Raw genomic sequence first — 57,671 nt, 5'->3', positions numbered from 1 at the left:
CACCGCCGGCAGCTGCTCGCAACGAACACTCGAGCAGATAGACCACTACGCGGCAGCCGGAGGAGCTTCCTACCGGATCTGTGCGAGCGAGCACACCGTTGTGGCGGACGCTCTCGGATGGTTCGACGATCTCCCGAATGGGCCGGCACTGTTCTTCTCTTCGCAGCGGCCCGCAGAGCGTGGTTCCGACCCTGACGTGTACGAGCGTGTCGCCGGCCAGTTGGCCAGTGGGCTGGCGGAACGCGGCATTCGTCGCCTGATCGTGGCCGGCGGCGAAACCTCAGGTGCCGTCATCGACCACCTCGACGTGCGGATCTGCACGATCGAGGAGGAGGAGGCTCCCGGAGTCCCGTGGATTCGGAACGTCGAATCCGGCACAAGTCTGCTCTTGAAGTCGGGCAACTTCGGTCCACCTGACCTGTTCACCAAGGAGGCGGGATGGACGTGAACCAAACTCCACTCAGGGTCTTGAGCGGCCTGGCACTCCGTACCGTACTACTAGACAGCGTCAACCCAGCCTTTGAGGCGGAGTACGGCGTGCATATCGACGCCGTGTTCGACCCCACCACGATCCTGATGGAACACATTCGCGCCGGTGAACACGCAGACGTACTGATCGGCACCGAATCCGGAGTCGCTGCCCTCGCGACTGAAGGCGTCCTCGACGGCAGCACGACCACGGCCGTCGCGACCTCCAGCATCGGGTACGCCGTACCACCCTCGCACACACCACAGTTGTTCGAGGACGCGGACCAATTCCTCGACTTCGCCCTCGCCGCACGATCCGTCGCCTACACCAGAACAGGCGCCAGCGGCATCCATTTCAGCTCCGTGCTGGAAAGGTACGGCGTAGCAGCGGACCTCAATGCCCGCGCCACCGTCCTGGACAGCGGGTTCACCGCCGAGGCTCTCCTCGACGGACGCGCGGACCTCGCGATCCAGCAGCTGAGTGAGCTTGCTGCAGTCCCCGGCATCCGCATCGTCGGCCCGCTCCCAGAGGAGCTCCAGAGTTACGCGCGCTTCGCAGCAGCCGCGAGCACCGAGCCGCATGGGCTGGCCACTCGATTCCTCGCGGCGCTCTGCGGACCCGACGCTCGACGTGCCTACGAGGCGATCGGACTACACCTCCCGGCCGCCGAGTCAGACCCTCGGCCTTCGTGATGCCGTGGGCGAGAGACGGGAGACCGGGCATTGTTGGAACTGCACTGGGTCACCACGTTCCTGGCAATCAACGAACACAAGGGATTCGGTCGCGCCGCGGACCTCCTCGGCTACTCCCAGCCGACGGTCAGCAACCACGTCGCCGCACTCGAGCGCGAGCTCGGCACGCCGCTCCTGCACCGCGATCGCCGTCCGGTCGAGCTGACGCAGGCCGGCGCCGCCTTCCTGCCGCACGCGCTCGCCCTGGTGCGGGAAGCCGAGGCGGCGAAGGGCAGCGTCGCCGAAGTACTCGGACTGCGACGGGGATCCGTCAGCCTCGGCGCCTACCCCAGCGCCATGGCGGCGTACGTTCCCGGCCTGCTGAGCAGCTTCCGCGCCCGCTACCCGGGGATCGCCGTCCGCCTGCTCGAGATGCGCGCCAACGATCTCGCGCGGGCCGCGTCGTCGGGCGAGATCGAGCTGGTACTGCGGCCCACCAGGTGGCCTGAACCCCAGGACACGTTGAACGGGCTCCCGCTATGGCGCGAACGCTACATGGTCGTCTTCCATCCCACCCACGCGCTGGCCAAGCAGGACGGCCCGCTCCCCCTGGACGAGCTCGCGGACCTCGACCTGATCCTCACCGGGCATGGCGAATTGGAGAGTCCCACGCACCCGATCTGGCGGCGACTCGGGCGGCGTCCGCGACTCGCCTACGAGGTGACTCAGCCGCAATCGCTCGTCGAGCTCGTACGGCACGGGCTGGGAGTCGGCGTGACGAACGAACTCTCGCTCAGCGTCTCGGCGACCGAAGGCCTGGGCACGCGCTATCTGGACACCACCGCGGGAGTGCGCGACATCTGGGTGTGGTGGTCCTCCGACCGAACCCAATCCCCTGCCGCCAAAGCTCTGCTGACCTGTATGCGCGACGGCGCCCGTCCACCCGGCACCACCCGCCTCGAATGATTACGCACGGATTCCCGATAAGAATCACTGATCATCACGATCACAATCATTGCCTGGACCTCATCACCTCCAGGTAGCACGCTTGGCCCACTCGACCTGCAATAACGGAGATCATGCTGATGAAGGACTCGATCGTGGATCCGAAAGCACTGAACCTGAGCCAGGGTCAGTTCGGCACCACATTCAACGGCCAGACCTATCAGATCGATGCATTGGCCACTCTGAACGATTGGCAGTACGCCACCTATGTCGATTCTATGGGCCGGGTATGCGTAGCGCGCCGGCAACTTCCGGACGGCGATTGGGACTCCCTTTCGTTCGATGATTACGTGATCGACCACACCGACGTGCACAACGTTCCAGTGCTGGGCATCTGCCCGTCCGACGGCACCATTCACCTGGCGTTCGATCACCACAACAGCCCGCTGCACTACCGGGTCTCCCAGCCCGGAGTCGCGACCTCTCCGGAAAGCATCGCCTGGTCGACGGATCTCTTCGGGCCCATTACGTCCGAGCTGGTCCGCGGCGTCGAGCTGACCAAGCTGACGTACCCGATCTTCGTCACCATGCCCGACGGTGCGCTGCAGCTGTACTACCGCATCGGCATGAGCGGCGACGGCGACACGCATCTCGCGGAATACCGCCCGGACGCCGACGGCTGGAAGATCCTCGGCGCCTTCGTCAGCGGGCAGGGCAGGTTCGTCGACAGCACTTCGCGTAATGCGTACCACAACGGCTTCGACTTCGACACCGCCGGACGCCTGCACACGACCTGGGTCTGGAGAGAGAGCATCAACCTCCTCAGCAACCACGACCTGCAGTACGCCTACAGCGACGACAGCGGTCACACCTGGAGGAATCGAGAAGGAACACGAGTCGGCGTCACAGGGCAGGAGCCGATGCATCTGCACTCACGAGGCATCACGGTCCGGCCGATCCCCTACGGGTGGGGAATGATGAACCAGGTAACCCAGACGCTGGACGACCGCGGGCGCATCCATGTCGTCCTGTGGCAACAGCCACCGACAGCTGCGGAAGCGTCGGCCGACCTCGGCACCTGGCGCTACGTCCACTACTGGGGCGACGATCGCGGCACCTGGCACCAGCATCAACTGCCCTACTTCGGCCGTAAGCCCACTGTGCTGGCCGGCGGAGACGATCTGATCCTGGTCTTCACCAAGTCCTCCGATCCGGACTATCACGGGAAAGACTCGGGCGGTCCCCTGTACGTCATCGCAGCCGCGTCGGCCGACGAGTGGAGTACCTGGCGGGAGATCTACCGTTCCACCGACACCTTCGTCGGTGAACCTCGGGTCGACAGGCACCGGTGGCAAGCATCCGGAGTCCTCTCGATCTACGCCCAGCAGGCTCCGACCGCCCCCGGCGCGCCCAGTCCGCTGCGTGTCCTGGACATCGACCCCGAAGTCAGATGAGCGTCGCACCCGCGCCCGCTCGAGCGCGTCACCAAACCGGGCACCGGCCTTCGTCGCCGTCACCCGCTCCTCGCCGCCGGTCCTGGTGGGAGCGGCTGAAACGCGACAAGTTCGTGCTTCTGCTCGCACTTCCCGGCATAGCCGTCATCATCACGTTCCACTACTATCCACTGCTCGGGAACGTGATCGCCTTTCAGGACTACCAGCCTTACCTCGGAATCCGGGAAAGCCTGTGGTCCGGCTTCGACAACTTCAAGATCCTCTTCAACGGCGATCCGGATCTACTGAATGCACTCAAGAACACGCTGACCATTACGGCCTTGCAGACAGTGTTCGTCTTCCCGGCACCGATCATCCTGGCCCTGATTCTGAACAGCCTTGCCTCGAACCGCCTGCGGCAAATTGTCCAATCAGTGCTCTACCTCCCGCATTTCCTGTCCTGGGTCATCCTGGTCGCAGTGTTCCAGCAGGTGCTCGGCGGCGCTGGTCTGCTCAACAACTACTTACGCTCCTCCGGGCACGAAGCGTTGAACATCATTGGGAACGCCGACGCCTTCAAGGCGTTGGTCACCTCGCAGGTCATCTGGAAGGACACCGGATGGGCCACGATCCTGTTCCTGGCCGTGCTGGCCCAGATCGACCGATCCCTCTACGAAGCCGCCAGTGTCGACGGTGCCTCGAAGCTACGGCAGACCTGGCACATCACGCTTTCGGGGATGCGGCCGATCATCATCCTGCTCTTCATCCTCAAGCTCGGTGACTCGCTGTCCGTCGGCTTCGAGCAGATCCTTCTCCAGCAGCCGGCGGTCGGACGGCAGGCCAGCGAAGTGCTCGACACGTTCGTCTACAACAACGGGGTCGTCGGCGGCGCGTGGGGTGTGGCAGCAGCGGTCGGTCTAGTCAAGGGAGTCATCGGCCTCCTGCTCGTGCTCTCGGCCAACAAGATCGCCCACGCGTTCGGCGAAGAAGGGGTCTACAAGGCATGAGCATCGACACCATCGCCGGCCGAACCAACATCGTGGGCCGGGGCGCAAAGGCAACCGTTCTGATCGTCGCGTGCGGACTCGTTCTCGTCCCGTTCCTGGGCATTGTGTCCACGAGCCTCGCCTCGCCGGCCGAGGTGACCCGGGCCGGTGGCTTCGTACTGTTCCCATCCAGCATCGACTTCGGAGCGTACCGGTCGATCCTCGCCGGCGGCGTCGTGACACGTTCACTCCTGATCTCGCTGTTCGTCACCGGAGTCGGCACCCTGCTGAGCATCACCTTGACCGCGATGCTGGGCTGGGCATTGAGCCGGAAGGGGACATTCGGGAACCGCTACCTGTTGATCCTCGTCCTGGTCAGCCTGCTCTTCAGCCCTGGCCTGATCCCCAGCTACCTGGTCGTCCAGCAACTCGGCCTGCTGGACACATTGTGGGCGCTGATCATCCCGACCTCGGTCACCGCGTTCAACGTCGTCGTGGTCCGCGCGTTCTTCGTGGGCCTGCCCAACGAAATCATCGACAGCGCCCGGATCGACGGCGCGTCCGAGTGGCAGCTCTTCCGTCACATCGGCGTACCGCTGGCCAAGGCGGCGCTGACCGTCGTCGGCCTGTTCTACGGGGTCGGCTACTGGAACTCGTTCTTCAACGCGCTGCTCTACATCAGCGACTCCGGCAAGTGGCCGCTGCAGCTCGTCCTCCGTACGTACGTCGTCGACAACACCCAACTCGGCGCCGAGGATCTCGGCGCGGCCGGTCATGCCCTGCCGCCGCAGACATCCATCCAGATGGCGATCCTCGTCATCTCGATCGTCCCCATCGTCTTGGTCTATCCGTTCCTTCAGCGCCACTTCGCCAAGGGTGTACTCACCGGCGCGGTGAAGGGATGAACCATCTCAGGCAGAGGAGCGTGCACATGCCCGAATTGAGCAGGCGACAGGTTCTCGGTGGCGGCCTCGTCGCGGTCGCTTCGGCTGCCGGCTTCCCGTTGCTCCAAGGATGCAGCAACAAGGGCCGTGGCGGAGCGGATGCGGGCGGCGCCGACGGCATCAGGCTGCCCAAGTACATCGCCTACCAGGGCTTCACGCCCGATCTGATCGGCAAGGACGGTGTCGACAGCGCAACCTTCAAGTACCCCGCCAACCCGACTGCCGCCACCAGCGGTCCGCCGGGAGACGGAAAGAAGGTCGCCGTACTCACCGTCACCAACTCACCGGCTCCCCCGGCGAAGAACCGAAACGCGTACTGGCAGGAACTCGAGCGCCGACTCGGCTTCCCCGTGGACATCGAGATCGTCCCGAGCACCGACTACGGCCAGCGGTTCCAGACCGCGGTCGCCGGCGGCAAGCTGCCCGATCTCTTCAGCATCTACCCGGGCCAGGTACCGTCGCTGCCCTCCTTGCTGCAGAAGAAGGCCGTTGATCTCACATCACATCTGTCCGGGGACGCGATCGCGAAGTACCCGCTGCTTGCCAACATCCCCACGGCCAGCTGGAAGCAGACGGTGTACGACGGAAAGATCTACGGAATCCCCATCCCGCGCGGGGCGCAGATCACCCTGACCCTCTATGCCCGTGACGACCTGCTGGGCAAGCTCGGCATTACCAAGCCACCGGCGTCATTGCAGGAGTTCCAGGATCTCTGCAAGGAGCTGACCCACTCGAAGACCAACACGTGGGCACTCGGACGTCTGCCACTGTCCTACCTGCGGCAGATGTTCAAGATCCCCAACGGATGGTCGGTCCGGGACGGGCGTCTGGTGAGTGCCTTCGAGGCCGAACAGCAGAAGGACGCGCTCGAGGCCGGCCGCAAGTTGATGGCCGCCGGTGTCGTGCATCCCGACGGATTCAACGCACCCAGCTCGATCCGCAAGACCTGGGTCGCGAACGGCTCGACCTTGATGGTGGATGACTCGTTCAGCGCCTGGCACGCGTTCTACAACTATCCCCACCCGGACACCTTCCGCCTTGCGGCCTGGGCTCCTCCGCTCGCCGACGGCGGCGGCACCGCACCGGTCTGGCTCGGCGCACCGACGATCAACATCACCTCGGTCAACCTCAACGCCGCCGATCGGGTCGAGGCACTGCTCAGCTTCCTGAACTACCTCGCAGCCCCGTTCGGAACGTCGGAGTACCTGTTCAAGAACTACGGAGTGAAGGGCATCCATCACACGCTCCAGGGCACCGACCCGGTGCTGACCGACAAGGGACGCGCCGAGATCGGCCTGGGTATCGAGTACGTCGCGAACGCCCCCTGGATGACCTACCAGCCCGGATCCCCCGACGTCACCAAGGCGCAGTTCGACGCTCAGAACACGCTCGTCCCCACTGCGCTGGCCGATCCGACGATCAGCCGGTACAGCGAGACCAACGTCCGCAAGGGAAACCAGATCGGCATGGGCGACCTCGAGCTCGACATCCTGCAGGGCCGGAAGCCTGTCTCGGCCTGGGACGCGGGTGTCGCGAAGTGGAAGAAGGCCGGTGGCGACAGCATCCGCGACGAGTTCCAGAAGGCTCTCGACCACCCGCCCGGCTGAAAGTCCGTCCAAAGTGAGGAGAGGCATGAAACCAAGAACGCTCGCGGTACTGGCCGTCCAAGCACTCGTGAGCCTGCTCCTGGTGGGCCTGCTCACCGCGCCCGCACAAGCCGCTGGCACCGCCTACTACGTGTCCGCAACAGGCAACGACAGCAACACCGGACTCTCGCCCAGCCAAGCCTGGAAGACGATCGGGAAGGTCAACAGCTTCACGTTCCCGCAAGGGAGCCTGATCTACTTCGAGGGCGGGCAGACGTTCACCGGCTGTCTGGTCTTCAACCGTACGAACGTTCCGACGTCGGACGCGTCGACGCCGTTCCGGGTCTACTCGTCCGGCACCGGACAAGCCACCATCCAGTCCGACTGCACCGGGAACACCTCTGCCGCGATCACCGCGGACGACGTCAGCGGCTTCCATCTCAACAACATCAAGGTCGTCAACGGCAGCACGACCGCGGCCGGCGTACTGCTGGAGAACACCACGTCGTCGACTCCTACGAAGACCCTGAAGGTCACCAGCAGCGACATCTCCGGGTTCGGTCCGCCGGCCGGCAGTACCAGCGTGTTCGGCGCCCAGATCATGGTGCTCGGGTACGCCGTGAACAACCACAACGGGCCACTGGACGACGTACAGGTCCTCAACAACAGGCTGCACGGTTCGAGCGTGACCTCGAGCGCAGGCCCGGGCATCTACGGGTGGGGTTACGGGACGAACATCACGAACGTCCGGGTCGAGGGCAACACCGTCTACAACCTCGGTATGGCGGCCAAGACCACTGGTGCGGCGCTTCAGGCGAACGGCTGGGACGGCGCCGTCATCCAGCACAACGTGGTGCACGACATCGGCGCGAACGTCACCTCGTGCGGCGGCACCAGCGGCATCATGGCCTACACCTCGAACAACATCACGATCCGCTACAACGAGGTGTACAACGTCCAGCCGGTGCCGACGTGGACGGCCGGTTGTGACTGGGACGGTATCGACCTCGACGGCGGTACGACGAATTCGCTCGTGGAGTACAACTACACCCACAACAACGCCGGCAGCGGACTGGCGGCGTACACCCTGACCGTGGCATCGCGGGTCTGGGGACCGAACACCTTCCGCTACAACATCTCGGAGAACGACGACTGGGCGAACGCCCAGGGCGGTCTGTTCGTGGTGGTTCCGAGTGCGCCGAAGAACGCGATCTCGATCTACGGCAACACCATGTTCACCAACAAGGATCAGAGCGCCAACAAGCGCACCGGCTCGAGCGCGTGTTTCAACTTCGGGTTCAGCACAGGCGTCTGGGCAGCAGGCTCGCAGATCAAGGACAACATCTGCTACATGGCCAACAAGGGCACGTCGGGCGGGAAGACCGGGCAGTTCATCTACAACCCGTACACCCAAACCGGCATGACCCTGTCGAACAACCTCTACTACGGCACCAACAGCGGCGGCTGGCGCTGGGGCAACACCGTCTACCCGGACTTCGCTGCGTGGTCGGCTGCGGGTCGGGAGACGAACGCAGTCTGGGGCGACCCGCTCTTCACCGCCCCTGGTGCCGGCGGCATCTGCTCCTGGTCACCCCCCACCGGCACCGGACCCCAACCATGCCCACAGGCCTACTCCCTCAAGGCCGGCTCCCCCGCCCTCGGAGCAGGCGTCACCGTGACCGGCAACGGAGGGGTGGACTACTACGGCACCACCATCCCGGCTCCGCCCAACATCGGAGCAGACGCGGGCTAACCTGACCGCCAACTCGTAGCGTCCGGCATCGGTTCCTGACTGCGGAACCGATGCCGGACCTGCTCCGGAGCAGTCTGGACCAGATACTGGTTCTGTCGGTTACCGGCGACCACGCTGAGCGATGGCAATGGGTCCATGACGATGCACGAGGGGATCGTGGACGAATCCATCGAGCATCAGGTGGACGGCTGGGAGCTGGCGGGATTCCCGGGGCGGCTCAAGGTCGCTGCGTACCTGACCGCGGATCAGTACCGGCTGATCGTCGACGCGCTGCTCGACGCGCAGGAGCACCCGCTGACCGGCGTCGGCCGGGACGAGCTGTTCGTCGCGGTGCGGGTCGGCTGTCGACTGCGACCGACGCCGCGTGGAGCGAGCTCGTCGGCTTACTGCCTTCCAGTTTCCGTGGAGACAAGCTCGACATCCACTGGAAGCTATACGAAGTGAACGGCCGCTTTTACAGCGGCCGCCCGAAGGACGGTTCGATGCGCACCGCGGACCTGCCGCCCTTCCTCAGCAGCCTGTTTGCCAGGCATCTCGAAACAGCGTCGCATCACATGTGCAACTGCCGAGAACAGAGCGGCAACGGCGATGTGGAGTGGTGCGCAGGGTCGGAGTACGTGTTCTTGGGCTCCCGGGGAGGGCACTTCACCCGCTCGAACTTCAGTGAGCGCGTCATGCGACCGGCGGCCGATGGGTGGTACCCACCAAGGACCGGAACGCGGCCGCGGGCGAAGCTCCCGGTCCTGGTCGATGCTGGGACGTCGTGGCCGGAAAGCCGATGCCGCCGTGGCCGGCCGCCACGCCGGGCCTACCGACCTACACCCCACCGGCTGGCCGCGGTAGGCCCCGCATCACCGAGAGCACCTTCCCCGCGACGTGGCTACCTGTCCTGCCTGGGCTCACGCCCCACGGCTTACGACACGGACACCAGACCTGGATGGACGAGGCCGGGATCTCCTGCGTCCTGCAGTCCGAGCGGATGGGCCACGAGGTGCCCGGCATGCGCGGGGTCTACAGCCACATCAGCGAACGCATGCGGAAGGGTCTGATAGGTGCTCTGGAAGAGTTCTGGGAAGACTCGCTGGAGGAGCGAGCCCGGCTCGCCCAACTATCGGCGGTCAGCGTCCTTGATGGACTGCTCCGTGATCGCGGAGGAAGTGGAAGAGCGGTCTGAGCACGATCCGTCTTGGCCGTACCCGCAACGATTCCTGCTCGCGGAGTAAGGGGTGTCGGTAAGAAACGTGCCATTGGGCGCCACGTCTGCCGGTTCGGTCGAGACCCTGGTAAACCGTTGCTCGGGAAGCGCTGAACAGCTCCGCGCGGCCGGCGACCTAACGTTCGCCGGTTCCAGGGCCGTCAGGCGGACAACTTCACCTTGAGCTGCTCGAATGCTGTGGGAGTTGGCCGTTGCGGCAGGAAGTCCTTGATCTGCCGGGCGCATTCGAGTGGGCTGGTTGTGCTGGTGTCGACCTCAATGTCGTAAACGCCGTGGGCATGGACCCGTTCTAGCTGGCTTGCGGCCAAGCCCGTGGAGCGGTCGCTGCGTGCCCGCTCGCGGCGTTCCAGTTCCTCCAGCGGGCAGCGCACGCCCACCAGTACGACGTCCTTGGGAGAGAACAGGGCAAGGCAGTCCATCAGTCGCCACGGATCGCTGAGAACGTCGTCCACCACGACGTTGTTGCCTGCTGCGGCCATCCCAGCTACAGCACGGTGGAAACCCATCAAGGCCTGCCGGAGGACTGCTGGCAGCTCGTCAGGCTTGTAATCCGTCCATGTGAGCATGGTGTCGATGGCGTCGACAGGCATGTAGAAGTAAGGGCCACCAAGGATCGGTAGAAGGTCCTGGGCGATGCTCGACTTCCCGGAACTCGACGTGCCGTTCAAGAGGATGATCAATCCACTGCACGGCCGCGACGCTCCCATCGAGTGGGCAGGTTGATCGGCCTGAGCGTCTACAGGAGCTGTCACCGCGTCATCCTCCGCAACGTGTGCTGCTGGCGTCCGATCAGGATGCACGCTCCGGCCTCGCACGTCACTGCCCAAGAAGTGACCAGCGTTCTAACGAGGCTCTGAATCGCCCTCAGCGTGGTCTGCACCGTCCGTCGGTACACCGCGACTCTTCTCGTCTTGTACTCGAGCACCAGCTCCCGCAGCGTCTGCTTACCACCCGAGGAGTCAAGCCGACCCCGGGAATGTGGGCGGCTGGTGACACGAGTCCTACCGGGCACCCCAAGCAGCTGGAAGAGCGGTTTGAGCAAGATCCGCTCCCATTCCGCTCCCAGAATCGGACACCGCCGGGTCCGAGGCAATTGCCGATTCATCATTTTGTGCCTCTGACCTGCACCTTCGTGTGTCGGGCTGGCGGGATTTGAACCCACGACCCCTTGACCCCCAGGACGTGGGTGTAGGCAGCTTTGCAGGTCAGAGACAACTTGACCCGCACGAGCGCCGTTCGAGCGCAGTCGGACTGTTCACCACCGCGCACACCGTGTGGTCCCCACATGGTCCCCAAGTAGTCCCCAAGCAGGGGATTCGATCTGAGCATAAGCAGGAACTAGTACTCCAGCAGCATTTCGTGATCTATGGGCGTTGCTGGCGTTGGTAGTGGCAGCGGCGGGCTCGGGCTTGGTGGTGGCGTCTCTTGGACCGATCCGATCCACGGATTGAGGCTAAGGCTCAGCGGGTGTCGGGTTTGTTTGGGAACGTGTGCGGGCCCGGAGGAACCAATGCGCGGCGACCAATGGGATGACGCCGACGGGGTACCAGGCAACATCAATAAGGTCGAACTGGGCGCCTAGCAGCTGGCGCGCGAGCCAGCTGCGTTGGGAGAGTGCCGCGGGCATGGGGGTGAGCTGTGCAAACTCGATGAACCAACAGTATGCGATCGCGGCGCTGCCGGCGGCCAGTGGGGAGATCAGCGGCCATATGAAGATCACTATCGTGTAGACGATGGCCGCGGACAAGGCGGCGCCTGAGTACTGTTCGATGGGCCCGTCCATCGTGGCGCGGATTGCGAAGGCCGCGCCTGTAAAGCCGGCTGCCGACACCACCATCAGCAGCCGAGCCCAGCGCACTGCGAGCGACATCGCGCAATCATAAGTGGCAGCGCAGCTAGCCTAGGGACGCCGGGGACGGTCGTCAGCCCGCGCGACGTCTGCCTGGACACCGGGCTCGTCCGGCTGTCGTACGGCCAGGCCCGTGCCCCTGCTGGATGAGCACACCGGACTCGGCGGCGTGCCGGGTACGGGCTGGGACCTGCACGAATACCGGCACTCCGGCCTCACCCATCTCGGAGAGGCCTGGGCCAGCCTGCCGATGCTCATGGCGAAGTCGCGGCACAAGAAGCCGGAGAACGTCCGCCGCTACTTCAAACCGTCGCCAGAGGCGATCGCCGAGCCCACCGGCCTGCTCGCCCCCGGCGACACCAGCCGCTGAGCCGCGTTCCTTGCTTCTTCTCGGGCGGTAGCGGCCGTTCCGTAGTGCCTCGTGATCGAGCATGCTCAGCGGGCGACGGCGGAGGCGGAGAGGAGCGTCGCGGCGGCGAGGCCGAAGCCCGTGGAGAGCTGGAAGCGGGCGAGGGCGCGTCCCAGGACATGCGCCGGGGCGAGGGCGGTGGCGCGCCCCACGACAGCTCAATTCTGCAATGGCTGGCGGTCAAGTAGAGGTAGGTCGCGCAGCGAAGCTGGATCCTCGTCACTGAGTTGGTTATCCGTGGTCCCCAGCTGGCCAACCTAACGGAGCGGCACCGCACTGACCTGCGGAAACGTTTGTCGGGCTGGCGGGATTTGAACCCACGACCCCTTGACCCCCAGAGAAACGCGGGGCGTCCGGAAGAGTACGGCGTAGTCCGGTTTCGCAGGTCAGGGTCCACCTGGCGTCCACAGCGGACGCCTGAAATCCGGTGCCGTCTCACCAGTTTGTGAGAGGGCTGTGAGAGGCCCCACTCCCCCGCATCGCGGTGTGGGGCTCCTTCGGTCTCACTCCGGCGGCGACGCAGGCTATCGCGCGCATATCCTCGTCCTACCCGACCGGAAGATCGCGTCCATCGTACTGTCGAACGCGGCGGAGATGCCTTCGCAGACACTGGCGCGCAGGATCATCGACCTGGCGCTGCCGGAAGAGCATGACAGCTCCGAGACCACGCAGTCGCCAGAAGGCGAACAGCCGGAGGCCGCTGACATCGAAGCTCTGACGGGTCGATACCTCGACGACGATGCCGACNTGGTGTACGACGTGACGGTGGTGGATGGCGAGCTCAGCCTACGGTCCGGTGCNGCGAGCTTGCGGCTGCGGCACGACGNAGAAGGGNGGTTCGTGAGGGAGGGTTTCCGAGTCCAGCTNGCNCGTGCATCGGACGGCATCGTTGTTCATCCTGAACAGAGTGGGGAGCGATTCTGTCAACGCCTCGACGCCCCGATGGAAGAGACTGCGGACCCGAGCTGCGCCGGAACGTTCCTCAGTGACGAACTCGAGGCAATCGTTCACATAGACATCCCCGCAACCGGACCGCTTCGCCTGCGTCGCACCGGATGGCCCACGATCGACATGCGCCCACTCGGCCCTGAACTCTTCCTCGCCACCGTGCCACACTCCACGGGATCCGGCGAGACAGACATTGTGATGCGCTATTCAGCCGACCGTTCGCAACTTCGCATCGGTGACCCGCAAGCCCGCCGAGTCCGCTTCATCCGACTCAACTAAAATCTGTCGCCCAAATCTGATCTGACAGGGGCGAAGTGTCAAGACTGCCGTTCGGATGTCGCATGCCGGACTCCCAGGACAGCCCGCCAGCGCCACCCGCGAGGGCGGCCGCGCATGCCGTCCTCGGGCTGCGGCGTACGGCAAGCGCTGGCAGCCGGATCAGTAGGTGGCAGGGAACTCCTCCGAGCACGGATCGCCAAGAGGGAGGACCTCGACGGGGGGCGACTAGAGCCAAGTTGTGATCGGCCGGGACGAGCACTTCTTGCCGGTCCGTCAGCCTCCGGCGTGACAAAGGGACCGGGGCCGCCCACCACGTCATGATCTTGCTTGACCCCGGGCACATGGATAGCATCGTCGCGCGCGATGTTGGGCGGCCACGACGCGGTACGGCAGGTGCAGGCGGCCCGGCCCGGTCCTCCACCCGAGCGTGCGGATAACGAACCAGCAGCGACTCTCGTGGAGGCAACATGCCAGGACCTGATGCCGCTCCCCCCGGTGTCGACCCGACCAAGCCCGCGGCCGCGCGAGTCTACGACTACATTCTCGGCGGTAGCCAGAACTTCGAGGTCGACCGGCTCACGGTCGAAAAGACCCGGCAGGGTCTGCCGGAGCTTGAGGACATCGCCTGGTCCAATCGCGGTTTCCACCAACGGGCCGCCCGGTGGCTTGTGGCCGAAGCCGGCATCCGACAGTTCCTCGACATCGGCTCGGGTCTTCCGACCCAGCGCAACACGCACGAGGTTGTCCAGGAGGTCAATCCTGACGCGCAGGTCGTGTACGTCGATATTGACCCGATGGTCAAGGCGCACGCCGCGGATCTCCTCCATGGTTCGCCTCACACCACCTTCATCACCGGCGACGTCCGCGAGCCAGACGGGATCCTCAAGAACGTCCAGACCCGGGCACTCCTCGACTTCGACCAACCCATCGGGTTGTTCATGACCGGGCTCCTGATGCTCGTGGACGACGATTTCGATCCGCGCGGCCTCGTCACGCGCTACCTCGACGCCCTCGTGCCTGGCAGCTACCTCGCCCTGTCACACCCCACCGACGACAAGCAGAGCCCCGAGGTGGCGAATCGTTTCCGCGGCGTTCTCGGCAAGGGAGGCAACTTCAACCTGCGTTCCCGGGCTTACATCGAAAATCTCTTCGATGGACTGGAGTTGGTGCCGCCCTACTCCGGCGCCGACCCCCACATCACCTTCGCCGGCCTGTGGGGCGCCGAGGATCCCACCGAGGCCGACAGCGACGGGTCCCGGTGGATGTTGGCCGGACTGGCCCGCAAACCCTAGGGCGTGCCTTCTCGGATCATGAAACGGGATCGCGGAGCCAGACCTTGATGGACGCGACGTCGATGGTTCCCTAGTAGATGACCTCGCGCTTGTCGAAGCGTGTGGCCACAACGCGGAACTGGCGGAGTTTGTTGACGCAGCGCTCAACGGTGTTGCGTTCCTTATAGTGTCCGGCGTCGAAGTTAGGCGGACGGCCCTGGACGAGTCGCGCTTGAGCCGGTTGGCCTTCTGATCCTTCTTGATCGGCATAGCTACCTGCACTTTGTGCTCACGTATGTGAGCTCGGTTGGCTCACATCTCGCGGCGGCCGCGCCGGTGATGTAGGTGGCACCCTCACCGTCATCGACCACGAGATCGTTCTTCAGCGGATGCGGGCGCAGGTACATCGCAACGTGCCCAGACAGCGACAGGTCGATGCCGGCCTCGTCGAAGGCCCGCGCAATGTCGAGATATGCCGGCAGGTGATTCCGCCGGCCAGGTATGCGATCGCGACCGCGTCGGAGACCTCCCTGAACACCGCCGAGAGTACGGCGACCGCGATCAACAGCAACTGCAGCGGCTCAGTAAGCCACTCGGCGAGTTCGGCCCACCACCGCTCTGGCTTACGTTCGGTCGGGGCGTTAGGCCCGTAGCTGGCCAGCCGACGCGCCCGTTCGGCCTCGTCCAACCCGGTCGGCCCACTATCAAGACGCTCCAGGACGGCCGCCGCCTCGAGCGCGTGCCAACCCAGTCCCTGGTCTCGCTCCGGGGCCGAGACGCCCGCGTCTCCCTCGCGCCCTGGCAGCGTGGTCATGATCCCCCTTTCGCACCGCGGTTGGAGGTGCTGCGCCACCATGCGCGCAGCGCGCGCAGTCCGCGAGGCCGGGCAGGGTCGAGGTTGTCCTCGAGCCGGGCGAGCAGGATCAGCAGGACGGCGATCCCGCCCATGAACCCCAGGATCAGCACGATGATCGCGTCGGCGTCACTCCACATGCGACCTACCGGGAACAACCTGCTGATCCGACCCGCGCAAGCCGGAGCGCTTCCGCCTCGAAAGCGATCGGCTCCCCGATCCCGACGACGACACTGTGCGGGCGCCCCTAGCTGATTCGAGGAACCGGACCACGCCCGCCCGCACCGGCGACTCGGCCGGGTAGTGCCGGCGGCGCGTGTCGGTGAACGCCCCGCCCAACTGGCCGCGGCGAGCGCCATCGAAACGTTCGTGCATCACCGGGAGGACGCGGGCCTCTTCCGCCCTGATATGGCACCGCACAGCGTCGATGAACGCGTGCAGAGCCCGGACGAAGCCGGGTTCGCTCGGGCCGATTGCTCTGGCGCCGGGGTTTGTGGGCAGGGTATGTGGTGGTGCCTGGCCTGGCTGCCAGCTTGCCACGTTGAGGTTCCGGGTCGCGCCGTGCGGCTGGGTGGTCAGGTCGTCGCCGGGGTTGGTGGGCCGCAGGCGTGGGTGAACAGTCGGGTCCACGCGGTTTCCCACGGCCAGGCGGCTGGCAGGAGCACGGTGATCCGTCGGGCAGAGGATGCCCGGCGTGCGGGGACGGCGATCCGCTTGCGTCGGACCGTCGCGCTGGTCGCCCTCGCAAGTGACGGGCCAGTGGTCACTGCAGCGGCGCGGGTGAGGTTGAACGCCATGACGGCGAGTACACGCACGTCGTGAGCGTCACCAGGTCATCGCTCGCCGTGACGAGCAGCCTCGCGGTCAGCAGCGGCGAGGGCTACCTCGACAGCACCGACGGCGCGTTCGACCACGAGGTCGTCGTCGAGGCGGACAGCAGCCGGTTCGAGACGGAAGGCCTGCGCACCATCACCTACACCGATCCGAGCGCCGGCGCGCTCCTGCGGACGGAGACTCTCCGGTCCGGTCCCACCCTCCTCACCGAGGAATGGACCTGCCGCAGCCCGGCCAATGGGACCGACCTCACCGCACGGATCTGAAGGGAGACCACGATCAGGATCCTCTTCCTTACTGCTGATCTGGGCGGGAACGTGCCGCCGACCCTCGCGGTCGCGGAGGCGCTGATCGCCGAGCGACGCGCCGACCTGGTGGTCGTCGACTGCATGCTCCCGGCTCTGATCAGGGGCGCTCTCCGCAGCGGTGTCCCGGCGGTGATCCTCTTCCACACGTTGCGCCGAGCTGGTGGAGAAGGTCCCCAACGAGCAGGTTGGCGCCGACCGTGGCGCCTGGCAGACAGGCGACGCGACGACGTTCCTCCGCTTCGTCCGTGAGGACCGCCTGTACGCCGCGTGGCTCCTATCCCTGTTCGGGATGCAGCGCGGTGAGGTGCTTGGACTCCGATGGTCCGACGTTGACCTGACCGGAGACCAGGCGTCCGCGCGGCGGATGGACGGACCCTCCCTCATGGTTCGGCATACCCGCGTCACCGTGGCCGGGGAGGTCATCAACTCGGCACCGAAGACGAAGGCCAGCCGGCGCACCCTTGACCTTCCAGACCTGGTCGTCGATGCCCTACGTGCTCTGCGGAAGAGGCAGGCGGAGGAGAGGCTGGCGGCCGGTGTCGCCTACTGCAACGACGACGACCTGGTGGTGGTCGACGAGATCGGCCGCCCGTACCGGCCAGAGTGGTTCTCCGACCGGTTCTCCAGGCTGGCCGGGCAGGCTGGGGTACCGGTGATCCCATTGCACGGTGCACGGCACTGCTCGGCGTCTCTGCTGGCGGATCTGGGGATGCCGGACGTGATTGTCGCGGCGTGGCTCGGTCAGTCCCAGATCACGGTGACCCACGGCTATCAGCACGCCGTGCGGGAGGGCCTGAAGGAAGCCGGGAATGCCCTCGCGCGAGCCCTCGCCCAGTGATGTGTGTGAGATATCTGTGAGATTCCGCGGCCTACGCGGGCCGAGTCGACCCGCGTCGATACCACCGAAATAGCCTCTGACCTGCAGTGATGCTTGTCGGGCTGGCGGGATTTGAACCCACGACCCCTTGACCCCCAGTCAAGTGCGCTACCAAGCTGCGCCACAGCCCGTTGCCCGCAGAAACTGCCGAGCGGATGGAACCTTACCGCAGCCCATCCGCCCGCCCGCCACCGGCTTAGAGGTCGCGCTGCGACCTCTTAGCCTTGCCGCTTCCGCTTCTCCCGTACCCGCTGCGTGATCACCACTGGCGACCCGTCGAACCCGAACTCCTCCCGCAGCCGGCGTTCGACGTACCGTCGGTAGCTCGCCTCCAGGAAGCCTGTCGTGAAGAGCAGGAACTTCGGGGGCGCCGTCTGCGGCTGGGTCCCGAAGAGGATCCGGGGTTGCTTACCACCACGAACCGGATGCGGGTGGGACGCCACCAGCCGCCCGAGGAAAGCGTTCAGCTGCCCGGTCGAGACCCGCGTCGACCAGCCCTCGAGGGACGTGTCGATCGCCCGGACGAGCCGGTCGACGTGCCAGCCGGTACGCGCGCTGAGATTGACCCGCGGCGCCCATTGGACCCGAACCTGCCGGTCCAGCTCCTTCTCCAGCCGCAGCCGCCGGTCCTCGTCCAGCAGGTCCCATTTGTTGAACGTCAGCACCAGGGCCCGCCCCGCGTCCACGACCATCGAGATGATCCGCAGGTCCTGTTCGGACAGCGGCTCGCTCGCGTCGAGCAGGACCACTGCGACCTCGGCGCGTTCGATCGCGGCGGAGGTACGCAGGCTGGCGTAGAACTCGTGCCCGGACGCCTCGCGGACCCGGCGCCGGATGCCGGCGGTGTCGATGAACCGCCAGGTCCTGCCGCCGAGTTCGACGAGCTCGTCGACCGGGTCGACAGTGGTGCCGGCCACCTCGTCGACGACGACCCGCTCCTCACCGGCGAGCCGGTTGAGGAGGCTGGACTTGCCGACGTTCGGCTTGCCGACAAGGGCGATGCGGCGCGGACCGCCGGTACCTGGCTCGCGTTCGGCGGGCGCCTCGGGAAGCACCTCGAAGAGGGCGTCGAGAAGGTCACCGCTCCCCCGCCCGTGCATCGCGGAGACTGGCTGGGGCTCGCCGAGGCCAAGTGACCACAGCGCCGACGCCTCGGCCTCCCTGCGCGGGTCGTCGGCCTTGTTGGCGGCCAGGATCACCGGCTTGCCGGACCGACGGAGAATGCGGACGACGGCCTCGTCCACGTCGGTCGGACCGACGGTGACGTCGACGACGAAGAGCACGACGTCGGCGGCGGCGACCGCGAGTTCGGCCTGCGCGGCCACCCGGGCCATGAACCCCCTCGCGTCGGGGTCCCAGCCACCGGTGTCGACCAGGGTGAACCGCCGCCCACGCCAGTCGGCGTCGTACGCCACGCGGTCCCGGGTCACGCCCGGCACGTCCTCGACGACCGCCTCGCGCCTGCCGAGGATGCGGTTGACCAGCGTCGATTTTCCGACGTTTGGCCGGCCCACCACCGCGACGACGGGCGCGTCCTCAGGCGTCGCGTCACCGTCACCTTCAACGCCGAAGCCGTCGAGCTCCTCGACGTCGACGTCGTATCCCTCAAATTCCTCGTTGCTCACGAAACGTCCTCAATGTCGGTGCTGGGCCGGGCGATCGCGACCGCGCCGGGTTCGGGCTCGGTGGAGGCCCCGCCAGGTAGCCGCTGGCCAGTGACCTCGCACGCATAACGGACGTGGGCCGCCAGCCATTTCTGTAACCAGCGTGCGCGATCTTGGACCACGTCCTTGAACCGGGGCCACGGGATCGCCTCCAGGGCCTGTGGCTGGCCGAAGACGACGTCGAGCGTCGCACGCAACGCAGGCAATGCTCCCACCGACCCACCTCGTGGGCGTACACCGAGGCAGGCCACGGGTACGACGGGAGCGCCGGTGCAGAGCGCGAGGTAGGCGACGCCGGCCCTCATGGTGGAGAAATCTCCACTACACCGCGCACCCTCCGGATAGATGGCGAGCACGTCCCCGCGGTCCAGCACCGCGAGCGCGGACCTGACTGCCGCCCGGTCGACCGCCTGGCGATCGACCGCTATCTGACCGAGGTTCCGGAGTACCCCACCCACGCCGCGGAACATCTCCTCCTTGACCACCGCGTGTACGGGCCGGCGTACGACTCCGCACAGCAGCGGCCCGTCGAGGATGCCCGTGTGGTTGGACGCCAGGATCACCGGTCCCGCACTCGGCACGTGCCACAGGTCATGAACGCGGACCTTCCAGGCGGCCCGCACCAGCCCGGCGACCAGCGGTCGCGTGGCCCGCACACCGAAGCGGGGCGGGCCACCTCCTCCGTGCCAGTACGGCGGAACCTCCAGGCCGTCCATCGTTCCCCCTTGACGATCGTGCCTACGAACCGCGAATCATGGCACCCGATCTGGTCCGCTCCGATCCGGTACGCCGGTACGCCGGTGCGCGGCACGCCCCGGCCCGGTGTGCTCAGCAGGCGCCCGAAGCTCCGACCCGCTCGTCGGCCAGGGCGCAGATGCGGTCGATGACCTGCTCGAGGTTGAGTTCGGTGGTGTCGAGGACCACAGCGTCAGCGGCCTGGGCGAGCGGCGAGGTGGCCCGGCCGGAGTCGAGCTGGTCGCGGCGGGCCATTTCCTGCTGGGCGAGGTTGACCTCCACCTTGGCGCCGGCGAGCCCCTCGGCCGCCCGGCGCCGGGCGCGCTCCTCCGCGTGCGCGGTCAAGTAGACCTTGACGTCGGCATTGGGCGCCACCGTCGTACCGATGTCGCGTCCCTCGACGACGATGCCTCCGGCGTCGATCTCGGCCCGCTGCAGCATGATCAGCCGTTGTCGCACGGCCGGCACCGCGGCGACCGCGCTCACGGCGTTGGTCACCTCGCGGGACCGGATCGGGCCGGAGACGTCGACGCCGTCGACGGCGACCGTGGGAGCGTCGGGGTCGGTGCCGATCTCGAGCCCGGGCGCGCCCGAGCGGGCAGCCACCTCGTCAGCGTCATCGACGGGAACGCCGGCCCGCAGCATCCACCAGGTGATCGCGCGGTACATCGCACCGGTGTCGAGATACCGCAGTCCGAGCCGCCGTGCGACCCCGCGGGACGCGCTTGACTTCCCCGAACCTGACGGGCCGTCGATGGCCACCACGATCCGGTCCAGACCTGCCTTGTCGGCCCGCTCCACCTGTTGTCTCCTCCCTCAGGGCGACCTGCCCTCGATCCCGTTGGAGGCTACCCGTGGACGTCCCACCCGTGCTGCGCCAGGGCCTCGAGCAGAGCGGGTACGACGTCCTGATGGACGGCCAGCTGCACCAGACCCGCCGGAGCGCCCGGGCTGTGATCGATCCGGACGTCCTCGATGTTGACGCCGGCGGCGCCGACGTCGGCGAAGAGCCGGGCCAGCTCGCCCGGCCGGTCGGGCAGAATGACGGGTACGGAGGCGAACTCCTCCGGGCGGGCGCCGTGCTTGCCGGGCAGCCGGCGGACGCCGGTCCCGCCGCGTTCGATGGACGCCCGCAACTCCTCGACGCTCGGCGATCCTGGCTCCAGCTTCTCCAGCGTGAGCGCCACCTGGTGGAGGTTGTCAGCGGCCTCGTGCAGGAGGCGGGCCACCGGCTCGGCGTTGGCGAGGAGGATCTGGGTCCAGAGGTCGGGGTCTCCCGCGGCGATCCGGGTGACGTCCCGCAGGCCCTGCCCGGCCAGGACCAGATGCCCCTCGGCGGCGGTCGTGAGCATCCCCGCAACGACGGAGGACGCGACCTGCGGTAGGTGCGAGACCAGCGCGACCGCCTCGTCGTGGTCGGCCGGCGTCATGCGTACGGCGAACGCCCCGCAGGCCGCGACCAGGCTCTCCACCACCTCGACCGCCTCGGGACGGCTGCCCGGATGCGGGGTCACCGCCCACGGCCGGCCGTCGAAAAGCTCGGCCCGTGCGGCCAGCGGCCCCGACTGCTCGCTTCCGGCCATCGGATGGCTACCGACGTACCTGTCAAGGAGTGCGGGCGCGTGCCTGGTCGCGTCGGCGAGCGCGGCCGCCTTGACGCTCCCGAGGTCGGTCACGGTCGCCTGGGGGAACCTCGCGAGCGCGGCCGCGATCACCGGCCCGAGCGCCGACGGGGGTACGCCGACGATCACAAGGTCGGGCTGCAGCTCCGCGTCGGGCGGCATCGGACCACCCGCGCCCAGCGACACCGCGACCCGCAGGTGGGCCGGGTCGGCGTCCTCCAGATAGACCTCGACGCCCGCACGCCCCAGGGCGAGCGCCACCGAGGTGCCCATGAGACCGGCACCGATGACGACGACCTGGCGCAGGGGTGGCTGAGTCACGGCCGGACCTCGGACGCTGGCGCGGCGCCGGCGAGCGACCCGGCCGGCTCGTCAGGGACGGCGTACACGTGCGAAAGGTCGCGCCGCAGGGCGGCCGCACCGTGGAGGTAGACGTGGGTGATCTGCTGGCGGGAGAGGTCGGTCTCGACGTGGGCCATCAACCGGACGACCCGCGGCATGGAGCCGTCGATCTCGAGTTCGCGCGCGCAGAGCAGGGGCACGTCGGTCATGCCCATGAGGCGGGCGGCATAGGCCGGGAACTCCGAGCGCACGTCTCCGGTGGCTGTGAACACGACGCTGATCAGGTCGTCGTTGGTGAGGTCGTTGCTCCGCAGGACCTCCTTGACGAGCTCCGCGACGCGCTCCAGCAGGTGCTCGCGTTCGTCGGCCTCGAGCTGGGTCGCGCCGCGCACTGCCCGAACAGCCACCGTCCGTGTCCTTTCGTACGCCGTGTGGGCGCGGCAGCCTGCTGCCGCCTCCTGGTTTCCGGCTCACCATATCCACGCCCGCCTGCGTGCCCGGCGTGCAGGCGGGCCTGCCCCGCGGCGTGGCCCCGATGATCAGAGCGCGTTCCCGATGATCAGGGTGGGTTGCAAGTGATCAGAGTGCGACCCAGCCCGAGCGGACCTTCCAGTGCTTGCCCGCTTCAAGGTGCGAGACGACCGCGCGTTCCAGGGTGGAACGCCGCGGCAGCTGGTCGATCGACGGGTTGATCATCCGGAACACGAACTGGAAGACGTCCTTGTCGCCGTCGTGCCCGCCCGGCACCACCTGGAAGCGGCGCTGGAACCTGATGATGTTGGAGTCCTCGGGCAGGTAGTCGGCAAGCTGCGGGTCGAGGAGCCAGGATGTGCAGAGCGCGTACCGGTAGTTTTCCTCCGGAAAGTACCGGTCGTAGAAGTCCTTGGCCCTCCGGAACGACTCCTCGCACGCCTCCTGAGTCATCGGACCCGACTCCGGAATGTGAACGCCGAGCGCGGTGTCGCCCGGACGGAACGGCGCGCCCGTCGCCTCGATCATCTGCTCGTCGTAGTGGATCTTGCCGCGGTTGAACTGCAGCCGGCCCATGTCATAGATGAGGCCCCGGAAGTGCAGCGAGAACCAGAACTGCACGTCGAGCCCGCCCACGCCGTTGATCCGGCGGTAGATCGCGATCTGCCGGCCGAGGTCGGCGAGCGTCGCCCAGCTCACGTCCTCGGAGATCCCGCGCTTCTCGTGATAGCGGAGCACCGCCGGGATCGAGGCGAGGAACACGTGCGGGTAGAAGAACCGCCCCTTCGCACCGAAGTCCGCCGGCAGGTGCGGCCACCGCAGCCACTGCGCGTCGAGGTTACCGAGGTCCCGAAGCAGGGTCTGGTGACATCGCTGGAGGAGCCACCAGAGTTCGGGATCCTCAGACGGCGAGGGCCTGGTCGCCTTGAGGTCCTCCGCGTCGTCGGCGTGGACCCCGAGTCGCTCGAACAGCTCGTCGAGCTGGTCAGGCTCAGGGAGCGCCACCTCCGCGGCCGGCGGGCCGATCCGGTCCAACTCCTCCACCCAGGTGGTGAACTCCTCCGCCGACCCCAGGCGCGCGGCCACCGCCGCGGCATCTACGAACGCACTCACGCGTCGCCTCTCCCTTCAGCCGAGCCGCACTTTCCGTCGCTGTCGTCCCAGTGGGACCCGCCGAGCCTAGCTGCGCGCAGGGCCCGGCGGCGGGGCGGCGTATGCCACTCGCGGACACGTCGTCCCCCCGGTCAGCGCCTGATGACAAGCTGTTGCTCCCATGAGACCTGGCCGGGAGAACACCTCCAGACAGCGCCCACCCGCGAACGCCGACGAGCGCACCATGCTCACCGGGTGGCTGGACTGGCAGCGGGCCACGGTACGCCTGAAATGTGCCGGGCTTTCGGACGTCGACGCACGCCGAGCGCCGCTTCCGTCCTCGCCGGTGATGACCATCGCGGGCGTGGTTTCGCATCTGCGCTGGGTCGAGCACGGTTGGTTCGAGACCAGCTTCCTTGGCGAGCCGGATCGCGCGCCGTCGACCGACGATGACCCGCACGCCCCGTGGCGCGTTGGCGGCATCCCCCTGGCGCGGCTGCTGGATGAGTACGACGAGCAATGCGAACGCTCGCGGGCGATCGTGGCTGCGCACGACCTGGACGAGCTGGAACGCTTCGCCCCGCCGGGCCTCGAGCTTGTCTCGCTGCGATGGATTCTCGGGCACCTGATCGAGGAGACCGCGCGGCACCTCGGCCACCTGGACGCTCTCCGCGAACTCGCCGACGGCGTTACCAGCTACTGAAGCGACGGTCGTCGGTGGCCGCCGGCAGGACAGCGGAGCCCAGCTCCGCCGAGATCGCCGCGGCGGCCTGGCGTACCGCCTCGATCGCCTTGGGGAGGCGCTCCCCCATGAGTTCCCGCGCGAACCCGGTGACGCCGACAGAGAACGCCGCCCCGCCAGAGGCGTCGAAGACGGGAGCCGCCACACAGCTGATCTCGGCCTGCTCCTCCTCGTCCTCGACGGCGTACCCGCGTTCACGGGTCGTGGCCAGCTCCGCGCGGAACGCCTTGACGCTGGGACGCCGCGCGTTCGGCCCGCTACCGGCGACGAGCTGGTCGACTAGCGGCACCAGCGCAGGCTCGGGAAGGTACGCCGCGATCGCCCGGCCGAGGGCGGTCAGGTTGTAGGGCGCGACCTTGCCTACGAACGTGTCGAACTGGATGAACCCCGGAGTCGCGGCCTTAGCGACGTACACGATCGTGGCCCCGTCGAGCACGCCGAGATGGGCCGGCATGCCGAGTTCGTCGCTGAGGCGGCGCAGGTGACGCTGCGACACGCTGGCCGGGTCGACCTTGCGGATCAGCTGGGTCGCGAGCGCGTACATCCGCAACGTCGGACGCCAGAAGTGGCTGCGCCCGACGACCTGGCGGGCGGCGTACCCGCGCACCTCGAGGGTCTGAACGATCGACGCGCAGGTCGCGAGGGGGACGCCCGCGGTCTGCGCCAGCATCGTGAGGGTCAGAGGGCCCTCAGCCTCGACCAGCGTTTCGAGCACCGTCAGCGCGCGGTCGGTCGACGGTGACGCTGGCCGGGACTTGGGTACGGCTGCTTCTTCCGCGCTCACGCGGCCCTCCTCGCTGGTCACTCCGGTCCCCCGGATCCGATCCCGCCTTTCTTCAGCATCTCGAAGATTAGCTGTCGGTGACGCCGGCAAGCTGCAGGCTGTCGGCGTAATGGCACCTCGCGGCGGCCGATCTCCCCAGAGGAATGAGGGCGGGCTCATCGGTGGCGCAGCGGCCCTGGGCGTACGGGCACCGCGGGTGGAAGGTACATCCAGGCGGTGGGGACGCCGGATCAGGCACCTCCCCCCGCAGGGGCACGCGCTTCTTGGTGCTCCGTAGCCGAGGATCAGGCAGCGGCAGTGCGCGCAGAAGGCTCTCCGTGTAGGGGTGTCGGGGACGGGTGAAGAGGTCGTCAGTGGCGCCCTCTTCGACGATCCGTCCGAGATACATCACCGCCACCCGGTCGCACAGGTGCCGGATCACCGACAGATCGTGGGAGACGAAGAGGTAGGTGAGGCCGAGCTGTTCCTGCAGATCCTCCAGCAGGTTGAGGATCTGGCTGCGTACGGACACGTCCAGAGCCGAGACCGCCTCGTCGGCAACGACCAGACGCGGCCGGGTGACCAGCGCACGGGCGATGCCGATCCGCTGGCGTTCACCCCCGGAGAACGCGTGGGGATAGCGGCGCATGTATTCGGGGCGCAGGCCAACCAGCCGGAGGACCTCCGCCACCCGATCTCTCAGCTCCGCTCCGCGGGCGAGGTCGTTGACCAGGAGGGGTTCGCCGACGATCTGCAGCAACGTCATCCGTGGGTTCAACGAGGAGTTCGGGTCCTGGAACACCGTCCGGATCTCACGACGGTACGGCCGCAGCTCGCCCCTCCCGAGCCTGGCGAGGTCGACGACGGTGCCGTCCTCACGGCGGTACGCGAGCTCCCCATGGGTCGGTTTGTACGCCCGCAGGACACAGCGGCCCAGGGTCGTCTTGCCGCAACCGGACTCGCCGACGAGGCCGAGGGTCTCGCCGCGGCGGATGCTGAGATTGACCTCGCGGACGGCGTGGAAACTCGTCCGGCCGGTGAGCCCCAGGAAGCCGCTGGAGAGCTGGAACCGCATGGAGAGGTTCCTGATCCGCAGCAGGACGTCGGCGCTGGCGGCACCAGACGGTGCGTCGGTGTGTGACCGGTCCGCGTTGACCGTGGTCATCGGCTCACCTCCCCGAGGGTGTCGACGCCGGCCGCGACGTCCGCCGGAGTTTGGTAGAGCAGGCAGCGGACAGCGCGGCTCCCGGGGTGGTCCGCGGTGCCGGTGGCAAGGACCGGCGGAAGCTTGTGGTCGCACTCGCCGGGTATCGCCTGGCGGCACCGGGTGTGGAACGGACAGCCCTTCGGTCGGTGGTAGGGATGCGGCACCGAGCCGGTGATCGTCGTCAACCGCTGCTTGGCGCGCGGACCCGCGGTCGGCACTGACTCCAGAAGTGCTTTGGTGTAAGGGTGTCTGGGGTCGTGGAAGAGTTCGTCAACCCCGCATTGCTCCACCACCAGGCCGAGATACATGACCGCGACCTCATCCGCGATCTCGGCCACCACGCCCAGGTCGTGGGTGATGAACATGACGGCCATCCCGAGCTGTTCCTGGAGCTCCTGCAGGAGTTCGAGGATCTGGGCCTGGGTGGTGACGTCGAGGGCGGTGGTCGGCTCGTCGGCGATGAGGAGTTTGGGACGGCAGGCTAGCGCCATCGCGATCATCGCCCGCTGCCGCATGCCACCTGAGAGCTGGAAGGTGTACGCGTCCACCCGGTGCTCGGGTCGCGGGATGCCCACCCGGCGCAGCTCCTCGATGGCGCGGTCGCGTGCCTCCTTTTTGGAGACGTCCTGGTGGGTACGGATGTTCTCCGCGATCTGGTGTCCGATCGTGTGCACCGGACTCAGGGAGACCATCGGCTCCTGGAAGATCATCGCGATCTCCTTGCCCCGGATCCGCCGCATCGCACGACCGCGCGGATCCAGCCGGGCCAGGTCAACCACACCGTGCTCGGCCGCCGCGGCCCGCGGTTCAGCTGGCGCGCCCAGCCGGAAGAGGATCTCGCCGTCGACGATCCGTCCGGGCGGGTCGACGAGCTGGAGGATCGAACGTGCCGTCATGCTCTTGCCGCACCCCGACTCCCCCACGACACACAGCGTCTGGCCTTCGCGTACCACCAGGTCGACGCCGTCCACGGCGCGGACCACGCCCTCCGGCGACGCGAAATGTGTGCGCAGCCCGCGCACCCGCAACAACGCAGGATCCATTGTCCTCAGCTCTCATAGGGATCGGCGGCATCACGCAGGCCGTCACCGACGAAGTTCAACGCCATCACCGCGACGACGACCGCGGCCCCGGACAGCAACAGCCACGGCGCGGTCGAGAGCACTCGGACGTTCTGGGCGTCGTTGAGCAGCACTCCCCACGACACGACTGGAGGCTGGAGTCCGAGACCGAGGAACGACAGTGCGGTCTCGCCCAGGATCATCCCGGGGATCGAAAGGGTCAGTGAGGCGATCACGTGGCTGGTGAACGCGGGCAGCATGTGCCGCCGGATGATCCGCATCCGGCGTACACCATCCAGCTCCGCGGCCAGGACGTAATCCTCCGATCGGATCTGGAAGAACCGCGAGCGCACCACCCGCGCCAGGCCGGTCCAGCCCATCAGCGACAGGATGATCGTGATGGCGAAGTACGACGTGATCGGTCCCCACCCGGACGGGATGGCGGCGGCGAGACCCAACCACAACGGCAGGGTGGGTATCGACATGAAGAACTCGATGAATCGCTGGATGAGATTGTCGGTGATCCCGCCCAGGTAGCCGGAGATACCGCCGAGGAGCACGCCGAGTGCCAGGCTCAGGAAGACCCCGACCAGGCCCACGGACATCGAGATCCTCGAGCCGTAGATGAGCCTGGAGAAGAGATCTCGTCCCTGCTCGTCAGCCCCGAACAGATACATCGGGTCCCCTGGTTTCACCGGTCCGAAGAAATGCCGGTCGGTCCCGAACAACCCCCACAACTGGTAGGTCTCACCGCGCGGAAAGAACCGCAACGGCACCCGGGTGGACCGGTCGACGGTGAAGGTCCGCAGCAGCGTCTCCGGGTCGGGCCGGGACTTGTAGCCGTACACGAAGAAGTGCACACCACCGTCGAACGACACGTGGATGCGTTGGGGAGGTGCGTACGAATAGACGGCACGATAGTGGTCCTGGGTGTGTGGGGCCCAGAACTCACAGAAGGCCGCGAGCAGATAGAGGAACCCCAGCACCACCAGACCGGCGACCGCCAGCCGATTCCGGCGGAAGCGCCACCACACCAGCTTGTACTGCGGCGCGACATAGATCTCCTCGTCCCTGTCCGGGTCCCTAACAGGGTCGCTCGCCGGGTCACTCACAGGGTCATTCACAGGCACCCCTCCTTACGCATAGCCGGCACGGACCCGCGGATCGACGAGCACGAGCAGGATGTCGGAGATCAGGGTGCCGATCACGGTGAGCACGCAGGCGATGAAGATGATGCTGCCGGCGAGGTACATGTCCTGACTTTCCAGCGATCGCAGGAGGAGTGGGCCAGTTGTTTCCAGTCCCAAGACGGTCGACACCAGCACCTCACCGTCGAACAACGCCGGAATCAGCCAACCGACCGTGGCGATGAACGGATTCAGCGCGACCCGCACGGGATAGGCGACCAGCAGCCGGCGTTCGGAGAGCCCGCGCGAGCGTGCCGTCACGACGTACGGCTTGCGTAGCTCGTCCAACAGGTTGGCCCGCAACACCCTGATCGTGCCGCCTATCCCGCCAAGCGACAGCACCAGCACCGGGAGCCAGAGGTGGTCCAGGAAATCCAACAGTTTCCCGAGATTCCAGGCCGCGTCGGCGTACTCCGGCGAGAACATCCCGCCGACCGCCTTGTCGAAGTACCTGAACTGGATGAAGGCCACCGTCAACGCCAGCAGGAATCCGGGAACCGCGATCCCGACGAAGGCCATGGATGTCAGCACGTAGTCGCCGAGGGAGTACTTACGGACGGCTGAGTAGATGCCCGCGGGCAGCGCGATCGCCCAGCCGAACAACCACACGGAGACACCGAGGCCGAGGGTCAACGGAAGACGCTCACCGATCAACTCCGAGACCGGCTTGCCATACAACATGGACTGGCCGAAGTCGCCACGGGTGACGATGTTGGTGATCCAGGTGGTGTACTGAACGACCATGGGCTGATCGAGTGCGTACCTTTGACGGAGCGCTGCCAACTGAGCCGGCTCGATCGTCTGCCCCTGCTGGGAGAGGTTGGCCACCACCGTGTCGAGGAAGTCGCCCGGCGGCAGCTGGATGATCGTGAACGACACCAGGGACACGAGAAATACCGTCGGTACCATCGCCAGGACACGGCGGAGTAGATAGAGCCCCATCCTCCTCCCCTCTCCCTGTTGTCAGGAATGCCGGTCAGGATTCTTGAAGTACAGCTGGGAGAGGTCCATGGCGGCCTCATAGTGCGTACGGAAACTCGCGACGGCCTTCTCCCGGACGTTGCCCAGGTCCTCGCTCACGACGACCGGCGTGAACGGCGGCTTGACCGTGCCGATGATCCAGACGTTCTTGTCGTGGAGCTTGAGGACCTCCTGACCGATCTGGAGTCGAGCCTGGTCGTCGGCGGTCTGCTTCAGCTCGTCATAGAGCACCTGGAGCTGCCGGATCTCACCTTCCGGCTTCATCGAGAACTTCCCCTTCGGGTCGCCGTACCAGTTGCCGTACTTCGGTGCCCAGTAGGTAAGGCCGCTGGTCGGGACGTACCACAAGGAGTCGATGTCCCACAGGTAGCCGGCCGGCGGATAGCCCGCGATGTCGTAGTTGCCTTGTGGAATCTGCTGGTACCACAACGTGTTGGAGATGTTCTTGATCGACATGGTGATGCCGACCTTCGCCCAGTAGCGGCGTACGTACTCCAGGACATCCACCATCGCGACACCGACACCCACCTCGAACGTCGTCGCGATCAGCTTCAACGGCCGGCCGTCCGGTCGCAGCCGCCTGCCGTCGCTCCCGCGTCTGGTGAGTCCAGCGCTGTCGAGATATTCGTTGGCCTTGTCGAGATCGAACTCCGTGAAGCGCTCACCCATGCCCTTGACGAAGTACGGATCCTCCGGCTGCGCACACGGATGGGTCATGATGCCCTGGCCGGCCAGCAGAGCGTCGTTCATCTCCTGCCGGTTGATCGCGTGCGAGAGGCCGGCACGAAACTCGACGTTCTGGAAGAGCCGGCGAAGCACCGGGTCCGGGTGGCTCTGGTTGAGGTTGACCGCCGAGAACATCCCGTCCGGCGTCCACCGCAACACCTTGTAGGGCTTGGCCTCTTCGTTCTCGATGAGCAGCGGGATCACCGCCGACTGGATGTCCCATGCGGCCAGGTCGAGTTGACCGTTGGATGCCCGTAGTCCGAGCGTCTCTCCCGGAAGCACCGTGAACACGGCGCCATCGATGTACGGCAACTGCCGACCGTCGGGATCGACCTTCCAGTAATAGGGATTGCGCTCCACCGTCGCGGTGTTACCCGAACCCGAGATCGGCTTGGTGACCCGCCAGGGCCCGAGGACCGGATAGTCGGGGTTGAGCCAGATGCTGCGCCGGTTTCCGTAGAGGTCCTGCCAGGTCGCGACCTTGTATTCCTTCAGCAACGCGGCCAGCTTGGTCTTGTCGACAAACCGCGGGTGGAACTGCTTCAGGTAGTGGCGCGGGTGCAGCAGGTCCCCTGACGCTCCCATGAAACAGAGGTACTTCAGCAGCAGACCGTGCGGTGCGGCGAACTCGAACCGGATCGTCTGCTTGTCGACCTGCACGAACTTCGCGGGCTTGCCGCCGGCGGTGAGCCAGGTCGGGAAGACGGGATAGTGCTCGGGGTTGGTGTAGACGTTCTCGTACACGAACATCAGGTCGTCGGTGGTGAACGGCTCTCCGTCAGACCATTTCAGGCCGTCCCGCAGGTGGAAGACATAGGCCTTCCCGCCGTCCTCGATCTCCCAGGATTCGGCCAGACCGGGGCCCGGCTCCGGGGGTGTCGTCGGCGTCCATTCGACCAGCGACGCCCAGGTCATGTACTGGTTGCTGCTGAAGTTGCGGTCGATCTGGGCCCGCTGGAGCATCCCGCCATAGACTCCCGGCCCTTGGAGCGGTTTCACCACCATCGGCTTCTTCGGGATCCGCTCGGCCAGCGGCGAAAGCTTGCCGGCCTTCACCTGCTCCGCCAGCATCGGCGCTTCCTTCGCACCTGACGCTGCCTTGGACGGACCCGCCTTCTTCTTCGGATCGGTGGAGAGGAACGAACACGCACTCAGCATCGTGCCGCCCACCAGGGCGCCACCACCGACCTTCATGAGATCCCTGCGAGAGAAATTCGAGGCCACTTCCAGCCCTCCTCGTCGCCGGCGACCGCGCCGCATCACGCGGCACAGGTGCGCCACCATCGCCAGGTCGCCCAGAGCCCCCGAAGTGCTGCCCACCGGGCCCGTCTCATCTCGGCCGCAAGAGGCCTTGACGAGAACGAAAGATATTCGAGAATGGAGACATATCTACGAGATAAGAGATAGTAGCGTGATCGCGGTCGCGTGCCCAGCCCCTGCCGGTTACGGCTTCGTCACCAGCTGGCTACGGCTCCCGGCAACGCCTTCGCGCCCCTCGTGTCCACGACAGCTTCGAAAGGGACGTCATGACGACCGGGACAGCCACGGCAGGCCGGCACCGCCCGAGCAATCTGATCCCGCCGGGCGGCATCCGCGCCACCCAGTGCGGGGGCAACACCGTTGGTGCGGCCCTACGGGAGGCTTCGCCCCGCGAGGACGGATATCGGCACCTCGACACGCCCGCCCTCATTGGCAGGCTCAAGGAACTCGGCGCCAACACCTATATCTATGGCATCTGGGATTCCCCCACCGACTGGGATGACCTGCGACTCGAGTTCGCCCCGGCGGCGGCCGAGGCCGGAATCGACGTCTGGATCTACCTCGTCCCCCCGAGCGAAACCGACCGCGCGGGCGGCCGTGCCTCGCGGCCTTACGTCATGGACTATCTCGCCTGGTCCCGCGCCTGCGCGGAACTCTCGCTGGAACACCCGAACGTCAAGGCGTGGGGCATCGACGACTTCGAGTTCAACCAGGACACGTTCACCACCGAGTACGTCGCGCACATGCGGAAGATCTCCCGCGACATCAATCCCGAGCTCGCGTTCTACCTGTGCACCTACTACCACGCGGCAACAAACGCGGAGTTCCTGGCGAAGTACGGACCGCACCTCGATCTCGTGCTCTATCCGTTCCTCGACGGCCACAACCTCAACACCCAGGTGGCCGGGAGCGTCGGCCAGTGCCTCGACGACATCCGCGCGGCCGTCGCACCCCACGACCTCGACGTCGTACTTCTCGTCTACACGGGACGTTTCCTGGACGCGTGGTACGAGCCGACCGACGACTACAGCGCCGCCGCGGTCCGGACGGGCCTGGAGTATGCCCGAGACGGCCGGATCGCCGGTGTGACGGCGTACGGTCTCCAACTCGACGACGCACCGACGATCTCCTCGCACAACAAGGCGATGTACGGCAACGGCCGGCTCAGCTTCCTGGTCCCACCGATATCCACTGAGGAGGGCGCGTACGCCGAGGCGGCCCAGATCGTGCGGGTCGACCCCGACGCCGCGAGATACGAACTCTCCTTCTGGCACAACGACGTCTTCAGCTCGAAGTTCGGAACTCCTGGCAAGCACCTGAAGCAGGTGCTGATCGACGATGAGGTCGTGTGGTCCGAAGACGTCGCCGTGCCGTACGGATTCCCACTGTGGCAGCAGTGCTCGACGCTGCACGGCCCGCTTGACGTGACGAGCAGGCTGCGTGGCAAGAGCAGCGCCAAACTCGCTTTCCGGCTGTACGAATATCGCGGCGGTGGAGAGGTCTTTCCGGTCGACACCGGCTTCGACCACATCGAGACGATCGGGTTCACGGTCGACAACCCTGGTTTCGAAAGCCGCGCGGGCTGGACTCTGACCAGGAGCCACGGCGTGCCGCTGGTCGCGATCGATCTCATCGTGCCCGATCAGCCACGGCGTACCTTCGCCGCCGTCGCGGCGGAATACCACGCGGCCGCCGAACGCCTGGCAAGCAAGGGTTGACACCGGCGGGTTGATCCAGGGGTTGTCCCGGGGGACGGGCTTCTGGAGTTGGCGGAGTGAAGTTGATCAACGGTCTCGGATTCGGACATCCGCTGCGGGGAGCGCCCGTTCTGCGGACCGTTGATCAACTTCACCATGCGGCTGGGCCCGGGAACGACCCCGAAGTCGAGGGTCGGGCCCAAGTGATCGCGATCCAGGTCAGATATCGACCGGCGGCAGGTAGTCGGCGAACTCCGCCAGGAACCTGTCGATCATCGCGACCTCTTCGGTGTCCAGCTCGTGCGCCGGCATCCGGCAATGTGAACTCTCGAAGAGCCCACGGCGCACGGAGATCAGCTTCTCCGCCGCGATGATCAGCTCCGTTTCGAGCATCCAGTAGGAGATGTACGGCAGCAGCCGGCGATGGAGCTCCGTCGCGCCCTCTGGCTCACCGGCCTCGAACCGCCGCCAGATCTCGACGTACACCTCGGTGGCCGAGCAGCCCGGCTGGAGCCCGACGGCACCTCGCCGCACCGCGTCAGGCAACTGCACACCGGCATACCCCACGACCGCGGACAGCGCGGGCTCCTGCGCCCGCAGGGCCGCGATGAACGCGCCGGGTGGTGTCGACTCCACCTTGACGAGCGCGAGGTTCGGGTGGTCGCGGGCAAGGGCCGCGATCGTCCCGGCATCGAGGCTGGTGCCGGTCTGGTGCGGGGCGTACTGCAGCACGACAGGAACGGGCGCGACCGCGTCGAGCACCGCACGGACGTGCGCCCGCACGGCCGCGGGCGTGGGCGCGAGGAAGTACGGCGGCAGCAGGTTGATCAGGTCGGCGCCGTCCGCGACGAGTTGGCGAGCATGCGTGATGGCGAGCGTGGTCGCGTGATCCTGGACGGCGAGGATCGCCGCCACGTCCGGACGGTCGCGGGTGTGCTCGAGCAGGACGCCGACAAGCCGCTGGCGTTCGTCGTCGGAGAGCTTGTGGAACTCCGACGCGAAGCCCGGGAACATCACGCTCGTGACCCCGGCCCCGAGCACGTGGCGCACCACCCGGTCGAAACCCGCGTAGTCGACCTCACTGGTGTCGGTGAAGGGGACTTCCAGGACGGGTGAGACCCCACGCACCAAGGAGATGGGATCAGGGTCGCGCCGGGCTGACGCCAGCGCCTCAGGGTTCCTGGTCGTGGACACCCGCACCTCTCAAGCTCGCCGCTGTTTCCTGAGGACCAACTCTCTACGAAATGCCAGCCATATTTCTTAAATACCGAACGTCGTTATTGAAGCACAGCGAACGCCGTCCGTGAAGACGCGATCGTTCAGCTCCAGGTCGAGGGCGCGTGCGGGCCGAGCAGGCGGACGACCGAACCGCTGAGGACGTCAGCACGCTGCTCCGCGGAGATCGTGGACCATTCCAGGACGCGGGCGAGTTCGGCCCTGGGCACGGTGTAGGGAGCATCCGTGGAGAAGGCACACCGCCGGGTGCCAATCTCCGGGTCGCGGGCGAACTCACTGAGCACCGTGTCCCACGGCGCGTATGCCGTGTCAGCCCAGAGGTTCGGCGCGTGCCGCAACGCCGGTGCGGCATCGATCCAGAAATCCGTGGCGCCGCTCTTGCCCATGAAGAACCGTAGCTCCGGATAGCGCCGGGCCAGCGTCGCCACCGGCAACGGCAACGCGGTCGGCGGGGTGCCCGTACGGATGTAGACGAACCAGTCCTGCTCGCCGGCGTACGCCAGCAACGGGTCGAGCAGACCGTCCAGCACGTCGAAGCCCTGCAGGACCGGGTCGACCGCCAGCGCGACGGCACCGGCGTCACGGGCGCGGGCAAGTTCCTCGACCGCTCGTCGGCCACGCCAGGGATTCGCCACCGCGTACGCCAGCAGGCGACCGCCTGAGGCAAGTGCGGCTTGACAGACGGCCGCGTTGCCCTCCTGGTTGTCGTAGGCCGTGCAGCGTTCGTCGGGAGCGACGAGTGCCTTGTCGATCCCGAGCTCATCCATGGTCGCGAGGAGCTGGTCGGCGACCAGCGTGACCTCCCGGCCCTGCCCCAGCCGCACGTGGGCATCGATGATCATCGCCGTGCTCCTTCCGAACCTGGCTTCGCCAATCCCAAGGCGCTCAGGGCGTCCGCGTGGATGATCCGCTCGATCGCGTCGTCTGGTACCCGCGGAAGTTTGCTGCCCTCGACGATGGCGTTGACCCGTCGAAGTCCGTCCATCGCCTCCGCCGACGTCGCGATCGGATAGTCGGAGCCGAACAACAGCTTGTGGGTGACGTTCCATTCCGTCGCGAACGTCAGCGCCTCCCAGCACAGCCAGGGACGCAGGTAGATCGAGGACACATCCGCATAGACGTGCGGGTGCTTGCGGATCACCGACACGGTTTCGCGGACGAATGGATGACCCAGGTGGGCCATCACGATCCGGAGTTCGGGAAAGCGCAGGGCGATGTCGTCCATCACCAGCGGATGCGTGTAGCGCAACGGCGCCTCCCGGATCGGCGAGGTGCCCTGGTGGAAGAGGATCGGCAGGCCGGCGCGTTCGCAGTACCCGTAGAAGGCCAGCGCTTCGGCGCACTGCGGATCGAAGTTCTGGTAGTTGGGGCCGAGCTTCACCCCCACGAGGCCAAGCTCGACACAGCGTTCGACCTCGTCGAGGACAGCTGTCCAGGTGGGGTTGACAGACATGAAACCGATCCGCCGGTCCGGGGCCGCGGCGACGAACTCCGCGGTCGCGTCGTTGGTGCGTTCCGGCGGATAGGGCAGGCCGGTCGCGTGCAGCGGATCCTCGACGGCGATATTGAAGACGATGGTGACGTCGGCGGCGGCCTGGTGCCGGTCGAAGTCGTTCCAGGAATTGGTGGTGACGACGGGCCGATCTGACCGCCAGCCCTCAAAGACAAGGCGTTCGCCGTCGGGAACCTCGAAGCGGTGGGTGGGTGTGTGGTTGTGGACATCGACGATCATCAGGGACCGGCGTCCTTTCTCCTACCAGGTAAGGGGAATCACGCTGCCAGGGCTCACCGCAGCAGGGCGAGCACGTCGTCACGGAGCCGGACGCCAAGGCCGGGGCCGCTCGGCAACCGGACGTTGCGCCCGTCGCTGTCCAGCGGCTCGGCGAGGATGTCGTCGGCGTAGTAGTGCGCGCCGATGATGTCGGACGGAAACACCGTCGTCAGTCCCGGCAGGGCGGCCGCGACGTGGACCTGCGCGGCCGCGCCCAGACCAAGCTCACCGTTGGAGCCGATCAGAGCCTGCAACCCGAACGCCTCGGCAACCCGGCCCAACTCGACCGCGCGGCCTGGTCCCCCGGCCTTGCCGACGTACACACTCACCACGTCCGCCGCGTCTGACCGGATCACCCGGCGCAGGTCGGCCATGCCGAAGACGGACTCGTCGGCGACCACCGGACACCCCTCGGCGCGCAGGGCCGCCATGCCTTCCAGGTCGTCGGCGGCCACGGGTTGTTCGACGAAGGCGATGTCGTACGGCGCGAGACCACGCACCGCCGCCCGCGCGTCGGCCCGGCTCCAGCCACCGTTGGCATCCACGCCCAGGAACGTGTCGGGTCCGACCAGCCCGCGGGCATGCGCCACCCGGGCGAGGTCGCCGGGCACGCCCAGCCCGACCTTGACCTTGAACGCCGCGAAGCCGGCCTTGGTCGCGGCGGCGTGGACGCGTTCGAGCCGCTCGCCGTCCCCAGACAGCGAGAGCTTGATCGGGATCTCGGTGCGCAGTGGTCCGCCCAGCGCCTGCGCGAGCGGCACGCCGAGGGTCCTGGCGTACGCGTCCCACACGGCGATGGCCACACCTGCCTTCGTGAACGGGTTGCCGGCAAGCACCTGGTCCATCGCCTGCTCGAGTCCCGCGACCGGCGTCAAGGGTTGGTTGACAAGGGCGGGCGCCAGGACGGTCTGGATGAAGTGCCGCGCGGACGTGCCATCCTCACCGCTCCACAGGGGCGTCGCACTGACCTCGCCGTATCCCTCGACGCCGTTGCTCCCCACCACCCGCACCACGCAGAAGTCGGAGCGGTCGTGCGTACCCTTCGCACCGCGCACGACGAGGTCAGGATGTGCCGGCAGGCTTACCAACGCGGTGTGGACGGCGGCGATCGTGACCGTCACGAGAGCCAACCCGACAGCAGCGCCTTCGGGGCCTCGACGAGCATCGAGTGCTTCTGCGCCGGGGTGATGCCCCAGCCGTCGATCTCCCGCACCCGCGCCACCGCGTAGTCCTGGCTGGCCTTGTCGGACAGACCCGCGTCGGTCCCGAACATGACCTTGCCAGGCGGCGCCTCGGCAAGGATCCTGCGGGCGGCGTAGGGCGGGGTGCCGCAGATGCACAGGTAGAGGTTCGGCGTCTCGACGGTGGCGGCCAGCGCCTCCCGCCAGCAGTCGTGCAGGCCACCGTGCCCCAGGACCACCGGCAACCGCGGATGCCGGCGGGCGAGGGCCGCGATCTGCAACGGCGTGGAGTACGGCGGCGTCCCGTCGTGGCTCAGCAGGATCCCGCCCGCCCCGGCGACGACCTCGCAGATCGGGTCGAGCGATCGCTCGTGCAGCGAGAATCCCTGCAGCCATGGATGGAGCTTCAACCCGCGCATGCCCAACCCGGCGAAACAGCGTTCGACCTCCGCCACCGCCGTGCTCTGCCGGGGGCTCACCGTGCCGAACGCCACCATCCGGTCGGGATACTCCGCCACGAAGGCGGCCACCTCGTCGTTCGCCTCCGGCGTGGGATCGAAGAGGCCGTCGTGACTCAGCACGACCGCCGCGTCGATCCCAGCCGAATCCATGAACGCCACGAACTCCCGCGCACCGAACGTCGCGCCCGCAAGCCAGGTCGCGCTCTTCCAAGCCGGTGTGTGGGTGTGGAAGTCGATCACGTCAGTCTCCTTCGCTCCGCCTCGCCAGCTGCGCCACCCGCTCGCTGAGCTCGAGGCTGGCCAGTCCCTCCGCGATACCAGGCACGGCAGTGTCGACCCGGCCGGCCACCAGGTCGGCGAACGCGGCCAGCTGCCGATCGAAGCACCGCGTCGTACGGTCCACCGGGTCGTCGACGACCTCCTCACCGGCCGACGATCGCAGGTGGAGCCGGAAGGTGAAGCCGTCCAGCACGGCGTACCCGCGCTGCCCGAGGAAGCTCAGCTCGCAGCGCGGCAGCTCGTGGGTCAGCCAGCCGAACTCCACCAGTGCGGTCGTACCACCGTCGTAGACCAGCCGGGCGCCGTTCAGGTTGGGCAGGCCGGCGCCCGGATCCGTGCAGACCGCCCACGCGTCCACCACCCGCGCGGGCGCCGCGTCCAGCACGAAGGCCAGCCAGTCGAACACATGCGCGCCCTCGTGCACGACCGGCGGTCCGTGCTCGAGTGTGGTGCGCAGACGCGCCGCGTGCGTGGGGTCAGCGGGGTCGAGGCGTTCGTCGTAGATATGCGCGCGGACCAGAAGCGGACCGTCCAGCGGGCCATCCCTGATCCACGTACGCAGCCGGGCGAGCGCCGGGTCGTGCCGGTAGGTGAGGCCGACCTGCAACCGGCGCCGGAGGTCCGCCGGTAACTCGGCGAGCGGTCGGGACTCCTGGAGTGACGTCGCGAGCGGCTTCTCCGCCAGCACAGCAAGGCCAGCTCGCAGGAACCGCCGGGCGAGCGCCGGCGTCACCCACGGCGGAGTTGCCAGGACGACGCCGTCCACGCCCGCCAGCCCTCGGACCTCACCGACGTCGGCGTACGCCGGAACGCGACCATGGGTCATCGCGACGGCATCCGCTCGGCGCTCCGGCGAGGGATCGACCAGGCCGACGACCTCAACCTCGTCTGATCGCAGCAGTGCCGGCAGATGGGCTTTCAGGCCGATGTCTCCGAGGCCCACGAGGACCAGGTGGATTCGACGCATGAGGCAGCCTCACCGGATCTTCTTGAATATCGTAAACAATTCCCTGATCCGAGACGATTGATCGTACTGACTGGCGGGCGCTTTCCTCAACAGGAGCGACAAAATCCGCTTGCACCACCCGTGGAACAGCCGGGCAGGATAGGCGCCATGGCCGGCACCTTCGTACCCTCGCTCCAGCTCAACGACGCCTTCTACCGCGAGGTCGTGGCGCCGCTCGTGGCGCCCTACCCGCACGCCGCGGCCCTGCTCGGCTGGGGCTCTGACGTCCTCGGCTACGACACCGAACGCTCGACCGACCATGGTTGGGGGCCGCGCCTACAGCTCTTCGTCGACAAGGACGACGTGGACACGGTACGCCGGCAGGTGGACACCGGGCTGCCCGAATCGTTCCGGGGCTGGCCAGTCTGGTACGGCTGGGACAACGCCGAGGTAGCCCACCGGGTCGACGTCCTGCCCCTCGGTGACTGGCTGGTCGGCCAACTCGGCGTCGACCCGCGGCCTGACCTGGACCCGCTCGACTGGCTCGCCATCCCCCAGCAACAGCTGCTCGGTGTGGTGAAGGGCGCGGTGTACGCAGATCCCGCCGGCGAGCTGGCCGCGGTGCGGAAGGCCCTGGACTGGTATCCCCACGACGTCTGGCTGTGGCTGCTCGGCGCGCAGTGGCAGCGGATCAGCCAGGAGGAGGCGTTCGTCGGACGGACGAGCGAGGTCGGCGACGAGCTGGGATCCCGCCTCGTCGCGGGCCGCCTGGCCCGCGAGCTGATGGGGCTGGCGTTCCTGCTCGAACGCCAGTACCAGCCGTACACCAAGTGGTTCGGAACGGCGTTCAACCAGCTCGCCAGTGCGGCGGAGCCCCGCCCGATGCTGGAGCGGGCCGTGGCGGCGACTGACTTCGCGACCCGCGAGGGCGCGTTGGCGGCGGCCTACGAGGCGCTCGCCCGCCAGCACAACCAGGCCGCCCTCACCCCAGCACTTGACCCGACCGTCCGGCTGTTCCACGACCGGCCGTTCCGGGTGCTGGACGCGGGAAGGTTCGCGCGGGCCTGCGTCGACGCGATCGCCGATCCCGCGCTTCGGGAGCTCCCCCTCGTCGGGTCGGTCGACCAGTTCGTCGACTCCACGGACGTGCTGAGTGCGGCCGGACGCGCGCGGCAGCTCCGGGCGTTCTACGACCGCGTCGGTTCCTGACTGCCGGAGGGCTGGAGTACCCGCCGTACCTCGCGAACGATCTCGAGATCCTCGCGGGCACCGATGACGAGGCAGCGGACGGACGCGGTGGGAGCACCGATCTCCGAGTCGCCGTCGGCGTCCGCATTGCGTTCGGCATCGACCTCGACACCCAGGAACCCCAGCCCCGTGGCCGCGCCCGCCCGGATGACCGGGGCGTTCTCACCGACGCCGCCGGTGAAGACGAGGACGTCCAAGCCGCCGAGGCTCGCCGCCATCGAGGCGATGCCGGCCCGCAACCGGTGCAGGTAAACCTCGAGCGCCACCAGTGCGGCGTCCTCTCCGGCCTGCGCGCGTTCGATGACCACCCGCATGTCAGGCGTACCCGCGAGGCCCATCAGCCCCGAGCGGTGTTCCAGCGCCTCGTCGAGGTCGTCGATGCCGATGCCGGTGTTGCGCAGCAGCCACACCAGCAGCCCGGGGTCGACATTGCCCGGGCGGCTGGCCATCACCAGCCCCTCCAGCGGGGTGAAGCCCATCGTCGTGTCGATGCTCTCGCCCGCACGTATCGCACACAGCGAGGCCCCGGCGCCGAGGTGGCACACCACGATTCGCAGCTCCTCGATCGGGCTGCCCACCATCGCCGCCGCCCGCCGTGACGCGTAGGCGTGCGACAGACCGTGGAAGCCGTACCTGCGCAGGCCGTGCTTGTCCCGCCATTCCGCGGGGATGGCGTACGTCGACGCCGCGGGCGGCATCGTGGCGTGGAACGCCGTGTCGAAACAGGCCACCGCGGGTACGCCGGGAAGCACCTGGCTCACCAGGTCGATGCCGGCGAGCGCACTCGGCTGGTGCAGGGGCGCGAGCGCGACGAAGTCGCCCAGCCGGTCCCGTACCTCGACATCGATGCGGACGGCGTCCGTGAAGACCCCGCCGCCGTGCACCACCCGGTGGCCCACCGCGTCGGGGTTGTCGAGATCGGCGAGCGCCTCCGACAGCGAGCGCTCGCCCTCCTCGACACTGGCGATCTCCACGTGCTGGTTCGCGAGCAGGTGTTCGCCGTCGAGGAGAGCCAGCTTCAGGCTGACGGATCCGGCGTTCACCACGAGGATCCGCATCAGGCCGTCCCCGGCCAGGTCCACTCGCGGATGTTCGGCGCGTCCTCACCGTACTCGCGGGTGTGCCGCCGGGCCGCCAGGCGTTCGTCCATCATCCGCTGGCGCAGGGCGGCCGCGCGGACGGCAAGACCTGGCACGCGTTCGATGACGTCCATGACGAGGTGGAAGCGGTCAAGGTCGTTGAGCATCACCATGTCGAACGGCGTCGTGGTGGTGCCCTCCTCCTTGTAACCGCGGACGTGGATGTTGGCGTGGTTGGTCCGGCGGTACGTCAGCCGGTGGATCAGCGGCGGGTACCCGTGGAACGCGAAGATCACCTGCTTGTCCGTGGTGAACAACGCGTCGAACTCGCGGTCGGACAAGCCGTGCGGGTGGTCGGTGTCCGGTTGCAGGCGCATCAGGTCGACGACGTTGACGACGCGGACCTTGAGTTCGGGCAGATACTCGCGGATCAGGTCGACCGCGGCGAGCGTTTCGAGGGTCGGCACGTCACCGGCGCAGCCGAGCACGACGTCGGGTTCGCCGCCCTCGTCGTTGCTGGCCCAGTCCCAGATGCCGATGCCGCGGGTGCAGTGGTCGATCGCCTCCTCCATCGTCAACCAGTTCGGCGCGGGGTTCTTGCCCGCCACGACGACGTTGATGTAGTCCCTGCTGCGCAGGCAGTGGTCCATGGTCGACAGGAGGGTGTTGGTGTCGGGCGGCAGGTAGACCCTGATGAGTTCGGCCTTCTTGTTGACCACCACGTCGAGGAAGCCCGGATCCTGGTGGGAGAAACCGTTGTGGTCCTGCCGCCAGACGTGGGAGGAGAGCAGGTAGTTGAGGGACGCGATCGGACGCCGCCAGGGGATCTCGCGGGTGACCTTCAGCCATTTCGCGTGCTGGTTGAACATCGAGTCGACGATGTGGATGAACGCCTCGTAGCAGTTGAAGAGCCCGTGCCGTCCGGTGAGCAGATACCCCTCCAGCCAGCCCTGGCACAGGTGCTCCGACAGCACCTCCATCACCCGGCCGTCTGGAGCGAGATGGTCGTCGGTCGGCAACCGCTCGGCCACCCAGGTCCGGTCAGTCGCCTCGAAGACCGCGGACAGGCGGTTGGATGCCGTCTCGTCCGGCCCGAAGAGCCGGAACGACGTGGGGTTGTCCCGTATGACGTCGCGCAGCCAGGTGCCGAGCACCCGCGTCGGCTCGCTGGAGGTCCCACCTGGCGAGGGCACTACCGCGCCGTACGCCCGGAAGTCGGGCAGCTCCAGGCCGCTCAACAGCAACCCGCCGTTCGCGTGCGGGTTGGCGCTCATCCGATGCTCGCCCTTCGGCGGCAGCTCGGCGAGGTCCTGCCGCAACCGCCCCTCCGCGTCGAAGAGCTCCTCCGGCCGGTAACTCAGAAGCCAGTCCCGCAGCTCGGCCAGATGGGCCGGGTTGGTGCGTACCTCCGCGAGCGGCACCTGGTGGGACCGGAACGTCCCCTCGACCTGGACGCCGTCCACCGTGCGCGGACCGGTCCAACCTTTTGGCGTCCGTAGGACGATCATCGGCCACCGCGACCGGGTGACGTGACCTCCCTCGCGAGCGGCGCGCTGGATGGCGGCGATGTCGTCGTACGCCCGGTAAAGAGCGGCGGCGAGCTGGCGGTGGACCAGCTCCGGATTCTCGCCGGCCACGAAGTACGGCAGGTGACCGTAGCCCTCCAGCAGGCTCATCAGCTCCGGCTCGGGGATCCGCGCCAGCACTGTCGGGTTGGCGATCTTGTACCCGTTGAGGTGCAGGATCGGGAGCACCGCGCCGTCGCGTACGGGGTTGAGGAACTTGTTGGAGTGCCAGCTGGCGGCCAGTGGTCCGGTCTCCGCCTCACCGTCGCCGATCACGCAACAGGCCAGCAGGTCGGGGTTGTCGAAGACCGCGCCGTACGCGTGCACCAGGGAGTACCCGAGTTCGCCACCCTCGTTGATGGAACCCGGTGTCTCAGCCGCGGCGTGGCTCGGGATCCCGCCCGGGAAGGAGAACTGCCGGAACAACCGTCGCAGGCCCGTCTCGTTCCGGGTCACATGCGGATAGATCTCGCTGTAGGTGCCCTCGAGATAGGCGTTCGCTACGACGGCCGGACCGCCGTGGCCGGGCCCGGTGACGAAGATCGCCGAGATGTCACGGGCCCGGATCAGACGGTTCAGGTGCGCGTAGATGAGGTTGAGGCCCGGCGTCGTGCCCCAGTGTCCGAGCAGCCTCGGCTTGAGGTGCTCGGGCCGCAGCGGTTCCCGAAGCAGCGGGTTGTCGAGCAGGTAGATTTGCCCGACCGACAGGTAGTTGGCAGCCCGCCAGTAGGCATCCACCCGCAGGAGCTCCGACTCGGGGAGCGCCGTATCCGTGGCGGCGATGCGTGCGTTCACGCGTTACCTCCCCGGTGGTAGCCACACCCGTGGCAGCTTCCCGATCACGAAGCCAGGCAAACCCCAAGGGCTGTCTCGGACGGCCCCTGCTGGGGTCCATGCTCGCGTGGCGTGCCGCGGGTGGCGTCTCACATTGCGTACACCTTCTCTGGTACCAGGCGGGGCATTTCCCCACCAGGCAAGGCAACCCCGTGTTGTCATAGGAATGTCGGCTAAGAGACCGAGAAACCTATGACGACTCGACCAGACCAAAGGGCTTGTCTCATATCGCGGACAGACCTGAAGAAGCCCTCGCGTCGATCCTCGAGTAGATGCCCAGTTCCACGCGAAAGTGGGCACCTACTCAAGGTATGGCGAGCATGGGATCCCCCGGCCACCACATCGTCGCCATGTCCCACGTCAGCCTCCGCTCGGGCCAGGCGCAGCAAACTGTCGGGCGCGACGGAGTTTTGAATAAGCCACCATTCGAGATAGCCGCCACCTCACGCGGCATCTACCCACGAAGCACGCCCAATTCGCCTTGCTTGGTGACGACTCGGCGTACGAGAACCCGAACTGCTCTCACATCCGCGGTACCGCAGGAAGACCGTGGAGACTCCGGGGGTTATAGCACCCCGGAAAAAATCACAGATGGCCCGCCCACCACGAAGCTGCCGCGCCCGATCGCTGCTGGACCTCACCCGCCAAATCCCCAGCTTATGCGGCAAATTCGCCGTGCCTGGTGGGAACCTGCCCCGCACCGCTGAAGAGTTTGAACAACCCCTCAACCCTGCGGGCCGTCTGGATGCTGAGACATGAGGCTGCGCCTTCAAGGATCATGAAGGATTTTGGTCAAATAGCGACGAAAATCCTTCATGATCATGGCCTGGCTCTAACGGCCGTCCTGAACGACGAGCAGGCGGGACGGTCCGGCGTTGACCGCACGCCAGCGATGCGGTGTGCCGCCGGCGTAGTAGAGCGTGTCACCGGGCCTGAGCAGGTGGCGGCCCTGGTCGTCGAGGTCCACCTCGATCTCGCCCTCGACCACGTGGACGAGTTCGTCGCCGGCGTGCGTGTAGTACTCGTCGTACGTCAGTGCGGCCCCGGTGAACTCCACGGGATACATCGCCCGGCGCCCGCGCACGAGGCTCCGAGCGTGCCCGTCGCCGTGGTCGAGCGGCTCGCCGTCGCCGGCGCGGACCAGACTGACCGGCGAGACGGCCGGCGCTCCGGGTTCGGCCGCCATGAGCGCCTGCTGGGTGGTGCCGAGCGCCTGCGCGATCCGGTGGAGGGACGACATGCTCGGCCGGGCCAGCCCGCGTTCGACCTGGCTCAGGAACGGGTGGGACAGCCCCGCGCGTCCCGCCAGCTGCACCAGGGTCAGTTGGCGCTGCCGGCGCAGCTGCCGGATCGCCGCGCCGAGCCGGCGTACGCCATCCTCGGCGGAAGCCTCCACGGCATGGCTGTTCAGGTGCGTACCGGCAGCTCGACCCACGACCCGGACCGTAACACCCGGACCACCTGGTGCCAGCCGCTGCTGCGGTTCGGGGAGAGCTCCGGGAAGGCGCTCGGTGCCACCGCGACCCGCAACCGGTGGCCGGCCGGCACGATGGCGTGGACGGGTGCGAGTTCGACCTCGAGGTCGCCGGTGCCACGGGCGGCGCCGAACGCCAGGTTCCCGCACGAGCCGTCAGGCGCGACCGAGCACAGCGTCACGCAGCCGTCGTGCGTCGGGGCGGTGCTGCTGAGGGCGAGGTGGGCCGTCGGCGTTCCGGCGATCTCCAGCGGCTCGGTGAGCGGCTCGCTGGTGTAGACCAGTACGTCCGTGCGGTCCTGGACCGGGCCCTGATCCACCCGACCCACCCGCCCGACGTTCCCGTTGGCAGCGCCGCCGAGCGACGGCACCGGGACCGCGGGTTCGTACGTCGCCACCACCGGCGCACCGGTCCGCGGCTGCGGTGCGAGGCAGCCGTCGCCCCAGCGGGTCGCGGCGTTCCCGTCGCTGGTGAGGTAGAACCGCTGCCGGGTGGGCGCCGGCGGCCAGGCGGGAAGGTCCTGCCAGCCACCGTCCACCGCCAGCGAGCGGGCCCGCGGCAGCCGGGGCCCGGGCCGTCCGGCCACGTGCTGGTCGAAGAACGCCAGGTGCGTCTCGAACGCCACGTCGGAGTCGGGCGACCAGGGCATGTGGGCCCACGGGGCGCCGAGCAGGTAGCCGTTGTCGCTGAGGGCAGCGAGGTCGCGGGCGCCGCCGCCGGCGAAGGTGTCGTACCACCCGATCGTGACCAGGGCCGGGACCTCGACCGCCCTGAGGTCGGCGACCGGGCCGCAGCGGCCTTCCGTCCAGTCCTGCCAGTACGCCCAGTCAGGAACGTCCTCGGCCGCGATCCGGGCAGCGAGTACGCCGGCCGCCGCCGGACCGAGGAACCCGTCAGCGCCGGACAGCTGCGATCCCCAGCTCACCGCGTAGCCGAGCCGCAGGATCCCGGCATGAAAGAGGAACCCCTCCGCCGGATCCGCGCTGCACATCGCGGGCGCGATCGCCCGGAGCGCTCGGGGTTTGTTGGCGGCGGCCAGCAGTTGGGCGCAGCCCTGGTAGCTGAAGCCGTACGTGCCGACCCGGCCGTCACACTCGGGGAGACCCGCCACCCAGCCGATCGCGTCCTCACCGTCGTTCGCCTCGTGAGCGAACGGCACGAACTCCCCCGCCGAGTCACCGCGGCCGCGGACGTCCTGGGTGACGACGAGATAGCCGCGCCGGGCGAGGACGCTCGGATGGGGCGAGGTGATGGCGGACGCGAGCGTACGGCCATATGGCGTACGGACCAGCAGTGCCGGCCACGGCCCGGCGCCCTCGGGATGCCACAGGTCGGCGACCAGCGTCACGCCGTCGCGGGTCCGCATCGGCACACCCGGCCGGTGGGTCACGTCGAGCCCGGTGAGGACGCCCGGCGAGGGCGCCCCACCAGCGGGGAGATCCGTCGTGGTCATGCCACTCCTCAGGTCTGCGGTGGGAACGGCGCCGGGCCACTCTCGGCGGCCACGGCGAAGCGCAGCAATGCCCGGTCGGTGCCGGGCGCGCCGATCACCGCGAGCCCGGCGGGCAGGCCGCGGACTCGCAACCGGGGAAGGACCACCACCGGGAGCCCGGCAAGGGAGGCCAGGCAGGTGAGCCGGAGCGTCGCGCCCCGCAAGGCGTCCTTGACGGCAGGATCGAGGTCCGGTGGTGGGGCCACCCCGCTGGTCGCCGGGAGGACGAACGCCATCCCGTCAACGAACTCTTGACGGACGGCATCGCGAGCGTCGGTGAGCACGCGCTCGGCCGATTCGCGCTCGTCGGGTGTGACCCGGGCGCCCATCGCGAACCTCGCGGCGATACCGCCACCGAGCGCGTCGGGATGGCGGGTGATCCATCGTCCGTGGACTTCCCAGGCCTGCGTCGCCTGCACGGTCCGGAACGCCGCGAACCACTCCTCCAGCCGCCCAGCGCAGAGGGCTTCCGCGCGCTCGATCCGCACACCGGGGAGACCGGCGAGGGCCCGGCAGGCCGCCTCGAACGACGTACGCACCTCTGGTTCGGCGAACGCCAGCAGGTCCTCCGGCACCACCAACCGGCGGAGGGGTCCGGCGGCACCCGGCGGTAGCAGCACGTCGCCGGCGGCGGCCAGGGTCGCGGCGTCCCGCGTGAGCAGGCCGACCGTGTCGAACGACGGTGCCAGCGGCACGACGCCCTCCACCGGCACCACCGCGTGGGTGGTGCGGAGCCCGTAGAGGCCGGAGTACGACGCGGGTACCCGGATCGAGCCGGCGGTGTCGGTGCCGAGACCGATGTCGGCCAGTCCGAGCGCCACGGCCGAGGCCGGACCGCTCGACGAGCCGCCGGTGATCCGGCCGGGCGCCGCCGGGTTGGGTGGGGTGCCGTAGTGCACGTTGGTGCCCGAGAGGCTGTACGCCAACTCGTCGGTCTGGGCGATCCCGGTGAGGTCGGCGCCCGCGTCAACCAGGGCTTGCACCGCCCAGGAATGCCGGGGTTCGGGCACGGCCTCCGCGAGCCAGGCCGGATTGCCGGCGCCCACCCGGTGACCCGCCACCGCAAAGAGGTCCTTGACAGCCACACCGCGTCCCGCGAGTGGCCCTTCAGGCACCCCCGTCACCAGTGGCGTACCGACCTCCCGCCAGACCGCGCTCGTATCGATCTCCTGCTCTGCCGGGCGGACCCCAACGCCGTTGTGACCTACCCCCGCCACGCTGGCGGCGGCGATCCGCCACCCGTCTGGCGTCGCGACCCAGGTCTGGCTCTGTAGCCCCCGGGCCCCGTCGGGACGCCGGGTTTCGGCGATGACCACCGCGCAGCCGTCCCCGCAGACCTGGACGTGAACCCGCTCGGCGATCCGGAACGGCGCGCCGCCGCGTTCCCGGCGGAAGTCACTGATCGCCTGCTGCCCCACCAGAACGCCGACCGCATCGGCGCGCAGCGTGGTCGGTGCGTCGAGGAACCAGCGGTCCAAAGCGTCGAGGTCGTTCGTCGCCAGCGCGTTCTCGTACGACCAGAACGCCTCTATCAGTCCAGCGGGTTCGGTGCCGAGGCCCTTCACCGCCACCTCACCTTCGTTCGCCCTCATCGGGTACGGGGAAACTCGAACGCCGCCATCTCGGTGAGTGCCACCGCGAGCCGTGCCGACCAGTGCCGCAGGACCCGCTCCCCCAGCTCCGCGTTCGCTCCGCGCGCGTCACCGATCACGCCACTCTCGGAGAGGTCATCGGTCAACCAGGCCGTCGGAATCGCGCCTTCGAGGGTGAGGTGCTCGCAGTCGGCGAACAGCTTCGCGACGTCGGCGCCGTCCACGGGCAGCCGGTCGGAACGCACCGTCGACGGCTCCAGCGCCATCATCACCGACGTCTCCACTTCGCCGGCGTGGATCCCGAACCCCGCGTCGGAGGAGACCACGTCCTCGGGAAGTCCGAGCCGCGACACCATCAGCGGGAACACCTGCAGGCCGGTGTCGTACCGGATGTCGCGGGCGACCATGTCCAGCAGTGCCGGCTGGCCACCATGCCCGTTGACGAACGCCAGCTTGCGAAAGCCTGACGCGGCGAGCGAGCGGCCAAGGTCGAGGCACACCGAGACGAGCGTCTGCGCCGACATACTCACCGTGCCGGGTCGCCCCAGATGCTCGGTGGACTTGCCGTACCACAACGGCGGCAGCAACCAGACGTTCGCGTCAACCGGAAGTTGCGCGACCGCCCGCTCGGCCGCGGCCTGGGCGATCAGGGCGTCCGTGAGGCAGGGCAGGTGCGGCCCGTGCTGTTCGGTGGCGCCGATGGGCTGTAGGACCAGCGCGTCCGCCTTGCTGATCGCGGCGATCTCGTCAGTGGTGAGCATCCCGAGGCGACGCTCGGGCTGCGAAACAGTGGCGCTCATCTGCCTCCTCAAGTCCTTGGGTGAGTCCGCCGCCCTTACGCCGCGGGAAGCTTGCCGGGATTGAGGAGCCCGGCCGGATCGAGTCGCGCCGCGGTCGATCGGATCAGCCCCACCCGGTCATGGTGGAGCTCCCAGGTATGCGGGCTGCTCACCGTGACACCAAGCCCTTCCAGGCCACGAATGCCGGCAAGCAGCGCCGCCTCGCCGTCGTACCTACACATCAGCATCCCCGCGTAGCTGGGTCCCTGAACGCCGTCCAGATGCAGGAGCGTTTCGGGAAGCACCTCGCGTGCCTCACGCGTCCGCTCCACTAGGCCCGCTCCCCCGACCTGTAGGTGAGTGAACTCCGGGCGCGCCTTGCGCAGGCGGTAGGTGCTGTGGTTGAACGACAGGGAGGTGAGCAGCCCGGCGCCCTTCGGGCGTACCTCCTCCACCGTCCCGCCAGCGGCCGTGACTACCGCGCCGGCGTCTGACACCACCGAGGTGTCGATGATCGCCCGCAAGCTCACCTTGCCTAACGGCATCGCGGCTGGATCGCCGTAGTGCTCGACGAGGCCGGGGTCGTCGATCGACAGCAGGCGCGGTGGCGGATCGAGCGCCATGATCTGCCGGCCCGCCTCCACCGCGTCCGCGAAGTGCTCGAAACTGGTGAAGAGCGCGGTCCACTGGCGGGCCGGTGCCAGGCGTACGGTCGCGGTCGCGACGATCCCGCTGGTGCCGAACGCGTGACAGAACGGCAGCGTTTCCTCGAATCCCTTGCGGGCAAGGAGATCCGCGTCCTCGGTGCACGGCACGACGTCCAGCGCCAGGATGTTGCCGTCCCAGGTGCGGCCATGCTCCACCGAGCCCGTACCCCCGCTGCCGCCGGAGATGAAACCGCCGACGGTGCTCCCGACAGTCGACGGAAAGACACACACGTCCTGGCCGGCGCGGTGTGCGGCCGCTTCCATCACCACGAACGTCGCACCCGCCTCGGCCTTCATGTAACCGTCACCGATCTCGAGGATCCGCCGGCAGCGGGTCAGGTCGATGACGAGCCCGTCGGCCAGCGGGATGGCCTGGCCGTAGTTACCGGTGCCTTTGCCCCGTGGCGTCACGGGTACCCGACGCCGGTAGGCAGCCTGGAGGACCCGCGCGAGTTCCTCCGGCGTACGCGGGAACGCGACGACATCCGCCAGGCCCGCCGGAAGTTTCGCCGACAGGACCGGCGACATGTGCGCCCAGTCGGTTGATGCCGTCCGCCGGACCCGCTCGTCGACACTCACGCCGACCGATCCCAGCAGGTCCTCCAACTCACTGGCGAGTTCCACCACGCTCACGTACCCCTCCCGTTTCGGTGGTCGACAGGTGCCTACTGAGTGGCGCCTACTTGAGTCCGATCGTGGAGTCGATGAACTGGTTGGTGTAAAGCTCCGTCGGCTTGAGACCCACCTTCGGGTTCTTGCCAGACTTCTTCAACAGCGGGGCGATGGTGTCGAACGATTTCTGAACCCGCTCGGAGCTGAAGTTGCCCAGGGTATTGCCGTCCTCGTTGCCAACAATGGCGAGCGTGCGCATCTCCTTTGCAGCGAAGGCCGCCACTCCTTCGGAGTACGCCCACCCGTTGTTGTACTTCTCGACGAGTTCGACGATCAGCTTGTTGGTGCGATCGGGCGAGCTGATGTAGTCGACCTGGGCCTGCTGGATGATCGGCACCAGCTTCTTCAGGCATGGCGAGAGCTCCTTCAAGGCGCTCGCCCGCACCGAAAGGGCCTGCGGATAAAGGTCGTAACCCGTGTCGGCGATCAGTTGGTACTTCACCGGCCGGGCGTACGCACGGACCTCGTGCTCGTAGATGTAGGGCTCGGCGGTCGCGAATCCCTGCTGGGCGATCTTGTCGACCTCGGCGACGAAGGTCGCGGGGGTTCCCTTGTAACTCCCGTCCAGCTGGCTCTTCTTCAGCAGCCCCTTCTCCACGAGGTAGTCGCCGTAGGGCGAACCCTGGACGTAGAGGACCCGCGCATCGCTCTTGCCGATGTCGGCGATGGTGTTCCAGTCGGGATGTGCCTTCGGGTCCCACATGAGGATCTGTGGGTTCTTGCGCAGCGGGGCCACCACGCCGACGACCGGCTGCTTGTCGGAGTTACCGATCGCGCCGTCAGTCGACACCATGCCAAGCGTGATCGACGGGTCGAGGTACATCTGCGAGGTCACCGTCTGGTAGGCGATCGCCGGCCCGCCGGTGCGTACCTCGATCCTGACCCCGGTGTCCTTCCCGCCGATCATCAGCGGACCCGAAACCCGCTTCTTGTCCGCGTCGATCTGGTAGCCAGGACCCACGAGTTCGTACAGAGCGCCGTGCTCTGCTTCGGGATTCCAGTCGGTCTGCGCGACCACCGTGGCGGGGCAGACACCGGCCAGGGTCTGCTCCGGCGGAGCGGACGAGGCCGCGGCCGCCTTGGCCGGTGGGTTCTCCGTGGTCGCGTCGCCCCCGCAGGCGCTCGCGGCGAGGGCGAGCGCGGACATCATGACTGCCACGGATCCAGCCGTGCGAGAAGAGAGTTTCACTGGTGTCACAACCTCCAAGAAGCGGAAGACTCAGCGCTCCCGGCCGCTGCCGCCGCCGAACGTCGACCACGAGCCGACGACCAACCGACCCAGCAACCCGAACGCGGAGAAGACGACGATGCCCAGCAGCGAGGACAGGAAGATCGCGGCGAAGAGTTGTTCTGACTGCAGCCGGGACCGGTAAAGGTCAAGCAGGGTTCCGATTCCGGGCTGGCCCTGCATGAAGAACATGTCACCGACGACGGCGCCGATGACAGAGAGGCCGGCGGCGATCCGGAGACCGGTGAAGAGTGCCGGAAGCGCGGCCGGAAACTGCAGCTTGACAAGGCGTTCCCACCGGCTCGCGCCGTGCAGTGTAAACAGATCATGGTGGGCCGCGTCGACTGACTGCAGCCCGAAGAGCGTGTTGGCGATCAGCGGGAACAACGCGATGAGAACGCAGACGATCACCCGACTCGTGAACCCGAACTCGAACCAAAACCCGATCAGCGGAACCAGCGCGAGGATCGGGATCGTCTGCAGTACGACGGCGTACGGATAGAGCGCACGCTCGATCGCCCGCGCCTGGCTCATCACCACCGCGACGCTGACCCCGATCACCGTGGCGATCACCAGGCCCACCATGGCCACCTGGGTCGAGAGCAGCAGGGCGCTTAGCATCTGCGCCCGGTTCGCCGGATCGAGGAACCCCACCTTGGCGATCTCGTGTGGCGGCGGCATGAGGAACCGCCGCTCCGGCGCGAGGATGACGTACGTGATCGTCAGCCAGATGCCGAGGATCACCGCGAGCGTGACGAATGGCGGGATCGCGAGCCGGACCAGCCGCGGTGCGCCGGCCAGCACACCTGGTCCCTTCGCCGGCGTGCTCCCCGCCGTTCTGAACGCCTTGGTCAGCGACAGGCTCATGTCAACTCACCCTTGCCTTTCCGTCGCAGGGCGGCCGACACCACGCCTGTCATCTTGGCGAACTCCGGGGTGAAGCGCAGCTCCGTCGACCGCGGGTAGTCGAACGGAATCTCCACGTCGGCAACGATCTGGCCGGGTCGGGCCGACATGACCACCACGCGGGTCGACAGGAAGACCGCCTCCGCGACCGAGTGGGTGATGAACAGCCCAGCGAACCGCCGGGAGTGGAACAGCTGCTGGAGTTCGTCTCCCAGCCGCTCCCTCGTCATCTCGTCGAGCGCGCCGAACGGCTCGTCGAAGAGGAACAACCCCGGATCCAGCAACAACGCACGGGCCAGCGAGACCCGCATCTGCATGCCGCCGGACAGTTGGCCGGGACGCTGACGTTCGAATCCTTCCAGGCCGACCAGCTTGATGATCCGCAACGCCTTCTCGCGACGCTCGCTCCGGGGCAGCTTCGCGAGCTCACCGACGAGTTCGACGTTGCCGAGGACCGTACGCCAGGGCAACAACGTCGGGTCCTGGAAGACATAACTCACCCGCACGTCGCCCGTGACCACCGCACCAGCCGTTGCCTGGCTCAGGCCGCTGGCAAGGCGCAGCAAGGTGCTCTTGCCACAGCCCGAAGGCCCGACGACACTGACGAACTCGCCCGCGTCCACGGTCAGGTCGATGGCGTCCAGGGCCAGCGTGCCGGTGCTGAACCGCTTGCTCACGCCCTCGAACCGCAACGCGGACGGGGAGGTGGAGCGAGCGGCGGCTGTTGCTGGCACCGCTTCTGCGCTTGCGGACAAGGGGATCCTCCTCGTTATCCAGAGGTGGCGACGAGTTCGGTCGCCTCGGGACGGCCGGACCTGACGCCAGACAGCGCGGGACCGCTGCGGGTCACGGTGGTCCGGCGGATGACCTGGCCGGCACGGATCACCAGCCGGTCCTCGGTGCCCGTCGCGATCGCCTCGGAGAGGCTTTCCGCCTTCACCGCAAGGAGATCCGCGGCCGCGCCCTTGACCGGGCCGGCCGGGTCAAGGCCGAGGACGCGCCGGGCCGTCGTACTCACCGCGTCGTACGCCTCGACCACACCGAGGTGGCCGGCGGTCACGAGCAGGGACGCGGTTTCGAGCGGATCGGCGCGGCCCATGGGATTGAAGGGGTCGCGGATGTTGTCGCCTCCGGCCGCGACCGGGATCCCGGCGTCAAGAAGCGATTGCACCGCGGTCAGCCCCCGTGGTGGGCTGCTCGACCATCCCCTCCCCTGCAGGTAGAGGTTCGTGAGGGGCAACGTGACGATCCCGATGGTGGTCTGGGCCAGCGCCTCGACGACCTCCTGCCGCCGGCTCGGGGCCAGCATGCCAAGACTCACGCAGTGGCTGGCCGTGATACCGCGCGGCAGCGGAGTATCCCGTGCCAGCCGAGCGAGTTCGAGCAGGGTGAGCGGCGCAGGCGCCAGGTGCTCGTCGATGTGGAGGTCCAGTCCCGCGCCCGCGTGTTCGGCCAGCGCGAACAGCCGCCTGGTCTCCGCAGTGGGATCGTCGGCGAGGTGGGGAACGCCGCCCACCAGGTCGATGCCTGCGGCGAGCGCCTGGCGTACGACACTCTCCGGCGTGTCCGGAGCGGTGAGTGCCGCCAGCTGCACCCAGACCGCACCGGCCACCTCGTCGCGGAGTGACACCAGCGCCTCAATCACCGGCAGCCGGCTCGCCGTTGGTCCGAGGTCGACATGCGTGCGTACGGCGGTGGCTCCATGTGCCACCAGGTCTTCCAGAGCCCGGAGCGCGCGCTGGCGGACGTTCGCCGGCGAGAGCTTTCGGGACCATTCCCGCCAGGAGACGACGGCATGGCGCAGGTCGCCCGGCGCGCAGCCCACCGCGTCCCAGGTGAGGGCCTTGTCGAGATGCGCGTGGGGTTCGGCCGCTGCCGGCAGGAGCACGTACCCCGTGAGATCGAGGTGCTCCCTGCGGTTCACGGGCTCCGTGCCGTCGGCGCCGGCCGAGGAGCACTCGAGGGCAGCCGGCGTTTCGGCCACGTCCGTGACCAGGCCGCGTTCGATCCGCACCAGCCCGGGCTGGCCACCCGCAAGTGTGGCGCCGGTCAACCGCAGGCCGCCGACTCCAGAAATGGTCTCTGTCAACGCACGCCCCCCTCGGAGGAAGGAGCAAAATGTTGATGGCATCAACATATTCTGGGACGGCTGTGTCGGCCCAGTCTCCGCGCTGTTACTTGTGTGTCAAGAACGCTTAAAACACCTCAAGGTCGGCCGGCGTGAGCTCCGCGGGCTCTCCGCGCAGGATGAGATCGGCGAAGCCGTCGTCGGGTGACATCGTCGTGATCGCGGCCATCGGACCCGTGCCGGTGTTGACGATGCGGTGGTTGGTGCCCGGCTCGAGGACCAGGAAGTCGCCGGCCGCGACCGGCCGCTTCTCGTCGTCGCAGTACGCCTCACCCTCGCCCGCGAGGAAGAAGAACGTCTCCGTCGACCGTGGATGGCTGTTGAAGGGCTGGGCGCCGCCGACGTCCCACAGCTCGAAGACCACCGTGACGTCGTGGTCGGGAGTCGGCGCGTGGACGAGCGCGAGCCGGACGGTGTCTCCGGGCGAGATGCGGTAACAGCGGAAGTCCGCGGGTGCGTACACCTTCATCGGCAGGTTCCTTTCAGACAAGGGATCAGCGGTCACTCTCGATGCCGTGTGCGAGTGCCTTGGAATCAGCCACGAACCCGAAACACTGGCGTACGTTGTAGTGCGTCGCGTCCTCGCAGTACGCCGGCGAGGTGGTGGCGCAGCAGTCCTTCAGAAGGATGCAGTCGTAGCCGAGACAGGCCGCGTCCGTGAGCGTGGCGAACACGCACTGGTCGACGTTCACGCCCGCGAAGAGCAGCGTCGTCACGTCGAGGTTGCGGAGCACACCGTCCAGGGCAGTGTCGAAGAACCCGCTCATGCGGTACTTGTCGACGCGGATGTCGGTGGGCTCGACCGTGAGCTCGTCCACGACCGCCGCCGACCAGCTTCCTGCCTGCAGAGTGGGCGAGCCGCCGGGGCGCGGCCGCTCGCCGATTCCGGGCGCGTGACCGTCGGGGCTGTAGACGTGCAGGACGTTCGGGGGCAGGTTCGCGCGGTCGGGCCGGTTTCCCCAGTTGAGCCAGACGATGGGTACGTCCAAGCTCCGCAGCGCCGGGATCAGCGCGCGCAGCGGCTCGATCGGGCGGCGAGCCGGCTCGACGTCGACGCCGATCGAGGCCAGCCAACCATGCGGTGAGCAGAAGTCGTTCTGCATGTCGACGACGATGAGAGCGGTACGGGCGAGGTCGACCACCAGCGTTTGGGGTTCGGTGTCAACCCGCACTGGGCGGCTCGTCCGGGTAGGCCGGCGCAGATCCACCAGCCGGTCGCTCACCTGCCAGGAATTGCGCTCATTCGCTCCAAGGGTGCGCACCCCCCACAGGCTGGCAAGCGCCGATTTCAACGGCGTAAAAAGTCGCTACAGCGTCTTGGCCAGGTCGACGAGCCGATCCGCCAGCACCGCGACGAGATGGTCAAGCCAGGCTTGCCCCTTCTCCCCGCTCGCTTCCGATGGCTCGTCGGTGAAACCGTCCTGCTCGTGCCACGACGCCTGCCGGTGGATCTCGAGCCCGGTCACCGCGGGAATCTCCGGAACGACGGACCGGCCGGCACGCTCCTTCACCCAGTCGGGCGCCACCGCAAGCACCAGCGAGGTCTCGAACCCGCCCGCGTGCCCCGGCAGCGGAGTCCCGCCAAGGTCAGCCCCGACCGCGGCGTCCCAGTAGTCGGCGTACGCGACCGTGATCGGTGACCGCACCGACGCCGCGGCGGCAGCGGCCGAGCAGATCCCGCGGTTACCGCCGTGACCGTTGACGATGACGAGCCGGCGCCCACCGCAGTCGGCGACCGAACGCGCCAGGTCGACCAGGACGGCGAGCAGCGTCTCGGGACGCAGCGACAGCGTGCCTCCGAACGGCAGGTGATGGTCGGACGCACCCACCGGAATCGTGGGCGCCAGGACGAGCGGACGCGGTGCGGCCTCAGCGGCCCGCTCCACGGCGCGTTCGGCCGCGGTCTCGGCCATCAGCGCGTCGGTGCCGGTCGCGAGGTGCGGACCGTGCTGCTCGGTCGCGCCGATCGGCAGGACGACCACCGCTTCGGGCAGGAGCTCGTTGAGGCGTTCCCGGGTCTGCTCACGCCACCGCAGCACGTTCATCTGCCTTCCTTTCCTCAAAGGAGCACCGACTCTCCTCGACGCAACACCGATCCTCGAAGGCCACACCGACCAGTCCACCCTCGCGTGTGGATCACCCATCAGGCAAGGTACGGCGGACAAGGTGGTGCGCCCGATCGGGCTAGACCAACCAGACGCCGTCCTTCATCAGGTCCCTGCCATCGAGTTCGTTCTCCTCGCGCCACGCCTGGATGCGCCGGGGAGTGACCTGGAAGAAGGCGTAGGGGTTCGTGCCTCCGCGCGGATCCCACAACACCTCAGCCACGAAGTCGTCAGCCAGCTTCAGCGGGACGGCTTCTTCGGAAAAGGCTTCGACCACGCCATGGACGAGGACGACATCACGGGTCTCACCGAACGCCAGGCGTACCTCGCCGGCCGTCCGGAGGTTGCGCGCGGTCGTCGTCTGCTCGGCGGTCGCCATCGTGAAGGTCGCGCCGTTCCAGTGGTACGACAGCGGGGTCAGATAGACGTCACCGTCCTTGCCGGCGGTTGCCACCCAGGCATCGACTTCGGTCGCGAACCTGGCCAGCGTGTCCTTCTTGCGCTGTTCGGGTGTACGAGGTGCTGGGTACACGATCTCCTCCTAGCGGGAGTTTCCGGTCTTTCTTGATCGTTTAGCTGGTTTTGCCTGGTGGGGCTGGGTTTGCGGGCTCGGCTGGTGTATTACCCAAGTCGTTGGGTGGGGTCAGCGGGTGGGTGCGTACTGGTGGATGTTGAACAGGTCGGCTAGGTGTTGCTGGGTGGGGGTTGTTTCGGTGAGCATGCGGCGGGCGCGGGGGCGTCCTTTGCCGCCGTCGTGGTAGAGCAGCACGGTTTCTTCGATGCCGCCCAGGGTGGCGAGTAGTTCG

Annotated in this window: 55 protein-coding genes, 1 tRNA gene and 1 pseudogene (1 of these 57 running past the window's edge); 17 read left to right on the top strand and 40 right to left on the bottom strand. The window is 67.6% G+C overall.

Annotated features, from left to right (window positions below; genetic code table 11):
* The 10 genes from B141_RS41735 to B141_RS49450 all read left to right on the top strand — a co-directional run.
* A protein-coding gene (locus tag B141_RS41735; protein WP_020577048.1) for a four-carbon acid sugar kinase family protein crosses the window boundary here: on the top strand, nt 1-448 show its final stretch. The gene continues 488 nt to the left of window position 1, outside the view; only the last 448 of its 936 coding nucleotides appear in the window; its start codon lies beyond the left edge, outside the window; its stop codon occupies nt 446-448.
* Complete coding sequence (locus B141_RS0120440; RefSeq protein ID WP_020577047.1) at nt 439-1,161, top strand: substrate-binding domain-containing protein; 723 nt, start codon at nt 439-441, stop codon at nt 1,159-1,161. The genes B141_RS41735 and B141_RS0120440 overlap by 10 nt, the downstream gene beginning before the upstream one ends.
* A 33-nt stretch (nt 1,162-1,194) precedes the next feature.
* Nucleotides 1,195-2,106: a LysR family transcriptional regulator gene (locus B141_RS41730; RefSeq protein WP_020577046.1), complete on the top strand. Its 912-nt coding sequence runs from the start codon at nt 1,195-1,197 to the stop codon at nt 2,104-2,106.
* Nucleotides 2,107-2,225: 119 nt separating this feature from the next.
* Entirely contained in the window at nt 2,226-3,539 is a 1,314-nt protein-coding gene (locus B141_RS45885; RefSeq protein ID WP_157181144.1) for a BNR repeat-containing protein, read from the top strand.
* A gap of 113 nt (nt 3,540-3,652) precedes the next feature.
* Nucleotides 3,653-4,525 (top strand): ABC transporter permease, encoded by an 873-nt coding sequence (locus tag B141_RS46815; protein ID WP_020577044.1) that lies wholly within the window; start codon nt 3,653-3,655, stop codon nt 4,523-4,525.
* The gene (locus B141_RS0120420; RefSeq protein ID WP_020577043.1) at nt 4,522-5,409 is read left to right on the top strand and encodes a carbohydrate ABC transporter permease; all 888 of its coding nucleotides are present in this window, start codon (nt 4,522-4,524) and stop codon (nt 5,407-5,409) included. Before B141_RS46815 ends, B141_RS0120420 begins: the two co-directional genes overlap by 4 nt.
* A gap of 26 nt (nt 5,410-5,435) precedes the next feature.
* Nucleotides 5,436-7,055 (top strand): extracellular solute-binding protein, encoded by a 1,620-nt coding sequence (locus B141_RS0120415; protein ID WP_020577042.1) that lies wholly within the window; start codon nt 5,436-5,438, stop codon nt 7,053-7,055.
* 25 nt (nt 7,056-7,080) lie between these two features.
* The gene (locus B141_RS0120410; RefSeq protein ID WP_020577041.1) at nt 7,081-8,787 is read left to right on the top strand and encodes a right-handed parallel beta-helix repeat-containing protein; all 1,707 of its coding nucleotides are present in this window, start codon (nt 7,081-7,083) and stop codon (nt 8,785-8,787) included.
* A 135-nt stretch (nt 8,788-8,922) separates the two neighbouring features.
* Nucleotides 8,923-9,231 (top strand): hypothetical protein, encoded by a 309-nt coding sequence (locus tag B141_RS0120405; RefSeq protein WP_020577040.1) that lies wholly within the window; start codon nt 8,923-8,925, stop codon nt 9,229-9,231.
* 319 nt (nt 9,232-9,550) lie between these two features.
* Nucleotides 9,551-9,961, top strand: a complete 411-nt coding sequence (locus B141_RS49450) for a site-specific integrase (protein WP_157181143.1) — start codon at nt 9,551-9,553, stop codon at nt 9,959-9,961.
* Between the two features lie 182 nt (nt 9,962-10,143).
* Here B141_RS49450 and B141_RS0120395 read toward each other — a convergent pair whose 3' ends face one another.
* Together B141_RS0120395 and B141_RS0120385 are read right to left on the bottom strand one after the other, a co-directional pair.
* The gene (locus B141_RS0120395; protein ID WP_237742753.1) at nt 10,144-10,671 is read right to left on the bottom strand and encodes a chloramphenicol phosphotransferase CPT family protein; all 528 of its coding nucleotides are present in this window, start codon (nt 10,669-10,671) and stop codon (nt 10,144-10,146) included.
* Nucleotides 10,672-11,456: 785 nt separating this feature from the next.
* Complete coding sequence (locus B141_RS0120385; RefSeq protein ID WP_020577035.1) at nt 11,457-11,873, bottom strand: ribosomal maturation YjgA family protein; 417 nt, start codon at nt 11,871-11,873, stop codon at nt 11,457-11,459.
* A gap of 112 nt (nt 11,874-11,985) precedes the next feature.
* Here B141_RS0120385 and B141_RS41720 point away from each other — a divergent pair, with 112 nt between their 5' ends.
* Nucleotides 11,986-12,222, top strand: coding sequence for a site-specific integrase (locus B141_RS41720; RefSeq protein ID WP_020577034.1), 237 nt, complete (start codon nt 11,986-11,988; stop codon nt 12,220-12,222).
* A 65-nt stretch (nt 12,223-12,287) separates the two neighbouring features.
* Here B141_RS41720 and B141_RS52290 read toward each other — a convergent pair whose 3' ends face one another.
* Nucleotides 12,288-12,413 (bottom strand): hypothetical protein, encoded by a 126-nt coding sequence (locus B141_RS52290; RefSeq protein WP_020577033.1) that lies wholly within the window; start codon nt 12,411-12,413, stop codon nt 12,288-12,290.
* Between the two features lie 1,542 nt (nt 12,414-13,955).
* Between B141_RS52290 and B141_RS0120365 the strand changes: the two genes are divergently transcribed.
* Complete coding sequence (locus B141_RS0120365) at nt 13,956-14,780, top strand: SAM-dependent methyltransferase (protein ID WP_020577031.1); 825 nt, start codon at nt 13,956-13,958, stop codon at nt 14,778-14,780.
* Nucleotides 14,781-15,141: 361 nt separating this feature from the next.
* On the opposite strand, the gene B141_RS0120355 is transcribed toward B141_RS0120365, so the two are convergent.
* The 3 genes and pseudogenes from B141_RS0120355 to B141_RS0120345 form a co-directional block, all read right to left on the bottom strand.
* A complete protein-coding gene (locus B141_RS0120355; protein ID WP_020577029.1) occupies nt 15,142-15,573 on the bottom strand; it encodes a cation-transporting P-type ATPase in 432 nt (143 codons plus the stop codon).
* On the bottom strand, nt 15,570-15,752 hold the full coding sequence (locus B141_RS0120350) for a hypothetical protein (protein WP_020577028.1): 183 nt from the start codon (nt 15,750-15,752) through the stop codon (nt 15,570-15,572). Before B141_RS0120350 ends, B141_RS0120355 begins: the two co-directional genes overlap by 4 nt.
* A gap of 435 nt (nt 15,753-16,187) precedes the next feature.
* Nucleotides 16,188-16,421: pseudogene (locus B141_RS0120345) on the bottom strand (IS1380 family transposase); the annotation flags it as partial.
* A gap of 9 nt (nt 16,422-16,430) precedes the next feature.
* Here B141_RS0120345 and B141_RS0120340 point away from each other — a divergent pair.
* Entirely contained in the window at nt 16,431-16,712 is a 282-nt protein-coding gene (locus B141_RS0120340; protein WP_020577026.1) for a hypothetical protein, read from the top strand.
* 202 nt (nt 16,713-16,914) lie between these two features.
* On the top strand, nt 16,915-17,592 hold the full coding sequence (locus B141_RS41715; RefSeq protein ID WP_020577025.1) for a site-specific integrase: 678 nt from the start codon (nt 16,915-16,917) through the stop codon (nt 17,590-17,592).
* Between the two features lie 96 nt (nt 17,593-17,688).
* Here the strand turns inward: B141_RS41715 and B141_RS0120330 are convergent.
* The 7 genes from B141_RS0120330 to B141_RS0120300 all read right to left on the bottom strand — a co-directional run bounded on the left by B141_RS0120330 (nt 17,689) and on the right by B141_RS0120300 (nt 23,578).
* Nucleotides 17,689-17,762 (bottom strand) — tRNA-Pro (locus B141_RS0120330).
* 87 nt (nt 17,763-17,849) lie between these two features.
* The gene (gene der / locus B141_RS0120325; RefSeq protein WP_020577024.1) at nt 17,850-19,256 is read right to left on the bottom strand and encodes a ribosome biogenesis GTPase Der; all 1,407 of its coding nucleotides are present in this window, start codon (nt 19,254-19,256) and stop codon (nt 17,850-17,852) included.
* Complete coding sequence (locus B141_RS41710) at nt 19,253-20,011, bottom strand: lysophospholipid acyltransferase family protein (RefSeq protein WP_020577023.1); 759 nt, start codon at nt 20,009-20,011, stop codon at nt 19,253-19,255. Before B141_RS41710 ends, der begins: the two co-directional genes overlap by 4 nt.
* Nucleotides 20,012-20,123: 112 nt before the next feature.
* A complete protein-coding gene (cmk, locus tag B141_RS0120315) occupies nt 20,124-20,831 on the bottom strand; it encodes a (d)CMP kinase (protein ID WP_020577022.1) in 708 nt (235 codons plus the stop codon).
* A 47-nt stretch (nt 20,832-20,878) separates the two neighbouring features.
* The gene (locus B141_RS0120310) at nt 20,879-21,973 is read right to left on the bottom strand and encodes a prephenate dehydrogenase (protein ID WP_020577021.1); all 1,095 of its coding nucleotides are present in this window, start codon (nt 21,971-21,973) and stop codon (nt 20,879-20,881) included.
* Nucleotides 21,970-22,401: a chorismate mutase gene (gene aroH / locus B141_RS41705; protein ID WP_084678399.1), complete on the bottom strand. Its 432-nt coding sequence runs from the start codon at nt 22,399-22,401 to the stop codon at nt 21,970-21,972. The genes B141_RS0120310 and aroH overlap by 4 nt, the downstream gene beginning before the upstream one ends.
* Before the next feature lie 172 nt (nt 22,402-22,573).
* Entirely contained in the window at nt 22,574-23,578 is a 1,005-nt protein-coding gene (locus B141_RS0120300) for an acyltransferase domain-containing protein (RefSeq protein ID WP_020577019.1), read from the bottom strand.
* A gap of 160 nt (nt 23,579-23,738) precedes the next feature.
* Here B141_RS0120300 and B141_RS0120295 point away from each other — a divergent pair, with 160 nt between their 5' ends.
* Nucleotides 23,739-24,260: a DinB family protein gene (locus tag B141_RS0120295; RefSeq protein ID WP_026257409.1), complete on the top strand. Its 522-nt coding sequence runs from the start codon at nt 23,739-23,741 to the stop codon at nt 24,258-24,260.
* Here B141_RS0120295 and B141_RS0120290 read toward each other — a convergent pair.
* From B141_RS0120290 to B141_RS0120265, 6 genes are all read right to left on the bottom strand, one after another.
* Entirely contained in the window at nt 24,247-25,083 is an 837-nt protein-coding gene (locus B141_RS0120290) for an IclR family transcriptional regulator (protein WP_020577017.1), read from the bottom strand. The two genes, B141_RS0120295 and B141_RS0120290, sit on opposite strands and share 14 nt — an antisense overlap.
* A gap of 67 nt (nt 25,084-25,150) precedes the next feature.
* Entirely contained in the window at nt 25,151-26,227 is a 1,077-nt protein-coding gene (locus B141_RS0120285) for an ABC transporter ATP-binding protein (RefSeq protein WP_020577016.1), read from the bottom strand.
* Entirely contained in the window at nt 26,224-27,312 is a 1,089-nt protein-coding gene (locus B141_RS0120280; RefSeq protein WP_020577015.1) for an ABC transporter ATP-binding protein, read from the bottom strand. The genes B141_RS0120285 and B141_RS0120280 overlap by 4 nt, the downstream gene beginning before the upstream one ends.
* Nucleotides 27,313-27,317: 5 nt before the next feature.
* Nucleotides 27,318-28,454 (bottom strand): ABC transporter permease, encoded by a 1,137-nt coding sequence (locus B141_RS0120275; RefSeq protein ID WP_237742752.1) that lies wholly within the window; start codon nt 28,452-28,454, stop codon nt 27,318-27,320.
* Between the two features lie 12 nt (nt 28,455-28,466).
* A complete protein-coding gene (locus B141_RS0120270; RefSeq protein WP_020577013.1) occupies nt 28,467-29,459 on the bottom strand; it encodes an ABC transporter permease in 993 nt (330 codons plus the stop codon).
* 21 nt (nt 29,460-29,480) lie between these two features.
* Complete coding sequence (locus tag B141_RS0120265) at nt 29,481-31,418, bottom strand: ABC transporter substrate-binding protein (protein WP_020577012.1); 1,938 nt, start codon at nt 31,416-31,418, stop codon at nt 29,481-29,483.
* Nucleotides 31,419-31,750: 332 nt separating this feature from the next.
* Here B141_RS0120265 and B141_RS0120260 point away from each other — a divergent pair, with 332 nt between their 5' ends.
* Entirely contained in the window at nt 31,751-33,202 is a 1,452-nt protein-coding gene (locus B141_RS0120260) for a hypothetical protein (protein WP_020577011.1), read from the top strand.
* A 198-nt stretch (nt 33,203-33,400) separates the two neighbouring features.
* Here the strand turns inward: B141_RS0120260 and B141_RS0120255 are convergent, their stop codons facing one another.
* The 6 genes from B141_RS0120255 to B141_RS0120230 all read right to left on the bottom strand — a co-directional run bounded on the left by B141_RS0120255 (nt 33,401) and on the right by B141_RS0120230 (nt 39,076).
* Nucleotides 33,401-34,375, bottom strand: coding sequence for a dihydrodipicolinate synthase family protein (locus tag B141_RS0120255; protein ID WP_237742750.1), 975 nt, complete (start codon nt 34,373-34,375; stop codon nt 33,401-33,403).
* Nucleotides 34,376-34,500: 125 nt separating this feature from the next.
* Nucleotides 34,501-35,259, bottom strand: coding sequence for an amidohydrolase family protein (locus B141_RS0120250; RefSeq protein WP_020577009.1), 759 nt, complete (start codon nt 35,257-35,259; stop codon nt 34,501-34,503).
* Nucleotides 35,256-36,149 carry an amidohydrolase family protein gene (locus B141_RS0120245; RefSeq protein ID WP_020577008.1) on the bottom strand — a complete coding sequence of 298 codons (894 nt, stop codon included), beginning with the start codon at nt 36,147-36,149 and terminating at the stop codon, nt 35,256-35,258. The genes B141_RS0120250 and B141_RS0120245 overlap by 4 nt, the downstream gene beginning before the upstream one ends.
* A 53-nt stretch (nt 36,150-36,202) precedes the next feature.
* Nucleotides 36,203-37,309 carry a mandelate racemase/muconate lactonizing enzyme family protein gene (locus B141_RS0120240; RefSeq protein WP_020577007.1) on the bottom strand — a complete coding sequence of 369 codons (1,107 nt, stop codon included), beginning with the start codon at nt 37,307-37,309 and terminating at the stop codon, nt 36,203-36,205.
* Nucleotides 37,306-38,070 (bottom strand): amidohydrolase family protein, encoded by a 765-nt coding sequence (locus B141_RS50795; protein ID WP_020577006.1) that lies wholly within the window; start codon nt 38,068-38,070, stop codon nt 37,306-37,308. The genes B141_RS0120240 and B141_RS50795 overlap by 4 nt, the downstream gene beginning before the upstream one ends.
* Nucleotide 38,071: 1 nt before the next feature.
* Nucleotides 38,072-39,076, bottom strand: a complete 1,005-nt coding sequence (locus B141_RS0120230; RefSeq protein WP_020577005.1) for a Gfo/Idh/MocA family protein — start codon at nt 39,074-39,076, stop codon at nt 38,072-38,074.
* 147 nt (nt 39,077-39,223) lie between these two features.
* Here B141_RS0120230 and B141_RS0120225 point away from each other — a divergent pair, with 147 nt between their 5' ends.
* Nucleotides 39,224-40,264 (top strand): DUF4037 domain-containing protein, encoded by a 1,041-nt coding sequence (locus B141_RS0120225; protein WP_020577004.1) that lies wholly within the window; start codon nt 39,224-39,226, stop codon nt 40,262-40,264.
* On the opposite strand, the gene B141_RS0120220 is transcribed toward B141_RS0120225, so the two are convergent.
* The 15 genes from B141_RS0120220 to B141_RS0120145 all read right to left on the bottom strand — a co-directional run bounded on the left by B141_RS0120220 (nt 40,243) and on the right by B141_RS0120145 (nt 57,397).
* On the bottom strand, nt 40,243-41,385 hold the full coding sequence (locus B141_RS0120220; RefSeq protein ID WP_020577003.1) for an acetate/propionate family kinase: 1,143 nt from the start codon (nt 41,383-41,385) through the stop codon (nt 40,243-40,245). The two genes, B141_RS0120225 and B141_RS0120220, sit on opposite strands and share 22 nt — an antisense overlap.
* Nucleotides 41,361-43,742 carry a phosphoketolase family protein gene (locus tag B141_RS0120215; protein ID WP_020577002.1) on the bottom strand — a complete coding sequence of 794 codons (2,382 nt, stop codon included), beginning with the start codon at nt 43,740-43,742 and terminating at the stop codon, nt 41,361-41,363. Before B141_RS0120215 ends, B141_RS0120220 begins: the two co-directional genes overlap by 25 nt.
* 871 nt (nt 43,743-44,613) lie before the next feature.
* Complete coding sequence (locus B141_RS0120205) at nt 44,614-45,216, bottom strand: helix-turn-helix domain-containing protein (RefSeq protein WP_237742749.1); 603 nt, start codon at nt 45,214-45,216, stop codon at nt 44,614-44,616.
* Nucleotides 45,189-46,709, bottom strand: coding sequence for a CocE/NonD family hydrolase (locus B141_RS0120200; RefSeq protein ID WP_020576999.1), 1,521 nt, complete (start codon nt 46,707-46,709; stop codon nt 45,189-45,191). Before B141_RS0120200 ends, B141_RS0120205 begins: the two co-directional genes overlap by 28 nt.
* A gap of 8 nt (nt 46,710-46,717) precedes the next feature.
* On the bottom strand, nt 46,718-48,340 hold the full coding sequence (locus tag B141_RS41700; RefSeq protein WP_020576998.1) for an amidase: 1,623 nt from the start codon (nt 48,338-48,340) through the stop codon (nt 46,718-46,720).
* Nucleotides 48,337-49,140 (bottom strand): creatininase family protein, encoded by an 804-nt coding sequence (locus B141_RS0120190; protein WP_020576997.1) that lies wholly within the window; start codon nt 49,138-49,140, stop codon nt 48,337-48,339. The genes B141_RS41700 and B141_RS0120190 overlap by 4 nt, the downstream gene beginning before the upstream one ends.
* 35 nt (nt 49,141-49,175) lie before the next feature.
* On the bottom strand, nt 49,176-50,459 hold the full coding sequence (locus B141_RS0120185; RefSeq protein WP_020576996.1) for an FAD-binding oxidoreductase: 1,284 nt from the start codon (nt 50,457-50,459) through the stop codon (nt 49,176-49,178).
* Between the two features lie 46 nt (nt 50,460-50,505).
* Complete coding sequence (locus B141_RS0120180; RefSeq protein WP_020576995.1) at nt 50,506-51,648, bottom strand: hypothetical protein; 1,143 nt, start codon at nt 51,646-51,648, stop codon at nt 50,506-50,508.
* A 69-nt stretch (nt 51,649-51,717) separates the two neighbouring features.
* Nucleotides 51,718-52,593, bottom strand: a complete 876-nt coding sequence (locus B141_RS0120175; RefSeq protein ID WP_020576994.1) for an ABC transporter permease — start codon at nt 52,591-52,593, stop codon at nt 51,718-51,720.
* Entirely contained in the window at nt 52,590-53,387 is a 798-nt protein-coding gene (locus tag B141_RS0120170; protein WP_237742748.1) for an ABC transporter ATP-binding protein, read from the bottom strand. The genes B141_RS0120175 and B141_RS0120170 overlap by 4 nt, the downstream gene beginning before the upstream one ends.
* Nucleotides 53,388-53,401: 14 nt before the next feature.
* A complete protein-coding gene (locus B141_RS0120165; RefSeq protein ID WP_026257405.1) occupies nt 53,402-54,721 on the bottom strand; it encodes an amidohydrolase family protein in 1,320 nt (439 codons plus the stop codon).
* A 106-nt stretch (nt 54,722-54,827) separates the two neighbouring features.
* On the bottom strand, nt 54,828-55,229 hold the full coding sequence (locus B141_RS0120160) for a cupin domain-containing protein (RefSeq protein WP_020576991.1): 402 nt from the start codon (nt 55,227-55,229) through the stop codon (nt 54,828-54,830).
* A gap of 25 nt (nt 55,230-55,254) precedes the next feature.
* Nucleotides 55,255-56,022 carry a cysteine hydrolase family protein gene (locus tag B141_RS0120155; RefSeq protein WP_026257403.1) on the bottom strand — a complete coding sequence of 256 codons (768 nt, stop codon included), beginning with the start codon at nt 56,020-56,022 and terminating at the stop codon, nt 55,255-55,257.
* Nucleotides 56,023-56,067: 45 nt separating this feature from the next.
* Nucleotides 56,068-56,805, bottom strand: coding sequence for a creatininase family protein (locus B141_RS0120150; RefSeq protein WP_020576989.1), 738 nt, complete (start codon nt 56,803-56,805; stop codon nt 56,068-56,070).
* Between the two features lie 139 nt (nt 56,806-56,944).
* Nucleotides 56,945-57,397 carry a pyridoxamine 5'-phosphate oxidase family protein gene (locus B141_RS0120145; protein WP_020576988.1) on the bottom strand — a complete coding sequence of 151 codons (453 nt, stop codon included), beginning with the start codon at nt 57,395-57,397 and terminating at the stop codon, nt 56,945-56,947.
* Nucleotides 57,398-57,671 lie beyond the last annotated feature (274 nt).

The sequence above is a fragment of the Actinopolymorpha alba DSM 45243 genome, assembly GCF_000373925.1.
Lineage (GTDB): Bacteria > Actinomycetota > Actinomycetes > Propionibacteriales > Actinopolymorphaceae > Actinopolymorpha > Actinopolymorpha alba.
This window is presented reverse-complemented; position numbering and strand designations above follow the sequence as displayed.

Coding starts and splice junctions, on each gene's coding strand:
- B141_RS0120385 (WP_020577035.1), bottom strand. CDS start 11,873: ATGTCGCTCGCAGTGCGCTGGGCTCGGCTGCTGATGGTGGTGTCGGCA.
- B141_RS0120295 (WP_026257409.1), top strand. CDS start 23,739: ATGAGACCTGGCCGGGAGAACACCTCCAGACAGCGCCCACCCGCGAAC.
- B141_RS0120225 (WP_020577004.1), top strand. CDS start 39,224: ATGGCCGGCACCTTCGTACCCTCGCTCCAGCTCAACGACGCCTTCTAC.
- B141_RS41700 (WP_020576998.1), bottom strand. CDS start 48,340: ATGAGGGCGAACGAAGGTGAGGTGGCGGTGAAGGGCCTCGGCACCGAA.
- B141_RS0120175 (WP_020576994.1), bottom strand. CDS start 52,593: ATGAGCCTGTCGCTGACCAAGGCGTTCAGAACGGCGGGGAGCACGCCG.
- B141_RS0120410 (WP_020577041.1), top strand. CDS start 7,081: ATGAAACCAAGAACGCTCGCGGTACTGGCCGTCCAAGCACTCGTGAGC.
- B141_RS0120350 (WP_020577028.1), bottom strand. CDS start 15,752: ATGTGGAGTGACGCCGACGCGATCATCGTGCTGATCCTGGGGTTCATG.
- B141_RS0120265 (WP_020577012.1), bottom strand. CDS start 31,418: ATGAAGGTCGGTGGTGGCGCCCTGGTGGGCGGCACGATGCTGAGTGCG.
- B141_RS0120260 (WP_020577011.1), top strand. CDS start 31,751: ATGACGACCGGGACAGCCACGGCAGGCCGGCACCGCCCGAGCAATCTG.
- B141_RS0120415 (WP_020577042.1), top strand. CDS start 5,436: ATGCCCGAATTGAGCAGGCGACAGGTTCTCGGTGGCGGCCTCGTCGCG.
- B141_RS0120245 (WP_020577008.1), bottom strand. CDS start 36,149: ATGATCGTCGATGTCCACAACCACACACCCACCCACCGCTTCGAGGTT.
- B141_RS0120180 (WP_020576995.1), bottom strand. CDS start 51,648: ATGATGTCCGCGCTCGCCCTCGCCGCGAGCGCCTGCGGGGGCGACGCG.
- B141_RS0120150 (WP_020576989.1), bottom strand. CDS start 56,805: ATGAACGTGCTGCGGTGGCGTGAGCAGACCCGGGAACGCCTCAACGAG.
- B141_RS0120230 (WP_020577005.1), bottom strand. CDS start 39,076: ATGCGTCGAATCCACCTGGTCCTCGTGGGCCTCGGAGACATCGGCCTG.
- B141_RS0120365 (WP_020577031.1), top strand. CDS start 13,956: ATGCCAGGACCTGATGCCGCTCCCCCCGGTGTCGACCCGACCAAGCCC.
- B141_RS0120405 (WP_020577040.1), top strand. CDS start 8,923: ATGACGATGCACGAGGGGATCGTGGACGAATCCATCGAGCATCAGGTG.
- B141_RS0120200 (WP_020576999.1), bottom strand. CDS start 46,709: ATGACCACGACGGATCTCCCCGCTGGTGGGGCGCCCTCGCCGGGCGTC.
- B141_RS0120355 (WP_020577029.1), bottom strand. CDS start 15,573: ATGACCACGCTGCCAGGGCGCGAGGGAGACGCGGGCGTCTCGGCCCCG.
- B141_RS0120250 (WP_020577009.1), bottom strand. CDS start 35,259: ATGATCATCGATGCCCACGTGCGGCTGGGGCAGGGCCGGGAGGTCACG.
- B141_RS0120285 (WP_020577016.1), bottom strand. CDS start 26,227: ATGACCACGGTCAACGCGGACCGGTCACACACCGACGCACCGTCTGGT.
- B141_RS0120420 (WP_020577043.1), top strand. CDS start 4,522: ATGAGCATCGACACCATCGCCGGCCGAACCAACATCGTGGGCCGGGGC.
- B141_RS41710 (WP_020577023.1), bottom strand. CDS start 20,011: ATGGACGGCCTGGAGGTTCCGCCGTACTGGCACGGAGGAGGTGGCCCG.
- B141_RS0120270 (WP_020577013.1), bottom strand. CDS start 29,459: ATGGGGCTCTATCTACTCCGCCGTGTCCTGGCGATGGTACCGACGGTA.
- B141_RS0120190 (WP_020576997.1), bottom strand. CDS start 49,140: ATGAGCGCCACTGTTTCGCAGCCCGAGCGTCGCCTCGGGATGCTCACC.
- B141_RS0120440 (WP_020577047.1), top strand. CDS start 439: ATGGACGTGAACCAAACTCCACTCAGGGTCTTGAGCGGCCTGGCACTC.
- B141_RS0120280 (WP_020577015.1), bottom strand. CDS start 27,312: ATGGATCCTGCGTTGTTGCGGGTGCGCGGGCTGCGCACACATTTCGCG.
- B141_RS0120160 (WP_020576991.1), bottom strand. CDS start 55,229: ATGAAGGTGTACGCACCCGCGGACTTCCGCTGTTACCGCATCTCGCCC.
- B141_RS45885 (WP_157181144.1), top strand. CDS start 2,226: ATGAAGGACTCGATCGTGGATCCGAAAGCACTGAACCTGAGCCAGGGT.